At 66.2% G+C, this 45,188-nt stretch carries 36 protein-coding genes, 3 pseudogenes and 1 CRISPR repeat array (1 of these 40 running past the window's edge); of the genes and pseudogenes, 30 read left to right on the plus strand and 9 right to left on the minus strand.

The window, feature by feature from the left end; all coding sequences use genetic code 11:
- From cas3 to ACFYTT_RS24055, 9 genes are all read left to right on the plus strand, one after another.
- A protein-coding gene (gene cas3 / locus ACFYTT_RS24015) for a CRISPR-associated helicase Cas3' (RefSeq protein ID WP_387262386.1) crosses the window boundary here: on the plus strand, window positions 1-1,440 show its 3' portion. It extends 1,338 nt beyond the left edge of the window; 1,440 of the gene's 2,778 nt are visible here — the last part of the coding sequence; its start codon lies off the left edge, out of view; its stop codon occupies window positions 1,438-1,440.
- A 30-nt stretch (window positions 1,441-1,470) separates the two neighbouring features.
- Window positions 1,471-3,129 (plus strand): type I-E CRISPR-associated protein Cse1/CasA, encoded by a 1,659-nt coding sequence (gene casA / locus ACFYTT_RS24020; RefSeq protein ID WP_387262493.1) that lies wholly within the window; start codon window positions 1,471-1,473, stop codon window positions 3,127-3,129.
- 30 nt (window positions 3,130-3,159) lie between these two features.
- The gene (gene casB, locus ACFYTT_RS24025) at window positions 3,160-3,732 is read left to right on the plus strand and encodes a type I-E CRISPR-associated protein Cse2/CasB (protein ID WP_387262389.1); all 573 of its coding nucleotides are present in this window, start codon (window positions 3,160-3,162) and stop codon (window positions 3,730-3,732) included.
- A 58-nt stretch (window positions 3,733-3,790) separates the two neighbouring features.
- Window positions 3,791-4,978, plus strand: coding sequence for a type I-E CRISPR-associated protein Cas7/Cse4/CasC (cas7e, locus tag ACFYTT_RS24030; RefSeq protein ID WP_387262392.1), 1,188 nt, complete (start codon window positions 3,791-3,793; stop codon window positions 4,976-4,978).
- A complete protein-coding gene (gene cas5e / locus ACFYTT_RS24035) occupies window positions 4,975-5,787 on the plus strand; it encodes a type I-E CRISPR-associated protein Cas5/CasD (protein WP_387262395.1) in 813 nt (270 codons plus the stop codon). The genes cas7e and cas5e overlap by 4 nt, the downstream gene beginning before the upstream one ends.
- A 4-nt stretch (window positions 5,788-5,791) precedes the next feature.
- Window positions 5,792-6,523: a type I-E CRISPR-associated protein Cas6/Cse3/CasE gene (cas6e, locus tag ACFYTT_RS24040; protein WP_387262397.1), complete on the plus strand. Its 732-nt coding sequence runs from the start codon at window positions 5,792-5,794 to the stop codon at window positions 6,521-6,523.
- A gap of 1 nt (window position 6,524) precedes the next feature.
- Entirely contained in the window at window positions 6,525-7,517 is a 993-nt protein-coding gene (cas1e, locus tag ACFYTT_RS24045) for a type I-E CRISPR-associated endonuclease Cas1e (RefSeq protein ID WP_387262399.1), read from the plus strand.
- Window positions 7,514-7,792 carry a type I-E CRISPR-associated endoribonuclease Cas2e gene (gene cas2e / locus ACFYTT_RS24050; protein ID WP_387262401.1) on the plus strand — a complete coding sequence of 93 codons (279 nt, stop codon included), beginning with the start codon at window positions 7,514-7,516 and terminating at the stop codon, window positions 7,790-7,792. The genes cas1e and cas2e overlap by 4 nt, the downstream gene beginning before the upstream one ends.
- Before the next feature lie 18 nt (window positions 7,793-7,810).
- A CRISPR array of direct repeats spans window positions 7,811-9,116; the repeat unit is 28 nt; unit sequence GTCGTCCCCGCACGCGCGGGGGTCACCC.
- Window positions 9,117-9,208: 92 nt separating this feature from the next.
- Window positions 9,209-9,640, plus strand: a complete 432-nt coding sequence (locus ACFYTT_RS24055; RefSeq protein WP_387262404.1) for a hypothetical protein — start codon at window positions 9,209-9,211, stop codon at window positions 9,638-9,640.
- 290 nt (window positions 9,641-9,930) lie between these two features.
- Here ACFYTT_RS24055 and ACFYTT_RS24060 read toward each other — a convergent pair whose 3' ends face one another.
- Window positions 9,931-10,377 carry a hypothetical protein gene (locus tag ACFYTT_RS24060; RefSeq protein WP_387262407.1) on the minus strand — a complete coding sequence of 149 codons (447 nt, stop codon included), beginning with the start codon at window positions 10,375-10,377 and terminating at the stop codon, window positions 9,931-9,933.
- Window positions 10,378-10,700: 323 nt separating this feature from the next.
- Between ACFYTT_RS24060 and ACFYTT_RS24065 the strand changes: the two genes are divergently transcribed.
- From ACFYTT_RS24065 to ACFYTT_RS24085, 5 genes are all read left to right on the plus strand, one after another.
- Entirely contained in the window at window positions 10,701-11,771 is a 1,071-nt protein-coding gene (locus ACFYTT_RS24065) for a MinD/ParA family protein (protein ID WP_387262410.1), read from the plus strand.
- Window positions 11,768-12,136 carry a hypothetical protein gene (locus ACFYTT_RS24070; RefSeq protein ID WP_387262413.1) on the plus strand — a complete coding sequence of 123 codons (369 nt, stop codon included), beginning with the start codon at window positions 11,768-11,770 and terminating at the stop codon, window positions 12,134-12,136. The genes ACFYTT_RS24065 and ACFYTT_RS24070 overlap by 4 nt, the downstream gene beginning before the upstream one ends.
- A gap of 14 nt (window positions 12,137-12,150) precedes the next feature.
- The gene (locus ACFYTT_RS24075; RefSeq protein WP_387262414.1) at window positions 12,151-12,843 is read left to right on the plus strand and encodes a hypothetical protein; all 693 of its coding nucleotides are present in this window, start codon (window positions 12,151-12,153) and stop codon (window positions 12,841-12,843) included.
- Complete coding sequence (locus ACFYTT_RS24080) at window positions 12,840-14,030, plus strand: hypothetical protein (protein ID WP_387262417.1); 1,191 nt, start codon at window positions 12,840-12,842, stop codon at window positions 14,028-14,030. The genes ACFYTT_RS24075 and ACFYTT_RS24080 overlap by 4 nt, the downstream gene beginning before the upstream one ends.
- A 372-nt stretch (window positions 14,031-14,402) precedes the next feature.
- Window positions 14,403-21,032 (plus strand): RHS repeat-associated core domain-containing protein, encoded by a 6,630-nt coding sequence (locus ACFYTT_RS24085; RefSeq protein WP_387262495.1) that lies wholly within the window; start codon window positions 14,403-14,405, stop codon window positions 21,030-21,032.
- A 662-nt stretch (window positions 21,033-21,694) separates the two neighbouring features.
- Here ACFYTT_RS24085 and ACFYTT_RS24090 read toward each other — a convergent pair.
- Together ACFYTT_RS24090 and ACFYTT_RS24095 are read right to left on the minus strand one after the other, a co-directional pair.
- Entirely contained in the window at window positions 21,695-21,835 is a 141-nt protein-coding gene (locus ACFYTT_RS24090; RefSeq protein ID WP_387262504.1) for a hypothetical protein, read from the minus strand.
- A 26-nt stretch (window positions 21,836-21,861) separates the two neighbouring features.
- Window positions 21,862-22,614: pseudogene (locus ACFYTT_RS24095) on the minus strand (GNAT family N-acetyltransferase); the annotation flags it as partial.
- Window positions 22,615-23,914: 1,300 nt separating this feature from the next.
- Between ACFYTT_RS24095 and ACFYTT_RS24100 the strand changes: the two are divergent.
- Window positions 23,915-24,949, plus strand: coding sequence for a tyrosine-type recombinase/integrase (locus ACFYTT_RS24100; RefSeq protein ID WP_387262420.1), 1,035 nt, complete (start codon window positions 23,915-23,917; stop codon window positions 24,947-24,949).
- Window positions 24,950-24,982: 33 nt separating this feature from the next.
- Window positions 24,983-25,112: pseudogene (locus ACFYTT_RS24105) on the plus strand (IS110 family transposase); the annotation flags it as partial.
- 89 nt (window positions 25,113-25,201) lie between these two features.
- Here the strand turns inward: ACFYTT_RS24105 and ACFYTT_RS24110 are convergent.
- Entirely contained in the window at window positions 25,202-25,732 is a 531-nt protein-coding gene (locus tag ACFYTT_RS24110) for a DUF2690 domain-containing protein (protein WP_387262423.1), read from the minus strand.
- Window positions 25,733-25,906: 174 nt separating this feature from the next.
- On the opposite strand from ACFYTT_RS24110, the gene ACFYTT_RS24115 reads away from it, so the two are divergent.
- Together ACFYTT_RS24115 and ACFYTT_RS24120 are read left to right on the plus strand one after the other, a co-directional pair.
- A complete protein-coding gene (locus ACFYTT_RS24115) occupies window positions 25,907-29,719 on the plus strand; it encodes a helix-turn-helix domain-containing protein (RefSeq protein ID WP_387262425.1) in 3,813 nt (1,270 codons plus the stop codon).
- Between the two features lie 454 nt (window positions 29,720-30,173).
- The gene (locus tag ACFYTT_RS24120; protein ID WP_387262428.1) at window positions 30,174-30,575 is read left to right on the plus strand and encodes a hypothetical protein; all 402 of its coding nucleotides are present in this window, start codon (window positions 30,174-30,176) and stop codon (window positions 30,573-30,575) included.
- 357 nt (window positions 30,576-30,932) lie between these two features.
- Here ACFYTT_RS24120 and ACFYTT_RS24125 read toward each other — a convergent pair whose 3' ends face one another.
- Window positions 30,933-31,106, minus strand: a complete 174-nt coding sequence (locus ACFYTT_RS24125) for a DNA-binding protein (protein WP_387262431.1) — start codon at window positions 31,104-31,106, stop codon at window positions 30,933-30,935.
- A gap of 447 nt (window positions 31,107-31,553) precedes the next feature.
- On the opposite strand from ACFYTT_RS24125, the gene ACFYTT_RS24130 reads away from it, so the two are divergent.
- From ACFYTT_RS24130 to ACFYTT_RS24145, 4 genes and pseudogenes are all read left to right on the plus strand, one after another.
- Entirely contained in the window at window positions 31,554-31,931 is a 378-nt protein-coding gene (locus tag ACFYTT_RS24130; protein ID WP_387262434.1) for a hypothetical protein, read from the plus strand.
- 534 nt (window positions 31,932-32,465) lie between these two features.
- A pseudogene (locus ACFYTT_RS24135) lies at window positions 32,466-32,576 on the plus strand (transposase family protein); the annotation flags it as partial.
- A 27-nt stretch (window positions 32,577-32,603) separates the two neighbouring features.
- Entirely contained in the window at window positions 32,604-32,843 is a 240-nt protein-coding gene (locus tag ACFYTT_RS24140; protein WP_387262437.1) for a hypothetical protein, read from the plus strand.
- Between the two features lie 317 nt (window positions 32,844-33,160).
- Entirely contained in the window at window positions 33,161-33,751 is a 591-nt protein-coding gene (locus ACFYTT_RS24145; protein ID WP_387262440.1) for a hypothetical protein, read from the plus strand.
- A 164-nt stretch (window positions 33,752-33,915) separates the two neighbouring features.
- On the opposite strand, the gene ACFYTT_RS24150 is transcribed toward ACFYTT_RS24145, so the two are convergent.
- On the minus strand, window positions 33,916-34,260 hold the full coding sequence (locus tag ACFYTT_RS24150) for an SMI1/KNR4 family protein (protein WP_387262443.1): 345 nt from the start codon (window positions 34,258-34,260) through the stop codon (window positions 33,916-33,918).
- A 116-nt stretch (window positions 34,261-34,376) separates the two neighbouring features.
- On the opposite strand from ACFYTT_RS24150, the gene ACFYTT_RS24155 reads away from it, so the two are divergent.
- Window positions 34,377-34,745 (plus strand): hypothetical protein, encoded by a 369-nt coding sequence (locus tag ACFYTT_RS24155; RefSeq protein ID WP_387262446.1) that lies wholly within the window; start codon window positions 34,377-34,379, stop codon window positions 34,743-34,745.
- A gap of 155 nt (window positions 34,746-34,900) precedes the next feature.
- Here ACFYTT_RS24155 and ACFYTT_RS24160 read toward each other — a convergent pair whose 3' ends face one another.
- A complete protein-coding gene (locus ACFYTT_RS24160) occupies window positions 34,901-35,440 on the minus strand; it encodes a hypothetical protein (protein ID WP_387262448.1) in 540 nt (179 codons plus the stop codon).
- A gap of 207 nt (window positions 35,441-35,647) precedes the next feature.
- On the opposite strand from ACFYTT_RS24160, the gene ACFYTT_RS24165 reads away from it, so the two are divergent.
- The 4 genes from ACFYTT_RS24165 to ACFYTT_RS24180 all read left to right on the plus strand — a co-directional run bounded on the left by ACFYTT_RS24165 (window position 35,648) and on the right by ACFYTT_RS24180 (window position 38,945).
- On the plus strand, window positions 35,648-36,127 hold the full coding sequence (locus tag ACFYTT_RS24165) for a barstar family protein (protein ID WP_387262451.1): 480 nt from the start codon (window positions 35,648-35,650) through the stop codon (window positions 36,125-36,127).
- 175 nt (window positions 36,128-36,302) lie between these two features.
- Window positions 36,303-36,650: a hypothetical protein gene (locus ACFYTT_RS24170; protein ID WP_387262454.1), complete on the plus strand. Its 348-nt coding sequence runs from the start codon at window positions 36,303-36,305 to the stop codon at window positions 36,648-36,650.
- Window positions 36,651-37,211: 561 nt separating this feature from the next.
- On the plus strand, window positions 37,212-38,570 hold the full coding sequence (locus ACFYTT_RS24175) for a helix-turn-helix domain-containing protein (RefSeq protein ID WP_387262456.1): 1,359 nt from the start codon (window positions 37,212-37,214) through the stop codon (window positions 38,568-38,570).
- Window positions 38,571-38,753: 183 nt separating this feature from the next.
- On the plus strand, window positions 38,754-38,945 hold the full coding sequence (locus tag ACFYTT_RS24180) for a hypothetical protein (protein WP_327038082.1): 192 nt from the start codon (window positions 38,754-38,756) through the stop codon (window positions 38,943-38,945).
- A gap of 1 nt (window position 38,946) precedes the next feature.
- Here the strand turns inward: ACFYTT_RS24180 and ACFYTT_RS24185 are convergent, their stop codons facing one another.
- Window positions 38,947-39,210 (minus strand): hypothetical protein, encoded by a 264-nt coding sequence (locus ACFYTT_RS24185; protein ID WP_387262460.1) that lies wholly within the window; start codon window positions 39,208-39,210, stop codon window positions 38,947-38,949.
- Between the two features lie 111 nt (window positions 39,211-39,321).
- Here ACFYTT_RS24185 and ACFYTT_RS24190 point away from each other — a divergent pair, with 111 nt between their 5' ends.
- Complete coding sequence (locus ACFYTT_RS24190; protein WP_387262463.1) at window positions 39,322-41,319, plus strand: hypothetical protein; 1,998 nt, start codon at window positions 39,322-39,324, stop codon at window positions 41,317-41,319.
- A gap of 628 nt (window positions 41,320-41,947) precedes the next feature.
- Here ACFYTT_RS24190 and ACFYTT_RS24195 read toward each other — a convergent pair.
- Window positions 41,948-42,925, minus strand: coding sequence for a hypothetical protein (locus tag ACFYTT_RS24195; protein WP_387262466.1), 978 nt, complete (start codon window positions 42,923-42,925; stop codon window positions 41,948-41,950).
- Window positions 42,926-43,353: 428 nt separating this feature from the next.
- On the opposite strand from ACFYTT_RS24195, the gene ACFYTT_RS24200 reads away from it, so the two are divergent.
- Together ACFYTT_RS24200 and ACFYTT_RS24205 are read left to right on the plus strand one after the other, a co-directional pair.
- Window positions 43,354-44,241 (plus strand): DUF5677 domain-containing protein, encoded by an 888-nt coding sequence (locus ACFYTT_RS24200; protein WP_387262468.1) that lies wholly within the window; start codon window positions 43,354-43,356, stop codon window positions 44,239-44,241.
- A gap of 219 nt (window positions 44,242-44,460) precedes the next feature.
- Window positions 44,461-44,823 (plus strand): hypothetical protein, encoded by a 363-nt coding sequence (locus ACFYTT_RS24205; RefSeq protein ID WP_387262471.1) that lies wholly within the window; start codon window positions 44,461-44,463, stop codon window positions 44,821-44,823.
- Window positions 44,824-45,188: the final 365 nt, after the last annotated feature.

Consider the following 45,188-nt stretch of genomic DNA (forward strand, 5'->3'; position numbering starts at 1 on the left):
CTCGATGAGGTGCACGCGTACGACGTGTACATGTCGCAGTTCCTGTTCGAGGCGTTGCGGTGGCTGGCTGACGCCGGTGTTCCGGTGATCCTCCTGTCGGCCACCCTGCCTCCCGGTCAGCGGCACGACCTGATGCGGGCGTATCTGCAAGGGGCGACCGGCCAGCGTGTGGTGGACCTGTCCGTGGTAAGCGAGGCAGAGGGGTATCCGGTCTTCCACGCGCTCAGCGTGGTCGGTGGCACCGCCCGGCGGGACGTGCGGACGAGTGTTCCGTGGCGCCGCGCCGAGCAGGTGCGGCTACGGATCTTGGAGGAGGCGCCTGAGGACGGGCCGGAGCAGGTGGTGGGTCTGCTCGATGAGCAGCTACGCGACGGCGGGTGCGCGCTGGTCATCCGGAACACGGTGAGCCGTGCGCAGCAGACCTACGAGGCTTTGGTGGGCAGGTGGGGATCCGGGCAGGTGCTGCTGTTGCACGCCCGGTTGACCGTCGCGGAGCGCGCCGAGCGGACCCGCCGGGCCCTTGAGCTGCTCGGGCCGCCCGGCGGGCCGGTGCAGCGGCCGAAGCGGTTGATCGTGGTGGCGACTCAGCTTGCTGAGCAGTCATTCGATGTCGACGCGGACCTCCTCGTGACCGACCTCGCCCCGATTGACCTTCTGCTGCAACGGATCGGGCGCGTGCACCGCCACACCCGACCTGTCCGGCCGGCTGGACTGCATCCCCCGCAGGTGTTCGTGGCCGGGGTTCACACCGTCGCCGCCGGTCCGCCGGCGTTTCCGTCGGGCAGCATGTACATCTACGGCCGGCATCTGCTGCTGCGAAGCGCCGCGCTGGTGCTGGAAGGGGTGGACGGTCGGGGCTGGAGCATCCCGACAGATGTTCCCGACCTGGTCAGTCGCGGCTACGGTGACAGCGAACCCGTACCAGCGAGTTGGGGGAATTCGGCGGAGTCGGCGCGGCGCGTATGGGAGACCAGCGAGCGTGCCCGTCAAGACATTGCACGATCGTTCCTCCTCGCGGGGGAAGACACGCTGGGTACCCCGACGTTGGCGGGGCTACACGGCCGCGCGACCGGTGACCTACCCGACGATGACGCCGTCGCCGCCGTGGTACGCGACGGGACGGAATCCGTCGAGGTGGTCCTGGTGCGACAGGACGAGGGACGCTACCTGACCCTTGGCGGGCACAGCCTCGGCCCGAACGGCGACGCCAGCGACGCGGACATCGTCGAGGAGGTCGCGGGGTCGATGGTGCGCCTGCCGCCCCGACCGAACATCACCGCCGCAGCCAAGGCCGAGCTTGGTCCGCTGCCGGGCTGGTACGGGAACCCGTGGTTGCAGCGATGCCGTGCCCTCGTGCTCGACGCCAACAACTCGACTGTGCTCGCTGGCCGGCGGCTGACCTATAAACACGATCTTGGGTTGGTTGATGCTCCGGCGTAGCGCCACGGCAAGGACTACTTGGGAGTGCTGATGGACAACCCGTCCTTCAATTTGACGGACGACGCGTGGATACCTGTCGTCGCGCAGCGGGACGGTCCACCGACCGGGCAGCCCGATCACGGCAGCTTTCCGCCCGCTCCGCAGGTATGGTCCCTGGCTGACGTGTTGACCAGAGCGCACGAGATCGATGCGCTTGGACTGGCGAACCCGCTTGAGGTCGCCGCGGTACTACGTCAGGTGCTGTTGCCCGCTTACATCGATGCGTGTGGCGTGCCGCGTAGTGAGGAGGAGTGGCGCCAGCGGTGGATGGAGGGCGCATTGCCGTCGGCGCAGATCAAGGGTTATCTGACGTCCCGCCGGTCCTTGTTTGACTTGTTCGGTCCTCGCCCTTTTGGACAGGTTGCGGGGTTACGTACGCGTAAGGACGAGACCAAGCCGGTGTCGCTGCTGGTGGCGGCGATAGCGACCGGGAACAACGTGCCGATGTTCACCTCGCGCACAGAGGCGAACCCGCCACCTTTGAGTCCTGCAGAGGCGGTGAGGGCGATGCTGGCCGCGCAGTGCTGGGACACTGCGGCGATCAAGTCGGGTGCGGCCGATGACCCCCAGGCCGGCGCGGCGGGCAAGACCACGGGCAACCCGACCGGGCCGTGCGGTGCGTTGGGCATCGTGGTGCCGTTGGGACGCAACCTTGCGGAGACCATTCTGCTGAACACTCCGATCGTGCGGCACCCGCCGACGGACGATGTGCCGCAGTGGCGGCGCGAGCCTCGTCCTACGGGAGTGTGGGAGACACGCGGTGCACGTGGCCTGCTGGATTTGCTGACGTGGCAGTCACGTCGGGTGCGGCTGATTCCTGAACGTACGGCTGGCGGGGACGTGGTGGTGCGCCGGGCGGTGCTGACGGCGGGTGATCGGCTTCTGCGGGTGCCGCAGGATGTCGAGCCCCATACCGCGTGGCGGCAGGTGGACAAGCCGAAAGCGAATCAGCCGTCGGTAATGCCGGTCCGGCATGTGCTGGGTCGGGAGGCGTGGCGCGGCCTGGAGTCGCTACTGGCGACGATACCGAGCAGCGGCACGAAGGTCTTCAGCAGCAACCTGTTGGTACAGCTTCACCAGCTGAGGATGAACGGGCACATCCCGGCGGATGCGCCGGTGCAGGTGCTGACCGTCGGGGTGGCGTATGGCAATCAATCCGCTGTTGTTGAGGACGTGATCGCCGACGTGGTGCCGCTGCCGTTGACGGCCTTAGACCCGGACAGCGACGTGCGGCAGGTCGTGGAGACGGTGGTCGTGCAGGCGGAGGAACTACGCCGTGCGGCGAACCGTCTCGGCGATGACCTCCGTCAGGCTGCCGGCGGTGAGGCGTTGCCGTGGGACAAGGGACAACGGCTCGGCGACGGACTGATGTTCGAGTTCTCCCAGGTGGTGCGACGGCTGTTGGCGGGATTGCAGCGGCAGCCGCAGCGGTGGGAAGAAGCCGAGGACGCGTGGCGGCAGGCTGCACAGGAACTGGCGTTCGCGGCCGGTGAACGCGTACTGGCCGCCACGCCTCCGACAGCCTTCTTCGGTCACAAGAGCAGGGACAAGAAGTTCGACGGCAAGGACACGAAGCCGATGCTGCGGGCGAGCACGGCGGAATCGTCGTATCGCAGGACTGTCCGCAGGATCTTGGGTAGCCAGCCCTGAATCTGACCTTCTTGGTCGAGAAAGGCATGTATGAGCACGACCAGCGATCCGTCGGCGCCTGCACGGCGTCAATTCTTTTGGGAGAAGAAATTCCGGGGCGCGACGCCGGACGGCCGAGACTTGGCTGCGTTACGCAGCGGACTCGGTCGCGGCGCCGGTGACGTACCTGCTCTTTGGCCGTACTACACCCGGCTGCGGGCGAACGGGTATGTCAGTCAGGAGTTGCACGCCGAGCACGCTGCGCTCGGATTGTTTGCGGTGCATCAGCAGTCCCAGCCGACATTGATGCACCATCTCGGGGTAGGGCTCGGGACCGCCATGAGCACCTTGCGGATCAGCGGGAAGTTCAGCGCCGACGCGGTCGATCGGCGGTTCGCCGCTGCTGCAACCGCGACGAGCTTCATCGAGGTGACGCTGCATCTGCGTGGGCTGGTGGCCCAACTGCGAGGAATCCGTCAACCGATGGACTACACGTCACTGCTGTTTGACCTGCGTGACTGGCAGGACGACGACAAAGCCCACGCGGTACGCCGACGGTGGGGATCCCAGTACTTTACCCACCGCGACCAAGCCGAGCCTCCCCCGGACAGTCCGTCTGCCTGACCGGTGCGGCCTTCCGTCCCTTCCTGAAACTGTTCGTTGGATTCTTTGAGGAGAACTTATGAGTGACCGCCGTACCTATATTGATGTGCACGTCTTGCAGACGGTGCCGCCGTCGAACCTCAACCGTGACGACGCGGGTAGCCCGAAGCAGGCCATTTACGGTGGCGCGCGGCGGGCGAGGGTGTCGTCGCAGGCGTGGAAACGAGCCACCCGGAAGGAGTTCAAGAAGCAGCCCGACATCGACCCGAGCCGGCTCGGCACCCGCACGAAGCGGGTGTCCACGCTGCTGGCCGCGCGGTTGGCCGCGCGTACCGGGCTTGATCACGAGGCTGCGACGCGGCTGGCCAACGCGTTGCTCGCACATGACCTGAAGGTCACGCCGGGCAAGAAGGAATCCGAGAGCGCCTACCTGCTGTTCTTCGGTGTCAGCCAGCTCGACGCGATCATCGGTCTGGTCGCCGACCGGGCTGCGGAGTTGGCCGCATTGGCCGACGATGCGCTCAGTAAGACAGTCGCGGACCTGCCCGTCCGGGAGCAGTTGAGGGTCGGTCACCCGATCGATGTGGCATTGTTCGGCCGGATGGTCGCCGACATCAACGCCCTCAACGTTGATGCCGCCGCGCAGGTCGCTCACGCCCTGTCGGTTCACCCGGTCGAGATCGAGTTCGACTACTTCACCGCCGTCGACGACGAGAAGCCCGCAGACGAAGACGCTGGCGCCGCGATGATCGGCACGGTGGAGTTCACGTCCGCCACTCTCTACCGGTATGCCACGCTCAACGTCGTACAACTGTCCGCTAACCTCGGCAACGACATCGCCGCCACCGAGGACGCCACCCGCGCGTTCCTGCAGGCGTTCGTGAGATCGATGCCGACCGGCCACCAGAACACGTTCGCCCATCGCACCCTGCCCACTGTGGTCACCTTCGCCGTCCGCGATGACCAGCCGGTCAACTGTGTGTCCGCGTTCGAGAAACCCATCCGCAGCAAGGACGGCATCGCCGCCCACGCCGCCGTCCGCCTCGCCGAGCAACTGAGGTTCTCCAGCGAGAAGTGGGACATCACACCGCTGTCGGTGGCCAGTGTCTACGACATCGCCCTCGCGGAGGCCGCTGCAAAGCGAAGCGAAGAGCAGGAGAAGAACAGTGACCTCCTGACGCGGTGGCTCGGGCAGCCCAGCGGGCTGCCGGAGGCCATCGACGCGACCGTGTCCGCGGTGCGTGCCCGCTTCACGGAGGTCCGATGACCGCGCCCGCGGTCAGCCTGGTGTTGCGGCTCGCTGGGCCGCTGCAGTCGTGGGGCGGACGCGGCGAGTTCAACCGCCGCGACACCCTCGACGAGCCCACCAAGAGCGGAATCCTGGGACTGCTCGCGGCAGCGCAGGGCCTCCGCCGACAGGATCCGATTGAGAATCTACTCACGCTCGCCCTGGGTGTGCGTACCGACCAGCCCGGCAGTCTGTTGCGTGACTACCACACGGTCAGCGACCCGCTCGGACGTCCGTTGTTGTCTGCGTCCGTGAACGCCAAGGGCCGCCAGAAGCTCACCTCACCGCCGAAGTACACCCACGTCACCCAGCGGTTCTATCTTCAGGACGCGGTGTTCGTCGCCGCTATCGGTGGCCCGCCGGACCTGCTGCGCACCCTCGCCGACGCACTGCGCCGCCCCGCGTTCCCCCTTGCACTCGGACGCAGATCCTGCCCACCAGCCCTCCCGCTGCTCCTGCAACAGGAGGAGGACACGGCAAATGCCGACATCTGGGACGGCAGCCCCGGCGACGTCCTCGCCCAGATTCCGTGGCAGGCCAGCGACCACCACCGCAACGACATCGCCCGACGCTTCGACCGTCCGGCAACCGTGGCGCTGCCTGCCACCGTCGATGACACCGCCGGCACAGACGTCCGTGTCGACCTGCCCCGCTCGTTCGACCCCCTGCGCCGCGGCTTCGACACTCGCCGTGTCCGGCAGGACTGGGTCCGGCTGCCTACCGGCTGGTCAGGCAGCAACTCACCAAACGACGAACCCCACGACCCCTTCGCGCTCCTCGGGTGGTAGCCGCATGCCGTACCTGTCCCGCATCCTGCTCAACCCGCTGCGTACCCGCACCCAGCAGATGCTGCACAACCCGCAGACCCTGCACGCCGCCGTCCTTGGCGGCCTCAGCCGCCAACCCGTCGACGAACGGGTGCTGTGGCGGCTGGAAACACCCCACCGTCACCAACATGCCCTACTGGTACTGACCCAGTCCATCCCGTCCTGGGAACATCTCATCGAACAAGCCGGCTGGCCATCCGCCGACGAACCGCAGGCCCTCACCAGGTCGTATGAACCGTTGCTCGCCCAACTCCAGCGAGGCCGCCGTTTCGCGTTCCGCCTGAAAGCCAACCCCACCATCAGCACGAAAAAGCCCACCGCCCCGTCCAAGGCTCAAACGCTTCACCTCGCCGGTGAACGCCCCCGAGGCGTACGCGTCGCCCACCGCAAGCTAGCCGACCAGATGACCTGGCTCGTCGACAAGCTGGCCCGATCCGGCTGCACCATCCCCACCGATCTGGTCAACGACAACGAGGTTCCCGCCGTGCGCGCCAGCGACCGGCAACCACTCCGCTTCCGCAAGCACGGTGCCAAAGAGGGAACGCAGGTCATCCTGGAAAGCGTCACCTTCGACGGCATCCTGCACATCGACGACACCGACCAGGCGCGTCAGGCGTTGCTTGGCGGGATCGGCACCGGCAAGGCATACGGGTTCGGGCTGCTGACCCTCGCCCCACCAACTCCAAGCGAGTCCTGACATGTGGTGGCTGGCCGACCCCAAGGACCTGCACCGCATCAGCGACCGCCTGTCCAGCGTCTACGTCGAACGCTGCCACGTCGATCGCGCTGACAACGCGGTCGTCCTGGTCAACAGGGAACGCACTATCCGCGTGCCGGCCGCGATGGTCGCCACCCTGCTCCTTGGCCCCGGCACCCGCATCACCACCGCCGCCGTGCGCCTTCTCGCCGACTCCGGCACCGCCATCTGCTGGGTCGGCGAACGCGGAGTACGGCTCTACGCCAGCGGTATCGGCCCCAGCCGGGGATCCCAACTCCTGCTCCGCCAGGCATACCTGGTCACCCGCACCAAAGAACGCCTCGCCGTCGCCCGGCGCATGTATGGCATGCGATTCCCTGACGAAGACGTCAGCACCCTGAACATGCAACAACTACGCGGACGCGAAGGTGCTCGCGTCAAGAAGATCTACCGTCTCCACGCCACGCGCACCGGCGTGCCGTGGGACGGCCGCCTCTACAAGACCGGCCAACCCTTCGAAGCAGGCGACGACGTCAACCGGCTCCTGTCCGCCGGACACAGCTGCCTATACGGCATCTGCCATGCCGCGGTCGTCGGCCTCGGTGCCAGCCCCGCCCTCGGGTTTGTTCACACCGGCGGCGCCACCTCGTTCGTTCTCGACATCGCCGATCTCTACAAGGCCGAGTACACGATCCCGATCGCATTCGACCTCGCCGCCCGTGGACTCACCACCGAACGCGATGCCCGCACCACCTTCCGCGACCGCATCGCGGAAGGCAAACTGATGAGCAGGATCGTCCGCGACATCAAGACCCTGCTCCTCGACGCAGACACCGAGGAACCCATCGAAGACGCCCACGAACTGTGGGACGACGAGCACGGCACCGTGCCGGGCGGCATCAACTGGGCTGACGAATTCGCCGGCGGGTTCGACGAAACATCGTTCGTCGGGGTGACCGGCCCGGATGTGGCAGAACCCAAGGTGGACTTTTGACTGTCGTCGTCCTCATCGCCGTACCCGAAGGACTTCGCGGACACCTCACCCGCTGGATGATCGAAATCGCCGCAGGCGTCTTCGTCGGCAACCCCAGCGCCCGCGTACGAGACCGTCTCTGGACCCTGCTCGCCACCCGAGTAGAGGACGGACAAGCCGTCATGGTCGAGCCCGCCCAGAACGAACAAGGATGGGCAATCCGCACCGCAGGCCGAGACCGCTGGATGCCAGTCGACCTCGACGGACTAATGCTGGCTGCCCGACCTCGGCGATAAAACCCCAGGTCAGCAAGTGTCGTCCCCGCACGCGCGGGGGTCACCCGTCCGACGTCATGTCGATCGACTGCATCTACGGGTCGTCCCCGCACGCGCGGGGGTCACCCGGCCACCCCGACCACGCCGCCTGCGGCGCAGGAGTCGTCCCCGCACGCGCGGGGGTCACCCCCTGGGCCTCGCCGTCGGGGTCGACGTGCTCCCGTCGTCCCCGCACGCGCGGGGGTCACCCGGCAGGTCGGCTCCTGCTTGAGCAGCACCTCCGGTCGTCCCCGCACGCGCGGGGGTCACCCCCCGATCGGGCTGGTGATCATCGCGATTGTGGCGTCGTCCCCGCACGCGCGGGGGTCACCCCGACGCCTGGGACCGTCGGCCGCCGGTGAGGTCGTCGTCCCCGCACGCGCGGGGGTCACCCCGGCACACCCGCACACGCCTGAACAGGAGGTCCGTCGTCCCCGCACGCGCGGGGGTCACCCGTCCGTGGGCTGCTCCGCGCCGTCGATGGTGGCGTCGTCCCCGCACGCGCGGGGGTCACCCCCGACCCGAGGACTCAACGGTCGTCGAGGCCTTGTCGTCCCCGCACGCGCGGGGGTCACCCCTGGCCGGGCGCCGTCCTGTGGTCGCTGGTGCCGTCGTCCCCGCACGCGCGGGGGTCACCCCTCCGGTTACCGGGAGGGGTCACGCACCAGCTCGTCGTCCCTGCACGCGCGGGGGTCACCCCCGGTGGCGCCGGAAGGCCGCGATGCTCGCCCAGTCGTCCCCGCACGCGCAGGGGTCACCCCAGGGCGGTGTGGGTGAGGGCGCGGTGCCCGTCGTCGTCCCTGCACGCGCGGGGGTCACCCCTTCTCGGCAGCCAGGCGCCGGCTGTCCGATGGGTCGTCCCCGCACGCGCGGGGGTCACCCGTTCGCGGCGTTCCACTGCATCAGGTCGATGTCGTCGTCCCCGCACGCGGGGGTCACCCGTACGGCATCCACGCGGTCCGGACCGCCATCGTGTCGTCCCCGCACGCGCGGGGGTCACCCCCACCGGTCGCCGGGCAGCAGATCCGGCAGGTCGTCGTCCCCGCACGCGCGGGGGTCACCCTGAACACCATCGTGATCGCCCAGTGCGGCGTCAGTCGTTCCCGCACGCGCGGGGGTCACCCCTGCGAGCGATGCGGAGGCGGCACGAAGGACCTGTCGCCCCCGCACGCGCGGGGGTCACCCGGGCGGAGAGGTCTACCGGGACCCGTGGGGGCTGTCGTCCCCGCACGCGCGGGGTCACCCGTGCCAGGCTCCGGCCAGTGCGCCGAAATTGAGGTCGTCCCCGCACGGGAACAGATCAGCGAGCCGATCGCCGAACGCCTAGACGGGCTCGTCGATGGCCTGGCACCGACGGGCCACGAGGCACTACCGGATGCCCGCGCCGAGGTGCTCGCCATGGCATGGGTCGACCTGGCACGTCAGCGCCTACCCCGTCTTCAGGGCGCCGTCGACCGGCTCGGCTCGGATAACTGCGCAACCGTGATGGCGCGAAAGCCGCATCAGTTCTTCGTGCGCCACGTTCCTCTGCTCCTCGCCGAAGCGGGTGGATGGAGGCAAGCCGAGTACGTGACTCGTCTGGCGGTCATCCCCTACGGACCCCTGCTCGACACCGAGCTGCTGGAGCAGACGCTGACGAACTGGGCAGCGAACAAGCAGTGCCGTACCGCTGGAGACATGTTGCAGCACGCTGTCGATCTCCACCGCGCCACCAGCCATCTCGGCGCTGCTGGAGAGGCCGAGTGGCGGCGCTTCCTGAGCACGGTCCGGACCTTGGAGGACGCCGAGAGCTACTACCGCTACGTAGAGCTTGAGGCGGCCATGGCCTAGCCACCTTCGACACGAACTGGCGGGGATACCTGTTGCGGTCGTCGAGGACGGCGAAACCGAAGCGATGGTTCGACAGGTCGGCCGGCGTATTGGCGGTCGCGGGCCGGGCCGACGGCCTTTCGAGCGATCGCGTCGGCGGGGGAGTCAATAGCGGCTGGCGGCCATAGAGCGTGTCGGCCGCGCCGATGCGTAGCACGGCGGGCGCATTGCTGGTCAGAGCGGCCACGGGGGGAGCCGCTCTGACCAGCAGTGCCCGTACGGTACGTGCCGCTGTGGTTACAGGCAACGGGTCAGGGGTGTTCGGATCCTGAGGTCGGTGGGTGTTGGGTTTGTCCCGAGCGGGCGGCTTCTTCGACGCGTAGGAGGTTGTCGATGATTTCGGCGAGTCCTGCGCGTGAGGCGGGGGAGAGTCTGGTGATGGAGCGGGTCATGACCCGTACGTCGCGGCTCTGCTCGTTGGCGTCGTCTTGGTCGCCGAGGAGGTATCCGGCGGGTACGCCGAAGAACTTCGCGAGGGCCTGGAGGGTCTTGGCCTTCGGGTTGGGGTTCGGTGAGCGGAGAAGGCTCTTGATGCCTTCGGCGGTGATGCGGTCGCCTGCGGCGGTGAGGGCTTTGGCCACCTCGGTTTCGGTGTAGGGGCCTCGTCCTTCGGGTGCGTTGTTGAAGAGTTCGCGCAGCCTGGTGTGGAGCAGGTTGGGGCTGGCTGTCGCGGGTGGAGTGTCGTGTGGTGACGTCATGGCATCCCCCAAGTGCAACTACAGTTGGCTAGTTTTCGATCTGTAGTTGACGCCTGTCGCTGAGTCGTGCTTAGCTCTCCGTGTTCCAGCAACTGCGGTTGCGAGTGACCGTAACTGCGGTTGGTTGGAGCGTAGCGGATCGGGCTGTCGCTATCCAGATGGGCTCTGATCTGCTGCGGCAGCGGGTTGCCGGCTGGGGTGCCGCTACCGCGAGGGCCTGCTTGTGATGCACAGCGAACAGGTCGTGACAGTGACGGGGGACTGACCGGGTCGACGGGATGTCGACGCGGTGGGTGCTGTGCGACTCGCTTCGGGGAGGCGACATGCTGATCGCATCGGCTGGCGGGCCCGACCGCCTCGCGGATCGGGGACTGCCGACAGCGGCGTTCCGGGTCCGCGAGGCGGGACACCCGCAACTGGCCGACGTCGCCATTGTGCGGGCGCCGTCTGCCATCGAAGAGCGGCCGATGCCGCTACCGACTCAAGGTCTCTGGTGGAAGGGGCGCCGGTCGGAGGCGCCGCAGATTCCTCGTGAGTTCGGAACTGGTTCCACGGTGGAGTCCCTGTGGACGGGTGCAGCCAGGCTGCGGCCGGGCTGTCCGCTGGTCAGTGTGTCGTCCGCTGATGGTGGGGTGGGGCGCTCGACGTTGGCTGCCGCGCTGGGGGGTGTCCTGGCCTTGGCGGTTCCGGGTCCGGTGATCGGGGTCGACGCGAATCTGCGCGCCTGGGGTGGCTTGGAGCATCGGGTGGCCCGGCGTAGCGCGGCGACGGTCTGGGATGCCGTGTGTGCGGGTGATGCGCTGGCCAGGCCGCCGGTGGTGGAGCGCCTGACGCAGCTCGGGCCCACGGGTCTGCGGGTGCTGGTGGGTGAGAGCGCGATGTCGACGCAGCGGCGTCCGCCGTCCTGGCTGGAGTTGTTCGGTGTCATCGGGCACCTGCGGTCGGTCTATTCGCTGGCGGTGCTCGATCTTGCGCCGGCGGCGGTGGCACCGGTGTGGAGGGCGTTGGCGTGGGCCACGGTGCCGGTGGTGGTGAGCAGGGCGACGGTGGATTCGTTGCAGCACACGATGCGGCTGCTGGCCCACATGAAGGCGGTGGGTCTGCACGAGACCGTGGATCGGACGGTGGTGGTCGTGATGGCGACGGCGCCGTCGGTGGCACGTGAGGTGCGTGCGGTGCAGCAGTTGGCGGCGAAGGCGGCGGCGCATCTGGTGCGCGTGCCGTTCGACCCAGTGTTGGCCCGGCCGCAGGCGCTGGATCCCCGGTCGATGAGTAAGGCGACGCGGTCGGCGTTGGTCGAGGCAGCGACGGCGGTCGTGGACCGCTGCCCCGTCGACCTCGCGGCGCCGGGCGCCACCGACGAGGCGGCAACCGACGGGGGGAGCAAGCCGTGATCCTGCAATGGATGGCAGCGGTGCTGACGGTGCGGGCGCCGGCGGTGATGGGCATTCTGGCTGCGCCGGACCCGACGCCCGCACCGAGCGGTGGGGGATTCGACTTCGACCGTATCCGTCCCGATCCTGGCGCGGTTCCGCGTGCAGACCTGTTCTACACGCTGGTCAACGCGTCCCTGTTCCTCGGGGTGGTGGCTGCGGTAGCGGGTCTCGTCGCAGGTGCGATCGCCTTCGGGGTGGGGCCGATCTTCGGCGCGCACATCATCTCTGACCGGGGCAAGTCGATGATGTGGAAGGCCGGGCTCGTCGCGATCGTGATCGGGTCGGTCACGAGCATCGTCAGCTTCCTCCTCCTCGAAATCTGACGGGGGTGGCTGGTATGCGTGAGGTGCCGTACAAGTCCACTGCTGCCCGTCGCGGGCACCGCCTGGTGCTGCCGATCGCGGCCGTGGCCGTGGTGGCGTTCGCCGTCGGATGGGTCAGCGCACCCTCGGTACCGCAGCAGTCACCGCCGCTGGGTGTGCGGGTCTCCGGCGGGGTGCCGGTCGGCTTTGCCGGTACGGCCCGAGGTGGTGGTGACGCCGCCGCGGCGTACGTGGTGAGCCTGTCGGTGGCCGTCACCCAGTCGGATGCCGCCCGCCGGTCGGTGATCGGGAACGTGATGGCCGACGGTGTCTCGGGTGCGGAGTTGGTCGGCGAGGCGCCGACACCGGCGACCGGGGTGACCATCGTCCAGACGGTGGTCGCCCGCGTCTGGGTGCCGAACGACGATCTGGACGAGGTCCTTCCGGACGGGGCCGAGGTGGATGTGCGCCTGCTGGTGTGCGCGCTCAGCGGCGCCGCGATCGGTGGAGGTGCCGTCGATCCGGCGGGTGGCTTGGCGGGCGGCTGGTATCTCCAGGAACTGCGGCTGCGGTGGGGCGGCGGCCGGTGGGGGATCGTGGCGGTGCAGCGGCCGGTGCCGGTACCGCCCCCGGACCTGCGCGGGACACAACGCGACGGCGGGCCTCGTGACATGCGGCCCTTGGCCGACGTGCTGAGCCCCCGGTCGTGGGTGCCGGGGACGGTGTGAGCATCATGCCGCGGCTCAGCCAGGTGCTCGTCGCGATCGTCCTCGCGGCCGGCGGCGTGGTCCTGCCGGACAGTGCCGCAGCGGTGCCGACTCCTCAGCCCTCCTCGTCGCAGGAGTGGTGCCCGACGCCGTCAGTGGAGCGGCCAGCGGCAGGGGAGGAGGTGTATCCCCAGGTCAATTGGTGCCTGCCGTGGGTGCGGTGGCAGGACGGGACCGGCTGGCTCACCGAGTGCAGCACGGCGGTCAGCGCGGTCGATCAGGAGCACTGCGATGCGGTGTCGCTGACGGTGCAGTCTCCACCGCCGGACGGTGTGCTCTCGGTGCTCGATGACCGACTGCCACCGGCCGGCGGCCGGCCGGTGCGGTGCGAACGTTTCGCAGACCGTGCCGGCGAGGATCCGGCGAATGCCGGCCGGTGGTCGGCGAAGCAGTCCCGCTGTGAGGTGCTGCGCGAGGTGATCGCTGCCTCGTCGTCGCTACGCGCCAGCGCCTGCTCGACGTTCGATGTGGCGTGTCAGGTGGCTGAGCAGGCGAGGGATGTCGCGCGGACGGGGTTCGAGGGCTTGGCCGACATCGCGGTGGCGGGTTTCGCGTGGGCGTTGGGCAAGCTCGCGACGCTGGTGTTCGAGGAGACCAGCGTGGTGGCCGACGAGCCGTTCTACGGCGTCTACAACGACGTCTCCGGCGTGTTGATCATCGTAGTGCTGCTGTTCTTCGTGTTCTCGACCGCCATCAACGGGCTGAGGCTCAACGGTCCTGGGCCGTTGTCGTCGCTGGGGGGCCTGGTGCGCGCGATGTTCGGGATCGCGTTCGCCGGTGGGATCGCGTTTCTGCTGATGGCGGCGTGGGATGAGGCCACGGTGGCGTTGATTCGCCGTAACGAGGAGCGCGACTGGCAGCCGAGCATGTGGGTGGAGGCACTCAACGTCCTTACCGGGGACACCGGGACGGTGCTGTTCGCGTTTTCGTGGACGGGTAAGGCAGCACAGGCGAGGCTCTCGGTCGAGGCATCGGGTTTGGTCGACTTACTGTCTTGCCTGGAGCCTCGCCCTCATCGATCGACGGCCCCCCAAGCTTCCAACCTGACCTGCAAGATCAGGTTGGAGAAGGCTCAGTGGCTGATCAATCGTTATGAGCGTTGCTGGGCGTCCGAATGTCGGAGTGTGCGGCTGCGGCCGTTTGCATGAAGCCGTGGCCGTGGCTCCGGAGTGCTCGATTACCCGCTCACGTCGGTAGTGCCCCATCCTGCGGCCGAATCTGTATGTGCGGCCTTGGCGCAGATTGTCGGAGGACTCATCTGTCGACTGGGCGTTGAGTCCGATAAGTCGGATAGATGCTTGCTTGCCCAGTGTTTCGGCCTCATAACTGCATGTGTTGGATAGCTGCCGTGGTGACTGCTTTGGTTCGGATGCGGCTGATCTGATGCGTGGCTTGACAGCTCTCTGAGCTGCTCTGATACTCGCCGGACCTCGTTGATCATCCTGCCCCCGGGAGTTCGCGTGTCTGCTGACCGTCGTGCCGTTGTGGCCCGTCGTCGTATCCGTCGCCTGTCTCCTCTTCTGGTGGGGGTCCTGGTTGCCACCTTGGTGGGGTGGGTTCCTGCGGCTGCCCCTGCGGTGGCGGCCGAGCCGGATGGGCTGGAACGGCCGGTGCCGGTGTCGGAGGCGGCGACGAAGCCGGAGCCGTTGCCGGAGATGCCGGTGTTCGAGGGTGAGCCGGTGGTGTGGCCCTCGGCGGGGTCGGCGGTGGTGGGTTTGCCGTCGTCGACGGATCGGTCGCGGCGGTTGCAGGGCACGGCGAAGCCGGGTGGTTTGCCGGTCACGGTGATGGCGGTGGACGACGTCGCGGGTGTGTCGTCGGGGCGGGCGTTGGCGGACGCGACGGAGTTGCCCGGCGAGGTGCGGATTGAGGTTTTCGATCGGGGGGTCGCGCAGCGGGCCGGTGTGGCGCTGGCGATGCGGGTGGAGCGTACCGACGGTGGTGGGTCGGGGCGTGCTGAGGTGCGGGTGGACTATTCGGGGTTCGCGCACGCCTATGGGGGTGATTGGGCGTGGCGGTTGCGGTTGGCGATGATGCCGGCGTGCGTGCTGACCACGCCGGAGGCGGAGTCGTGTGGTCAGGTCACGTGGCTGGATGCCGTCAACGACGGCAAGAGTGGTGTGATCGCTGCCGAGGTGGACCTGTCGGGTCCGGCGAGGGTGGCGCGGGACGCTCGCATTGAGGGGCTCGTCGAATCCCGGACGGTCGAAGCAGGCCAGGTGATGGTGTTGGCGGCGAGTGGTTCGTCGTCGCAGGCGGGGGATTTCGGAAAGACGGACCTGAAGGCGTCGTCGTCCTGGGCGGTCTCGGGCAACTCGGGTGACTTCACCTACTCCTATCCGGTGCCGGTGCCGCCGGTGCCTGGCGAGTTGATGCCGGACATCGCGATGGGGTACAGCTCAGGTGCGGTGGATGGGCAGACGGCGGGGTCGAACATGCAGCCGTCGACGTTCGGTGAGGGCTGGACTTACAACCCGGGGTTCGTCGAGCGGACATATCGGCCGTGCGCGGACGACTCGGAGAGCGTGCTCTCGCCGCACTGGACGGCTCTGGCGTCCACCGGGGACCTGTGCTGGCGGCAGCAGAACGCGCAGATCATGCTCAACGGCGTCTCCAGTGAGATCGTGCTGGCCAGTGACGGGAAGTGGCGGCTCGCGGACGACGACGGGTCGAAGGTGGAGCTGCTGACCGGCGGAGCTAACAGCGACAACAACGGTGAGCACTGGAAGGTCACCACGACCGACGGCACGGAGTACTGGTTCGGCCGACACACGATGCCTAACGGCAAGGGAGACACGAACTCCACGGCGGTCGTGCCGGTGTACGCGAACCACTCGGGTGAGCCGTGTTTCAGCAGCTCGTCGGTGATTGCGTCGCGCTGTCAGCAGGCTTGGCGGTGGATGCTTGACTACGTCGTCGACCGCAACGGCAACGAGGTCTCGTACTGGTACAGCCGCCACCAGAACCGGACCGGGTTGAGGAACTCGGCGTCGAACACGGCCGCCTACCACCGGGCGGTACATCTGAACCGGATCGAGTACGGCACGCACCGGTCGGACGCGTCGACGGTGTCGGCGCCGGCGCGGGTGGTGTTCACGAACTCCGACCGGTGCGTGACGACCTCGTGTGGCACCCGCAACGAGGCCAACTGGCCGGACACCCCGTGGGACCTGGAGTGTTCGGCCGCGCCGTGCGCGAACAACCTGACGCCGAGTTTCTGGTCGAGCACCCGCGTGTCGAAGATCTCCACGCAGGTATTGAAGAACGGTGCGTACTCGGTGGTGGACGAGTGGGCGATCGACCACTCGTTCCCGTCGGCGCCGTCACCGGTGTTGTGGCTGTCAGGCATCGAGCACACCGGTAAGACCGCCGGCGGGTCGATCACGCTGCCGAAGCTGCTGACGTATGGGACCAGGACGCAGAACCGGGCGGACTACGACCCGAACGCGACGATGCAGTCGCACGAGAAGTACCGCATCACGCGGCTGCGGACCGAGACCGGTGGGCAGGTCGATGTCACCTACGCCGGCAACGACACCGGCTGCGCATTCGGAGGCACCTTCCCCGTCCCGCACAACAACCCGCGGCGGTGCTTCCCGCAGTACTACACCAACCCGTCGGGGCAGTCGGGGTGGGCGTGGTGGCATAAGCGGATCGTGACCAAGGTCGTCGAGTCCGACCTGGTCGGCGGGTCAGCGCCGATCACCACCGAGTACAGCTACTCCACCGCGAACTCCTCCAGCAACGTGCTGTGGGCGCACCAGAACGGGGCCTCAGTGTGGGGTGCGCCGCTGGACAAGCGGTCATGGTCGGATTGGGCGGGATACACCAACGTCACCGTGCGGGTCGGTAACCCGACCTCAGGCACCCGCTCCCAGGTCGACTACCTGTACCTGCGAGGACTTAGCGGTGACCGCACCGACACAGGTACCCGGACGGTGACGGTGACCCCCTTCGACTCGGTCGTCGGCGGGGGAGCGGCCGGAGACGCGGAGTCCCGACGCGGACACCTGCTCAACGAGCGGGTCTATGACCGGGCCGGCGGCAGCGTGGTGCAGATCCTCAAACACGACCCGTGGACTGTCACGACCGGCACCCGCACCTTGTCGACCAACTGGGCGGAGCCGAACGTCCACAGGTCCTACATCACCCGCACGAAGAGGAAGATCCGGTGGGAGCTGGTCGATGGCGCCTGGTCCCAGCGGTCTCTGGTCGACACCAGCTACGACTCCACCTACGGCCGGGCACTGACCGTCTCCGACGAGGGTGGCCCCGCCACCGACGACCAGACCTGCACCACCTACACCTACGCCGACAACCCGACGGGCCACCGGTACGACTTCGTCAAACAGGAAACCGCCCGGGCCGGCAGTTGCGGACAGACCCCCGGCGCCCTGCTCGGCGACACCCGCTACTACTACGACGGATTGACCCACGGCGGCGCACCCGGACGAGGCAACGTCACCAAGATCGAAGACTATGTGGACGGGGGCTGGCAGGTCACCGCACAGAACTTGGCTTATGACCCCCATGGTCAGGTCACGTCGGCCACCGACGCCTCGAACCGCACCACTACCACCGCCTACACTGAGAACGATGACCGATTGACCACGCAGGTGACGGTCACCAACCCGGCTGGGCACAATGCCACCAGCGCTTTCGACGTGGCCCGCGGGCTGCCGCTGACCGTCACCGACGCCAACAACAAGGTGACCACCGGCACCTACGACGCGTTGGGTCGACTGCTGACGGTAACCCGGCCGGGCAACACGACGGGCATCCCGGACGAGCAGTACGGCTACAGCCTGTCGCAAACCGCCCCGTCGTGGGTCCGAGCCCGGACGTTGGGCCCGAACGGCAACCAGATCGAGTCGTACGACATCTATGGCGGCTTGCTGCAACACCGCCAGACCCAGGCGACCGCCGCCGATGGTAAGCGGATCATCACCGAAAACGTGTTCGATGAACGGGGCCTGACGGTCAAGGAGTCGCTGTACTGGAACACCGACTCCGCGCCGACGTCCACCCTGGTGACAGCGGCGGACTCGGCGATCGAACGGCAGACTCGGTTCACCTATGACGGGCAAGGCCGGCAGACCGCCGCCGAGAACTGGTCGTTGAACGCGTACAAGTGGAAGACTGCCACCTCGTACACGTGGAACTCGTCCACGGTCGTACCGCCAGCCGGTTCTTTTCCGACGCGTGACCTGTTTGACGACCACGGCCGGACGGTGGAGAAGCGTCAATACCATACGTCGAACACCAACGGTGTACACGACAAGACCCTGTATGGCTACAACCTGCGCGGTGACCTGACTTCGGTCATCGACCCCGCCGGGAACGTCTGGACATACACCTACGACCTGCTCGGCCGTAAGACTCAGGCTGTGGATCCCGACGCGGGCACCACCACCACCGAGTACCACACCAACGGGATGGTGAAGGCCACCACCGACGAGCGTGGCATTCGGCTGTACTACGCCTACGACAGCCTCAACCGGCGCACCGAGGCCCGCGAGGGCCATTCCGCCGGCCCGCTCATGGCCGCATGGACCTACGACACGATCGCCAAGGGCCAGCTGACCAGCGCAACCCGGTACGACACCGACGGGCTGGCCTACACCAACAGCGTCAGTGCCTACGACCACGGCTACCGACCCCTGTCTTCGACTGTCACCATCCCGGCGTCCCCGAACAATGGTGCTCTCGCCGGCTCGTACACCACCTCGTCGACCTACAACGTTGATGGTTCGCCGGCAACGGTTAGTGTGCCCGGTGTCGGTGGACTGCCCGCCGAAACCCTCGCCTACACCTACCGCGACCAGGGCCTGCTTACCTCATTCGCCTCGGGCCAGCAGACCTATCTCGCCGATGTCGACTTCGCCTACGACGGCCTGGCATACCGCACCTACCTCGGTGCCGTCAACAAGCGGATACGGCTGACCACCCAGCATGGCGCCAGCGAACGCCGTCTGCTAGACGCCCGCGTCGAGACAGAGAACCAGCTCACCCCTAACACCTGGGACGAGAAGTTCAGCACCCAGTACGCCTATCAGGACAACGGTCTGATCAGCGTCATCGCCGGTAGGACGAACGGCGTGCGGGACCAGGTCGAGTGCTTCAGCTACGACTACCTGCGACGGTTGACCGAGGCGTGGACCGAGGCAACCTGGAACTGCGCCATCCCGCAACGCACCGGCGCCGATCCGTACTGGCGGACGTGGACCTTCGATGCCATCGGTAACCGGCTCACCCAGATCGACAAGCACCCCGGCGGCACCGACACCACCTGGACCTACACCACCCCCGCCACCGGACAGCCCCGACCGCACGCGCTGACCAGCGTGAGCGCGACCGGCCCCAAGGCCGGCACCCCCAGCCGCTCGTTCACCTACGACAACGCCGGCAACATGCTCACCAACACGACCGAGGCAGGTACTAACCAAACCCTGACCTGGGACCCGGAAGGGCGTCTGGACACCCTGACCGAGGGTGGTCAGACAACCAGCTACCTGTACGACGCCGGCGGCAACCGGCTTATCTCCCGTGCCCCCGGCAAGACCACCCTGTACCTCGGCAACACCGAACTCGAACTCACCACCGGTAGCAGCCAACCCGCCGGCACCCGCTACTACAACGGCTACGCGGTCCGCAACACGACGGGCCTGAAGTGGACGGTCACAAACCACCAGGGCACCGGCCAGATCCAGATCGACGCCAGCATGTTGACCAGTGAACGCCGCCGGAACATGCCCTACGGCGAAGATCGCGACACCGCACCAACGCCCTGGCTGGGCACCAAGGGATTTGTCGGCGGCACCACCGACGACACCGGACTCACCCACCTCGGCGCCCGCGAATACGACCCCACCCTCGGCCGCTTCATCTCCGTAGACCCGATCATCGACCCGGCCAACCCGCAGCAGATGCACGGGTACGCCTACGCCAACAACTCACCGATCTCGTTCAGCGATCCCACCGGCCTGTATTTCATCGAGGACGGCATTAACGGTGGCGAGGGACGTCGCGGCTACGTCACCAAAACCTCCTCAGGTAAAAGCAGCATAAAGGTTACTGGCAAGCCCGTGAAGAAGTCCGCGCCGGTCAAGAAGCCGCCAGTCAAGAAGAAGCCGCCGGTCAAGAAGCCGCCCATCGGACAGGCCACACTTGGAGTAGAGGATGGCGTCAAAGAAGTTTGGACGCTCGACAAAATCGCCAACCTCCTATACCAGGGGAGTGCCTTTGAGCAACTCGGTTCCTGGGAGCAGGGCAACGTCCTGCGGCAAGTCTTCTGCCATAACAACCCTAGCCGCTGCCCGGACCCCGGAGGCGTCGACGCTGGCGCGGAACTCATCGCACAGATCACCGGATATGCTGATGCCAGAGACTGCGTAACCAAGGGCAGTGTCTCGGGATGCTTCTGGACCGCTCTAACGCTCCTGCCGGTCGCCTCCTGGGCTAAGCGGGGCTTCGCGGGTTTCCGTGTCACGTGTAGCTTCAGCGGTGATACGAAAGTCCTGATGTCCGACGGCAGCAGCAAAGCCATCAAGGATGTCCAGGTCGGCGACATCGTCCTGGCCGCCGACCCGGAAACGGGAAACGAGGGGCCACGCAAGGTAACCCACCTGTGGGTTCACGAGGACCAGCTAGTCGATCTTCGGTTGGCAAGCGGCGACACCCTCACCACCACCGAGGACCATCCGTTCTGGAACGGGACTGATCGGCAGTGGCAGGGTGTCCAAAACCTCGATCGCGGCGACCTGTTGTACCCGGCAGTAGGCGCATCAGTGGCCGTCATCGGACTCGACTGGAGTACCGTCCACCGAGGCTTGGCCTACAACCTGACCGTCGCCGACATTCCCACGTACTATGTGATGGCCGGCAACACGCCGGTGCTGGTCCACAACACGTGTGGTCCGAATGTGTCGACTCGTCCAGGGCAAATTGCGGACAATTTTGGATACTCGACCCGAGAGATCAAGGATGCAATTCACGCAGTCAAGCGCAATGGGATGCCACGCGGCGGCGCGCAACGTAACCCCGATGTTGTTGTCGATCTCGACAGTGGTGAGGTGTACGTCAAGCTGCCCGACGGAAGTCCGAGTAGCGACTCAATCGGCAATGTTCTCGATCATCTAAGGGAGCGCTAATGAATGGCGAGACATGGGCGCGAGTGAGTTTGCGGATTGCTAGTCAAAGCTTGACTGTCCAGGAGATCGAGCAGCTCATGGGTAGAAGGAGTTCGGCTAGGCCGGGCAATCTTTGGGCAGTGGACTTAGTGGCAGACAGTGCCGTTGCGTTAAATGAGCAGCTCCAAATCGCAAAGGGCTATCTTCAGGGTAAGGCGGAGGTCCTGGAGGGGATGGCCGATAGCGAAGTCAATCTCATTATCGGATGGACGCCGCAGAGCCCTCAGGATGGGATTGTCATGGATGTGGAGATGATAGTGCTGTTGTCAAGGATTCGATGCTATGTCTTGTTGGACACGTACCTTGATTGACCAGCTTCCCGGCGGCTGCCGAAGCCCGGCGCGGGGAGATGTTGGTACCCGGCTGCTTCTGTCGACCGTTGAAGCTCAGTGAAGGACAACTCCAGCGGGAGCTGCGGCGCTACACCGACATCGGTGTTTTCGTCACCGACACCGTCGCGGACCACGATCGTTTACGAGAGCAGAGTCGGTCTTGATCCGATCAACCGTTGCCGGTCCGTGCCGGGTCGGACTCGGTGCGTCGGGATTCGGAGGTGGTGCTGCGTTTTTCGGTCCTCGGCCGGGTGCCGCGGGTGATGAGCGGGCGTCCGGGGGGCGGTGCTGCTACGTGGCTGCGGAGTGCCGCCACACCATGAACGAGGACAGAAGCAGCAACCCAGCCAGGAACGGCACAAGCACCGCGTCGGGGAGCACACCGAGCAGCAGGCCACCCACGATGGTGCCGATGACCGAGCCGGCAGCCACGACAGCGACCAGGCGGCCGTGACGGCAACGATCAACTCGCTGGAGTCGGAGAGCCCGACACCGTGGACCAGGTACCCGACAACATCGGTGTCGCGGGCGAGGACCGCCACAGTCCGGCGGACGGTGGCTGCCGAACGGCGTCCGGCGATCTCGTACCGCCACATCGTCTGGTCTCGGGGGCAGGTCAGGCTGGCGCTGTCGGCAAGAGCCCGATCGATGCCGGCTAGAGCGTCCGCATCGGCGATCGTGGCAGGGCGCATCGTCAGGCCACCGGTCGACTGACCTTGTCCCGCTGCGGGTAGCGCGGTGGCGGGCACGGTGGGTGCCCCGTCGTTGGCCAGCGCGTAGTCATACCCGAACCTCCAATAGAAGAACGGGATTCCCTCGATCATCTGCAACAGCACACCGTCGATCAAACACCGATGGTGCACCGCGCTGAACAGCCGCTGGGTGAGCCGATTGCCGCGATGCTCCGGCAGGGTGCCGACCAACTCGATCTGAGCGGTCGGCAGCCGCACCCCGGCAAGACTCCAGTCCTGCCGCAGTCCGACAAGACTGGCCACCAGCCGACCGGTGGCAACGTCCTCGGTCACCACGAAATCGTCGTGCGTGACCGAAGGGTGACCCTCCAGGAGATCCTCGACCGAGGCGGCGATACCCGCGTCCGGTGACCCGTCGGCCTACGCCGGCACCTGCACCGAGGCATGCAACGCAGCCAACTGACCGGCATCAGAGGCCCTGCCCGGCCGGACGAGGTAACGATCGACTCCTGAGATCATGACTTACGTTAGCCCACCCGACTCTCGGGGCTTGTTGCTGCAGGCGGCGGCCGGGTGATCGGTAGATAGCGCGGCCTCCGGTAGGGGGTTCACGGCCATGAAGAACCTGCGCACCAACCTCAACCGGCACTTCGCGGGTTCCGGAGGCGGCCGGCTATGCCGAGGGCACCCCGGCAGGCGCTACCGATGCGCTGGAGATCTGGTACGACTTCGCGGTACCCAAATCCGGAGTCACGATCCGCCATGCACACGGCCGGTGGCGCACCACAATCCGCCGCCCAGCAGGAACTTTCACCCACGCCGTCGACCCAGCGGCGCGCCCGCCACAACATCGAGACCATGCTGACTGCCGTCCGACGACGCACGGGGCTGAGCGGACACCCACCGCTGTAGCGATCCATCCGATACCGACCGTTGTTGCAACAGGTCTTTTCGAAGGGTGGGTCGGCGGGTTGTCGGCCTGGTACCGACTACCGGCGAACGTGAGACGAAGCCGGCTCTGGAACTTGTGACCTGACCGTCAGACGAGCCTGCAAGCTCGAGGCGAGGGTGATCGGCTGCCCCTCCCTCATGATCCGGACAACGGTAGCTGCGTCTGTTGATAATTGTGCCCGGCAGGAAATAGTGTCCGTGAACTGAGGGGCTGGGTAGGGGCTCGGCTTCCTGGGCGAGGCAGAGTGCTGGAATCAAAGCTACTTGACCTCATATCCCTGAGCCTGCGGGTGGCCCTGTTGCGTCGCCTCAAGAGGCAAGGGCTCTAGGTGATTCAGGGCCGTGGTGTTCAGGCTCTGTTGCGACAACTTCAGGCGACGGATGGAGTGGCCGAATGTTGGCTGTGTCAGATGTGAACATGTCCGGATTGTCAAGGCCGGCCTGGCTCTCGTCGAATGACGAGGGTGCCGGTGGGACGCTCGTTCATGGTGGCCTACCGCTTCCTGATGTAGCTCGACGTGCAAGGCGGGCCTCTACCTGCTGGATGATATCGTCCATCGACTCCAGTGGCCGTCTCGCCAATCGCGGAATGGTACGCGCGATTGGCTGGACAGCGGGCTGTCGAGTCCACATCGCATGCCAGGGACGTCGTGTGGTCGTTAAACGGCACCACAGCGGCGACTCAACTATAGGAACCCGCGGCCATCTGCGGATACCCGCTCCGGTCCGTCGACGCCTCCACATACAGAAACAGGACCGACTGATAGCCTACGTCGACGCCGCGCAAGGCAGAGTTTTTCTGTCCATTCTCGATCGGCTACTAGCGTGATGGCCACACGGGAGGTCGGGCTGACGAGGCGGCGCAATCATGAGTGAACGAGACGCTGGCAGCGCTGAAATCGAAGCTGCCCGCCTCCTTCTCGCCCGGTTGGGCGTCTCTCCAGAGCAACTAATCAACGTAGCTAGGAACCCTAAATCTAGCCCGACCTTCGACGAATACATCGACCGATTGTCGAAGTCCGTCTCGCCTGGAAGTCTCCGAGTCTACGGTAGCTACTGGAACAAGGTGCGAGATGCGTGGGGGAGTAGGCGGCTCACCGAACCTACTACGCTGGAGATCCGACAACTTGTCGAAGCAACGAGAGATCGGCGGGTACTCCGACGTAACTCGCGCGGCGGACGCTCGGCAGCGGAGCACCTGATCTCGGCCCTGCGATGTCTCTACAGTCACGCAGTAGCCGATGGGCTCATATCTGCAGAATACAACCCTTCGAAGCGTGTCCCGAAGCCTCGCCGCCAGCCCAGTACCCGCCGCGCTCTGTCAGACGCTCAACTCCGCTCTATCAACGACGTTGCCGCCACGACAGGAAACGACCCCGATCTCGACGGGCTGCTCCTGCGGTTTCACGAAGAGACGGCTTGCCGCCGTGGTGGGGCGCTCGCCCTGTCACGGGCCGACCTCGACACAGAGCAGTCCGTCGTAGCCCTCCACGAGAAGGGTGACACTGTCCGCTGGCAGCCCATCTCGCCTACCTTGGCCAACCGACTCGCCGAACTCGCCGATGAACGCGGGAGCGTAAGCCCCGCCGACCAACTGTTTCGATACCGATCAGGAAAGCCCATCACTCACCGCCGGTACGACTACCTGTGGCAACGGATCGGAAGACACCTGCCGTGGGTGCGAGTGCAGCAGATCAGTACCCACTGGCTCCGGCACACCACCCTGACGTGGGTCGAGCGGAACTTCGGCTACGCCGTCGCCCGTGCGTTCGCCGGACACAACGGCCGGTCCGACGCGAGCACGACCATCACCTACGTGCGGGCCGATATCTATGAAGTCGCTCAAGCTCTTTCGACGCTCACCGGCGAGGCCCACCCACTCGCCCAAGGGCGGAGATTTTGAGATGAACGCGGCCCGGGGCCGCGCTCATCTGTTGCCCTGCACGGGCGGGTCCTGGTCGACCAACCCGCCTGGACTGGGGCGCTGCCGGTCGCGGTCGTCCCGTGCCTGTGGTCACTACGTCGCCTACCTGCCTGGGCTGTCGATGCGCCGTATCGCCGATCTGCGCACCCAGGCGCGGCGAGGGCGAGTGGGGCCGGAGAGACCGGCCCCACCCTGTTGGGGTTATCCCCGTAATTTGCCCCCTGGCGGGGGTCAGGCGCAGGTGAAGAAGTTCCAGCTGATCCACTGCATGGAGGGGTAGCGGTAGGCCTGAGCTCCTCCACACGCGGGACCACTGCCGTCGACCATGCGGGAGTAGACCGGGTTCTGCCACAGGTCCGGTGACACCTGGTCGGTACCGGACTTACCGTCCTCCCACGCGGAGGGCTGAACGCTGTAGTCGTTGTAGGCGGCGGCGTCGGCGTACCGGAACTCGCTCCAGTTGGCCACGCATCCCCCGGAGTAGCGAAGGTAGCCGAACCCGACAACGCGGGCACCGTCGTAGACCGTCGTCTCGCCCGACTTCCATTGCCAACCAGAGGAACTGCAGACCGTGCCCGAGTAGCTGGCGTATGGGTTACGCCCGCTCCAGACCGACACGGCCTGAGCCGAGGTGGGCGCGGCGACGACTGCGGTCACGATGGCCATCAGCGCGGCGAGCGCCGCCAGCACCGTCCGGCGTGCCGCGCGGGCCCTGGTGCCGTCGGGCGGCGGGGGCGGGGCCGTGATCGTGTGGATGTTCATGTGTCCTCCGTTCGTGGGGTTACTCGGATGCCTCTCGGCCTGTTGACCGTCGCAGCAGCTCAGGGCTGAGGGACAGGGATCGGCGATTGTCCGTACGGGGCCGTACAGCCCGGTGACAGCCACTTCGGCATCGACTAGCGTCGAGGTATGGTTTGAGGCCTGGCGGGGGTGGGTGTGAGCCGTGAAGACGACGAGCGGACCGGGTTACCCGGCATACGCGACCGGGAGGACTTCGCCCGTGAGCTGACCGTGTTGCGGGAGCGGTCAGGGCAGACCGTGCGTCAGGTCGCCGCCCGGGTCGGAGTGCCTTGGACCACGATCGGGGGATGGTTCTCTGGTCAGGGCCTGCCCTCGTTGGCCCTTCGGGATGTGCTGGTAGACGTGCTACGGGCCTGTGGGGTCGCGGACCCGGAACAGGTGCAGGCGTGGCTACGGACCTGGGAGCGCATTCGACAGGCGCCCGGCCGACGGTCCAGCCTCGTCGTTCCCTACCGTGGTCTGGCGGCCTTCGGCGTCGAGGAGGCTGACTGGTTCTTCGGCCGTGGACCTATGACGAGCGAACTGCTGCAACGGGTACGCGAGGTCGATGTACGCGGCGGCGGAACCCTGGTCGTCGTGGGTGCCTCTGGCGCGGGAAAGTCATCCCTGCTGCGAGCCGGTCTGCTGGCCGAAGTGCGGAAAGGGAGCGAGAAGCGCCCTGCGGTGGTGATGACACCAGGGAGCCGACCAGTGCTGGAGTTGTCACGACACCTGACGGCCGGCGGCGGCTCTCCGGCCTCTGGGCCGCCAGGCCTCATGCTAGTTGTGGACCAGTTCGAGGAAGTCTTCACCGCCTGCGCCGAAGAGCGGGAACGTGTCGAGTTTCTCCGGCACCTAGCTGAGTTGTCTCAGCGGAATGGTCACACCGTGGTGGTCGGGTTGCGCGCCGACTTCTACGCCGCCGCTCTCCGCCACCCGTACCTGACGGATGCCCTGCGTGACAACCAGTTCATGGTCGGCGCGATGACCGCCGAGGAGATGCGGGAGGCCATCGTCCGGCCGGCCGAGCGAGCCGGACTTGCCGTCGACGAGGGCCTCGTCGACCTGATCCTGCGCGACGTGGCCCCGGCCCATGGCTCGGAAAGGTCCGAGGCGGATCCCAGTGTCCTGCCCCTGCTGTCCCACGCTTTGTACGCGACCTGGCAGCAGGGGCGGCGGCGTCGGCTGCGGACCGCTGACTACCGGGCGGCCGGCGAGATCTCCGGTGCCGTCGCGAGCAGCGCGGATACCATCTACGGCGGCTTGAATCCGGTCCAGCGCGTGGTAGCGAGGCGGGTGTTCCTGCAGCTCGTTCACGTCGCGCCGGATGTCGTGGACGTCCGTCGCCGGATCGCGCCCGCCGAACTGGTCGACCACCTAGACCCGGTCGAAGCCCAGGCTGCCCGGGAGGTCGTCGATCGGTTTGTCGCCCAGCGCTTGGTGAGCGTCGACGCGACCACCGTCCAGATCAGCCACGAGGCTTTGCTAACTTCGTGGCCGAAGCTCAGGGAATGGGTGGACGCGGACCGCGCCGCCCTCATCGTCGGACGGCGTCTCGACACCGCCGTCGCGCAGTGGCGTGCCGCCGGCCAGGACGAGGACCACCTCTACCGGGGTGGCCAGCTCGCCTCGGCTGTGGAGTGGCTGCGTGAGCATCAGCGGCAGGCTGCTCCAACGACCACCGCCTTCGTCGCCGCGAGCCTGCGCCATGAGCGTCGCCGCGCGCGTCGTCTGTACCTCGCGGTCGCCGTCCTCACGGTCCTTCTGATGGGAGCCGTCTCCGGGGGCGCCCTGGCCCTCATCGAACGCAATCGGTCCGAGCAGCTTCGCAGCGCGGCGGTGGTGCAGCGGGATCAGGCATTATCTCGTCTGGTCGCCAGCCGCGCCGACCAGCTACGAGACAAGGACCTGTCGTTGGCCGCGCAATTGGCGGTCGCCGCGTTCCGGATCTGGCCGACACCCGAGGCAAGAGCCAGCATGATCGGCGCCACCGGCAATAGCCTTCCTGCCCGTCTGAGCAGTGCAGGCGATCGGCAGATGCAGGCGGTGAGCTGGCACCCAGATGGGACCGTCCTGACTGCGGCCTCCGGTCCCGGCCTGCGCAGCTGGAACCTGAGTCGACAGCCACGACCCGAGCGGCTCGGCCCATTCGGCGAGCAGACCGCCCCCTGGCGATCTGTTACCTACAGCCCGAACGGCCGCTACCTAGCCGCAGCCGCGGAGGACGGCGTGGTCCGCCTTTGGGACAGCACCGACCCCCGTCGCCCGATGCCGATCGCGGTGCCCGAGGGGACGTTCGACGGGAAATCGACCATGCTGGCCGTCAACTCTGACGGATCCGTCCTGGCCACCGCCAGCGGTGACGGCCGCCTCTCCCTATGGGACCTCCGCGATCCCCGACGACCAACACGGATCGGGGCCACGATTCGATCCGGCGTTGCGCCCATCACCGCGTTGGCCCTCACCCCCGACGCTCAGACAGTGATCGCCGGAGGCGAGACGGGTGCCGTCGAGGTGTGGCGCCTGAGCGCGCCACGCCGGACACCCACCCGCGCACTCGCCGCCGGTGCACAGGGCCAGGTGCACCACCTCGCCGTCAGCCCCGACGGGACGAAAATGGCCGTCGCGAGCCGTGACTACCACGTGCACCTGTGGGACCTGTCTGACCCGACTCGCCCGAGGAAGATGGGACCACCTCTGTCCGGAGCCGACAGCTGGGTGAACGCCGTCCAGTTCAGCCCGGACGGAACCCTCCTCGCTGCTGGCAGCTCCGACACCGCCGTGGGCCTCAGACTATGGGAGGTCACCAGCCGGAAGATCGTGGGCAGCTATCCACACCCGGCCCCCGTCACAGGCGTCGCCTTCGCACCCGATGGCCGCACCATCGCCACGGCCACCAACGACGGTGCCGCCCGGATATGGCCGGTCACCGGCCCGACCATGATCGCGCCTGGAGTCGTCAGCTCCGCCACCTTCAGCCCGAACGGGCGCATCCTCGCGGTGGGCAGCACCGAAACCCAACTGTGGAACGTCACCGACCGTACCGCTCCTGTTCCCTACGGACTTCCCCTCCCCAGCCCGGACGGCTTCGCAGGTACCTTCGCCTTCAGCCCGGACAGCCACACGATGGCCGTCAGCCACGGCGGAAGCGGCACCTATCAGCTCTGGAACGTCTCGAACCCCTCCCGGCCGGCCCCCCACGGCGAGCCGGTCGACGCCCACGACGCGCAGATCGAGTCCGTCGCCTTCCATCCGGGGGGCACGCTGCTCGCCAGCGGAAGCGACGATGGGACGGTCCGGCTCTGGGACACCTCGCAGCCCGCCAAGCCCGTCCTCATCGCGACATTGGAAGGGTTCGCCGGATACGTGACCTGGGTGACCTTCAGCCCCGATGGTCGCACCCTCGCCGCCAGCAGCGCCGACCACACCTTCCGGATCTGGGATGTCGGCATGCCGAGGAACCCACGGCTGCGAGGGCAAGCCGTCCAGGTGTCGAACCATTACGTATACAGCGTGGCCTTCAGCCCGGACGGGCAAACTCTGGCCACCAGCAGCGCCGATAGCACCGTCCGCCTGTGGCGGGTGGAGAGTGACGGGCCAGCACGTCCTATGGGGGAGCCGATCACCGGACCGACCAACTATGTCTACCTGCTCTCATTCTCCCCAGACGGGAGGACCCTCGCCGCTGCGGGCACCGACTCCAGCGTGTGGCTGTGGGATCTCACCGACCTGAACAGACCCGAGCAGATGGCCAAGATCACCACCCCCACCGGTGCGGTCTACTCGGTGGACTTCCACCCGGACGGCCGGACACTCGCTGCCGGAGGAATCACCCAACAGACCTGGATCTACGACACCGATCCCGATGCGGCCGCCCAGCGAATCTGCAACACGACCGGAGACCTGGTAAGCCAAGAAGAGTGGAGCCGCCTCGTCGGTGACCACCCGTACCGGAACCCCTGTGACTGACGTGTGCTCCGGCTGGGAGGCCGGCACCGAGCCGACGGCCACGCCGAGTCGGATCACTCAGGCAGGCCCTCGGCAGGGCACCTTCAGAGCGCTGCAACATAGGGCGGTACGCGCAGTGGCCCGCCTTCTGCCAGACGACTTCCATCGATATTCTGCCCTATGGCAGGGCAGGTGCTACGGATCAGAAGGCCAGGGGTTCGAGTACCTTCGGGCGCACAAGATCGACAGTTCCCCTTGACGCGGAGGCGGCTATGGGCGGACGGTACGCGCGTTGGCATCGACGTAGAGCAACACCAGCTCATCGTCTCGGGCGCCCAATCCACTAACGTGCAGGCCGTAGGCGTGTCGGCAGTCGCGACGTTGCGCCGTCATGACACGACCTACCCACGCCCTTGAGCAACTCGTTCGTCCGCTCATCCCTGCTACCTCGCCCGCGTGGCCGAACCCACGCCCGATGCCGATGCCAGCGCTACCCGCCCGCGTTTGCCCGCCGGCCATCACCGACGCCTCGGGGCTGCTGCTGTGGATGGCTCTCCCCGCTCGCTGCGGCCGGGTGATCGCCCAGCACCTCCTGCACGCGATGGGCTGGTCACCGGGACATCGTCTCGGCATCCAGCTGTGCCACGGCATGCTCGTCATCGCCTCCGCGCAGGACGACCGGTACCAGGTGGGCAGCCGAGGCGAGTTGCCCTTGCCGGCGAGCGCCCGGCAGATGTGCCAGATCGAGCCCGGCCAGCCTGTACTCCTGGCCACCTTCATCACGCATGACCTGCTCGTCGTGCATCCCGTCAGCACCGTCGCCCGCCTACTCACCAGCCTGTACCGCCAGTTCGCAGGGGGCGACAATGACCGCTGACCCTTCCGCTATCGCCGCCGCACACCAGGTCCTGGCCCACCTGGGCGTCACCATGGCCGACCTCCAAGCCCACCCCGGCGCCCGGGCCGCCCTGCCCACGGTCGCGGAGTACCTTCCGCGCGTTGTTGCCGCAGCCGGGCCTGGAGCGCGGCGTACGTACGGCACCTACTGGAACCGAATGGCTGCCGCCTGGCCCGACCGACCATTGGGGAGCATCGCCGCCAGCGACGTCGAGGCATTGAAACAAGTGATGGTTGCCGGCGCGGTGTCGCGGCGCAACAGCCGCAGCGGCCGGCACGCCGGCGAGCTTTTCGTTGCCGTCGCGCGCGCCTTATACACCCGGGCGATCGCCGATGGTCAGCGCAGCCCCAGGTTGTGCTGTTCGAGGGCGGCCTCGATGATGTCCAGTGCTTTCGGCCCAATGCCGTGCAACCTGGCAAGCTCTGCGCGCGGCGCACCCACGAGCTGGCGTAGCGCGGTGTAGCCGGCGGCGTTCAGCGCCCGCGTCGCGGGTGTGCCGATCTTCGGCAAGGTGTCAAGGGACGAATTCGCCGCTCGATGCTAGACCGCCTGCCGGTCCCACGCCCGATGCTAGGAGCGTGGAACGGAAGTCGAGGCTGAACCCTGGGCGGCGCAGCTGACTGAGGAGCGGCTACCACAAGTGTCATCGCGGACGGTTCCCAGTCGGATCGGACCACGGAGGCAATTCGCCCCTTGTTGCGAATTGTGCAATGCTCTTGACGGCGGTCTAGGCTCCCTGTGCGACAAAGGCGCACGTGAAACGTCAACGGGTTAACGGGAGCGCGGGCTTGTCGCGTCGGCCCATCGCATCAACACCGCGGTACGCGACAGCGTTCGTGGACGGTTGCCACCACGGGCCTGGTCGGCCCACTGGCGTTGAGGCTGTTGCGGTGGCCACCTCATCGTTGTGCGCTGAGCACTCAGAACTCAGGGTTGAGAATTGAGTGAGGCGAAGACATGCCATTGGAGATTACCGTCACCGTCTCGGACGAGGCACTCCACGCAGTACGTCACGACCGCAAGGTCAAACTACGTCTCGTCATCGACTCCGACCAGGCGGCCCCGCAACCTCAGCCAGCCGGGCCACCTCGAGGTCCCCTCGCTGCCCTTATCGAACGGGGCGACCTCAAGGTTGGGGAACACCTCTACTGGCAGCGCCCCCGACTCCGCCAGCGATTCATTGCTACCGTACTGGCTTCGGGCGAGCTTGAGATCGATGGTTGCCGCTATCGATCCCCCTCAGACGCTGCCACCGCGTGCGCCGGATCACCTGCCAACGGCTGGACGGCCTGGCGGCTGGAAGACGGCACGCTGCTGGACAAGCTTCGGCCATGACATGCCGAGCTTGACTTGCCAAGTCAGACGGACTTGGGGCCGGTGGCGGCGTGGTGGGCTCCTTGGCCCGACAATGGGGAAGTGCCGGTGAGTGGCCTGCTGATCGCCGCAATCTCCCTCGCTGTGGCTCCGATCGTCACATCGATCAGCTGGATGATCGTACGGTGGCGCGACGCTACGGTAGTCCAACACGTAGCTGAACGAGCACTCGAGGATTGCCCCGCCGCGCGGCGTGCCGACATCGTCCACGCTGCCGCCGATCTTGCTGGACGTCTCGCTGCTGACCGCCAGGCATACAGCCCTCAGAGGGCCCATCGACTTCCAACACAGTCAAACTCCGGGGGCATCAGAGCCCGGCGTCGAACTGCCACCCGGCGGGGCAGGGTGTAGTGGGTACCCACCTACTCGATGGAAGGTGGGTGGATCCGCGAAGCCCCGGCTATGCGGGCACCGCCTTCGATGGAGATGCTGCCTCCCGCTTATCGACGGGGACACGATCGCGGACGGGCGACTGGGCCGGCACCGGTCACCGACCTCGCCGATCGGGTGCTGCTGGTAGCCGCGTACTGGCGGACGAACCTGACGATGCGGCAGATCGATCCGCTGTTCGGAGTGTCGCACTCGGCGACGCACCGGGTCATCGACTGAACCGCCCCGGATCTTGTAGAGACTTTGCGCCGCTTCGACTCCTGGTACCGGCACACGATCCTCGTGATGCTCGCCCACGCCAACCTCACCGTCATCACCGCCCGCGAACGCGGCAACCACACCAGCCACCATCGAACGCTGATCGCTTTGTCCTTCAACGAGATCCGGCGCCTGTTCGCGCAACTCATCGCGAACACCATCCGCCCGATCCACCACCGGCTGCACCGGTCCGGGTGGCAACTGGCCCAGTCCGAGGGGCGGTGATTCGGCCGACACGGTGGGTCGGCGGACGTAGTCGGCCGGCGAGCGTTCCAGGATGGCGTCGATGACGCAGACCCGGAAGAAGCCGACCACGACGGACAGCCGGCGGGAGACGGTCGAGGGCTGGTACCGGCGGACGTCTTGCAGCCAGCGCACGTACCGCTCAATGGTATGAAGCGGGGGGCGGAGACAGGAGAGGCGGCCATAAGTCACCGTGCGTCACCACCGGTGATGAACACCAGTCCATCCGGAGCGGCAGGATCCGGACGTCATGCCCGGCGTGCAATCACCTCGCACATTCGGCCTGGCATCCTGTCGATGTGGAAGAGTGGGCGTACAACGGAACGGCCTTCCAGATCAACTCGATGTACCTCCTACCGGAGGACGCGTGGACCTACGAGCTGAGTGGGTGGTACCGGACCTCCGGTGGGGTCGCCGTGGTGATCCCGGATACGACACCCGACGGCGATCTGTTCACACCGGCGGACGCGACCCATGCCTACGTGGCCTTCACCGAAGGGCCACTGCCCTGGCCGGTGTTGCTGCGCTTCATCCGCTTCGTGGAGGCATCCGGCGACATCGTGTCCGACCCGCTGACCGCGAACGTGAGCGGTGACCTTTCTCTATCCTTGAACTCGTGGCGCTTCGCGAGCCAGGCTTTCGAGGTCACGTCCTACCACGACGGCTGGTGCTACGAGCTCTACGAGGTCAACCCGACCAGAAGCTCAGACGGCTACATCGACGTACGCATCCTCGACCTCCAACCGGGTGGCGGACCGTTAGTACCGGTCCCCGCAGGGCAGGTCACAGTTACCGGACACCGCAGCCCGACGTTCCCCTGGCCGGTCTTCCGACACTTCCTCGACGCGATCCTCGCCAGCGGTGACACCCGCGACGATCAGGAGGGCTGATGACCTGACCAGTCGGCGGCACGCCCGACGGCGGCGAAAGCGGATGGCCCGGCCGGTACAGCCTGAGTCCATGACGCGCGACGAAATCCAGGACGTCGGCCGCCTCACGCTCCGGATCGCCGCCATCGTGGAAGTGGAATCAGACCGCCTCGCGGCAGTGACCATCACCGACCGGGAACCCCCAGTGGTCGCCGGTGCCCACCGGCGCTATCGCGATGGAATGTCCGGTCAGGGAACTCCCGGTCGTTGACCGACTTGACGTCGTCGTCGCTGGAGTCGGCGCCGGCGATCGGGAACAGCTCGACGATGCCGACCATGCCACCGCCGTAGCGCACCATGAAGGACCTGTACTTCTCCGGCAACGTCACGCCGAGCTGCTTCTCTAGGTCGGCAACCTCGGCGGCGCTGGCGATGCGCCCCTCGATGAGCGCCAAGCCGTGCTCGGCCAACGAGGCCACCGATTTCTGACGCAGGGGCTCGACCAACGCGTCGAACTCCACGAGGTTCATGCTGCTCAGTCTGCTCTCCCACCGTTCGCCCTCGCTTGCGGGTCGCGGGAGATCCGGACACCTGAGCATCGTCGTGATCCCGCAATTCGATGGCGCGATGGCGTCGGATCCCAGCTATGGTGCTCGCGGACGTGCGGTGGGAACCGGCAGAGGTACCGATGACACTGGCTATCAAGGGTTCACGACGGATCACCGTAGATGGCGTCACCTTCCGCTGGGCGGTTCGCCGCAGACCGACCTACTGCCAAGCCAACGGCTGGTCGCCGCTGACCTTCGTCGCCGAGCAGGCGGAACAGCCAGGCGCTCTATTGGTGGCATCGCTGCCCTGCGCCCATCCCGGCAACTGGTTCGGGATGCCGAGCCAGCCCGTGTTACCCAGGACGGTGGCTCGCGGTATCCGTCAGGCACTGTTCACCGGTTGGCGGTCCTCCCGGCCGGGCCCCGCCTTCAAGGTGCTCCTGCGCGACTCGCCGCACACGCAGTGACTGCGCGTCGTCCGAGGAGACACATTGTCGGCGGCGGATCAGTGAATCTGATCATGGGCTGAGGAGGACAGGCGTCACGACGGGTCTCGCCCGGGTAGGTGGACCGATGTTCAAACTGCCACGGGAGTTATGCCATGACTACCCTGTGTCGGAGTTCAGCAGGCGTTCCTTCCCAAGCGTGCGAACTCGTCGAGGGAGACGGTCTTCTGTACCTCTTCGTTGGCTTCGATGGTGGTGATCAGGACTGATCCTGGTTTCAGGTCGGCCAGTTCAGGAAGCCGGAAGCTCACGTCGTGGGAGGTGAAGCTGTTGTTCCTGGTGAGTACGCGCATTCGGAAGCCTGTGCCCAGGTCAGGGCCCGGTGAAGGCGGGAAGCCCGTCAGCTCGACGGTGGCCGGTGAGGTCAAGTCGCGCTGCTGCACGTGGTACCGCCACTCCGGCCAGTTGGCCGACGGAGTCGGTGCGTCGGACGGGGACGGCGAGGCCAGATCGTCTGCGATACGGAGAACCACGACGTCCGGCGGCCGGTCCGCGCACCAGGCTAGAGCCGCGAGCGGCCGGCCGCCAGTATCCGCGGTCAGGCCGGTGACGGCTTTGACCGAGGGTGTGCAGGACGACAATCCCGCCAGTACCAACAGACCGGCGGTCACCGACGCGGTGGCCCGCCGCGCCGCCGTCATCGCGTGAACGGCCATGCTCCGACAATCGCAGCGTTACGTCGATCTACGACCACGGTCTCGTCTCAAATCGATGACGGCTCCCGGCCGGGGCGACGCGCCCGCTCGGAGGCAGCTCCGGTCGTCTGGCGGGGCGGCTCTGTCGTGCTGCTTCTCTGGAGGTGCTGAGCGGTCTGGCGCATGATGCCGTAGTTGCTGTGGAGACCGTCGATCGAGGTGGACAGGATGACGGACGAAGCGTGGCAGAGTTCCAGGGAACCGCTCATGGTCTGCTCGCGTGGTTCGGTGGTGGAGTTGGTCTCGGTGCTACCGGCATCTGGCAGGTTCGTGGTCGCCCGCCTCGACGGCACGAGAATGGCGGACGCCGACCACGTCTCCTACGACTTCTCGGACGCCTTGCTGTTTCCGAGCTACTTCGGCTGGAACTGGAACGCATTGTCCGACTGCCTCAGAGACCTACACTGGCTGCCGGCGGACGGCTACCTGGTGATCATCGACAACGCGCCCCAGCTGCTGCCGGACAACTCACAGGACCGGCACACACTCTTCCGCATCCTCGCCCAGGCAGTTCACCACTGGACCAGCCCCCTCGGGCAACCGGAGGGAAAGGCCGTCCCGTTCAAGGTTCTACTGCTGTGTGACCGAGACGAAGAAGCAGCGCATCTGCGACAGGACATCATCCAAGCACTCCAGAAGAGACGCTGAATCCGCACTGCTCGCAGCCCGGCGAAGGCGACCGGGCCGCCGGGAGGCTCCACCCGTCGAACTACAGCGCACGGAATGAGACGAAGCCGCCGACGGACTACGCGCGGTCGGCGGCAGAAGCGGATGCCGGGCAAGACCCCGATCTGCTCGTTCATGTGCGGCATGATGGGCGTTCATGGGCACCATCGACCCGTACGTGACCGTTGCGGAACCGACCTTCGTGGCACGGTTCCTTCTCAATCCCAACACGGACACCGAGGAGTCCGTAGCCAATGTGGATGCCTTCGTCGGTCTTCCTGACGGCTCCAGTTGGGCGTTGACCATCTTCACCGTCGAGGAGGTCCGCCGCCTGCTTGCGAGATGGAAGGAGACCGGTGAAGTCGCGAACGGGAGTTACTTCTGGGCCCTTGACCAGCTGATCGTGCCGGAACCGGGCGTGCCAGCCATGACCACAGCGATCCGAGAGCTCGTAGGCAGTGGGGAGATCGCAAGCGTCGGCGTCCGATGCGAGGATCCGGACTGACGCCGCCTTGGGTACCCGCGAGGGATGGTGGTTCAGGATGGGTGCCGCGCACGGGTGGCGGCAGATCCGGTCGTCCTGAAAGCGACCCATGAACATGGGGTATGAAAGGCTCCACCCGATCGCCCTATCCGTAGTCTGACGCCAACCGCACGACTCCGAGAAACCCGGGGAAACATCAAAGTCTCTACAAGGTCCGCGGCGGTTTACTCCCTGCCACCGATCGCGCGGTAACCGGGGCGGAACGCGACCCGCCACGGCAGCGAACTCCGTCTCTGCCCGGACGGTCGAGGGGCTATCCTCGCCGTCATGAGTGGATCACTGGAGCCCCGCCCGGGCGACACTGTCGCGACCGGATCGCCCGAGGCTGCCCTCGCAGGTCTGCAGTCCTTCGAGGGCATGGTCCTCGACCGCTTGCCGCGGCTGGCCTTCCGACCCAAGGCATCCTGGTCGATCTCAGCCAGCGGGACGTGCTGATGCGAAGTGTCCCATTCGCGCTCACCGAGATGACTCCCGAGAAGCTGGATTTGCCTGAGAACAGGCGGGCGGTCCACGATCGAATCTATGGCGACACTGCGGAACCGTCGACTCGAACAGCTCCTCGGCGGACCAATCGACGAAACCCTGACCTATAACCAAGTCAAAGGACTCATTCCCGCGACGACCGAAGGCCCCGACCTGGACTTCAAACGGGAGACCTACGGCGGCAGCAACAGCGAACGGAAGAAGCTCTGCGGAGACGTCGGCGCACTCGCGAACGCCACCGGCGGCATTCTCATCCTCGGCATTGACGAAGACGAACAGGGACGCGCGACGAACGACACCGGCGTCTACATCAGCGACGACGAACGTCGACGCCTCCGGCAGACCGTCTACGGCAACATCCAGCCGACTCCGACCTTCGACGTCATCCCCGTCGAAGATCCCGACCGCCCCGGCAGAGGTTTCCTCATCATCTGGGTCGCGCGATCGGCGACCGCGCCACACGCCTACGTCAACGAGAACAAGTCGCTGCTCTACCCCAAGCGGATCGGCACTGAGACGGTCTGGTTGTCCGAGAGCGAGGTGGCCGAGGCGTACCGGGCACGGTTCGCCGGCTTGACCAGCCGCATCGAAGAGGCCGTACGCCTCGAAGCCGACTTCGCCTCGCGCCATGCCCCCAAGGAACTGTTTGTGCTGGTCACCCTCGTCCCGGACGTGCCGGGCGGCTTCACCGTCGACACCGCCGCTCTGAAAGCCTTCGAGCTGAGCAACGCGAGCCGCTCTGCCGATGCCTTCGGTGTTTCGGTATGCCGCTTTCACCGATCGACCGTCCGGCATCGCCGCTTGGTAGGTGTCGGCAAGGCCGACATCAGCACGCAATACTCGCGTGGCGCTTGCGAACTGCACGAGAACGGCAGCGGCGCCTTCTCCACCGACATCAGCTCGACGAGGTCCGGAAACATGGATTCTGGTGGTCGCCTTGTAGACACCCAGTGGCTCACCCTGGGGGTCGGAGCAGGACTGAAGTTTCTCGCCCACCATGCACGCGACCGGGCGGCGGCCGGAGGGCTTGCAACCGTCCGAGCCGCTATTTGGCCCCCGGCCAGAGTTACGACCTGGCCTATGAGCCAAGAACCAATCACGTTGGTGTCCAACGTTGGCTGGCCTAACGAGCCGATTGGTCCCGATGCCGTCACGGAGCAGCCATACGCCGACACAGTCGCCGACATCGATGACCTCTGCACCGGAGGTAGCGGCCTTGTAGCGACGACGCACCGCCTCGCCAGCGAACTGTTCCAAGCGTTCGGAGCACCTGAGGTAGCACAGGTCACTGCAGAAGGAGCAATCCGCATCCGGCATTGGCATCGGTCCGGCCAGGCAGAAATTACTCGTTGGGCCGAGGCGTCGGGCGTCCCAGTGCTCACGGAGACGCTGGGCTGATTCCGACAACAGCGCAGTCCTGAGGAGGGCCGAGCCGGATGGCCGAGTGGCGAGGCCACTATCGCGCGGCGAGACTCCTCCGCCCGGAGGTACGCCACCCCGTGCACCAGCGCGTCGAGCCGGTCTGGGGAGTCCCCGGACTCAGACGTCCATGTCGTCTGCTGATCCTCCAGCAGCGGGAACGTGCCGACGTGGTGCACCCGGGGTGGCTCGACCTCGTACCGGGCGGCGACCGGCTCGGCGCGTACCCGCTTCGACTGGCGGGCCTGCACCACGTCGATCGGCGGATCACCGCCCGGCAGCAGCCCCTCTGCCTGCATGGCCACCCAGGCGTCGACCAGAATGTCCCGCAGCCACGCCGACGACCCCTCGTAGATCACAACGTCGGCGTCGACGGCGCACGCCGACCGAGTGTCGCGGCACCATTGGACACGCCCTCGCCGGCGCTACGAAACGCGGCCGACAGCGGCCGCCCCTTGAACCGCTGAATGTCACGCCACGCCGCAAGCTCGTACTCTGAGGGCTCCGAAATGCCGCCCAGGTTGGTTTGCGTTGGGCGCCGTGGATGGTGCACAATCTTGCCGGGCCGGACGGCGGCCTTATCCAGGCACCGCGCTGCCCCGTTGATGCGATGCCGCATGGAAGAACCTTCCGATCGCTGGGAACGTTTAGCATCCGTGCGCCCGTTGGGCGCTTGATCGGTTGTCGAATGGTCTTTGGGGCAGCAGGCGATTCGGGAACGGATCATGCGATGACCCAGGATTGGGCTTCAACGAAAGCCGGCCGCCGGATTCACTACACTGGGGAGCCCTTCCAGCACGCGTTGAATGACCTACGCCGCTGCGGGCCCGGCGGAGCGATCATCCCGGCTGCGGCTGGGGAGCAGGCTGTCGCCGAGTCGATGGTGATGGAACTGCTGTGCCGCGGCGGCGAATGGTGGCCACAACCGCTGGGCGTCACCGCTGCCTATATCAGCGGCACCTCGCTGTTGCTGAAACTCGGCTCACACACACTGGTCGGCACGGGTCGGCATCTAATGCTCAGCGACCACGCTATGCAGGTCCTCCTGCCGGTCAAGCAGCCGGCTACACGGGAGGTCGAGGGCATTCCAGGACTGCGAGTGGAAGCCATCCGTGATGAAAGCGCCGAGGTGTGTTTGGCCAGCACGAGCGGCGATGTCCGCCTGATCCTTCGCGGAGTGCTCGGCACGCGGTGGGCCGATGCGATACGCGCCGCGGCCGACGCCGCCCTGCTCGCCAAAACAGTGCCCCTCTGGGAGCAGAACTCCCTGGACGAGGCCGAACGAGAGGGCCGGCGATCTCACCGGAGGCGCCATGAGGGCGGCGTGGGTCTGGCGTGGCTTGGCTCCGGCCTCCTGCGGCGTATCGCCCTGTTCGGCAACTCCAGCGCGTACTCGATCAGGGCGTGGATCAGTGAGGGCCGCTGGCATTTGCGCCTCTACACCAGCAGGAGCGTTGCCGACCATCGGGTCCGTCACGACGAGTTCCTCGCCCGGCTCATCGACGACGATTGCGGCCTACCCCTTGTGGTGACTCGGCAGCGCTGCTCGTGTGACCGAGCCGTTTCTGGGTCTGACGGTGACCTCGACTGTGTCTTTGAGCTGCAGCATCGCGACCGCCGGACCCTTGGAGCTCTTCACCTCACGTGTCGATGGGAGGACACCAGCCACGTCGACTTCGCCGAGACACTGCGTCGGGTCGGAGCCGGCTCCCATTGGATCGAGCGGGTGCTGCCCCCGCCCGGTGGTCCGGCGGCTCCTGATCGCCACGAGCTTGCCCGCGGTCGCGCCCGGTGTACCGGCGAGACCGCACCTCAAGCTCTTCGGGCAATGTCGACGCCGGTGGGCAGGCATGTCATTCTTCCAGCCGGCTCTGCACAGGCACAGCTTGAGTCGCTGCTTCTGAGCGAGATCGGTAGCGGAGGCGTGGACCACGCCGGCTGGCGGCCAGGCGAACCGGCGTTGATGATCAGCAAAGTTGTGGGCGATCATGATTCGCTGACCCTGCACGTGCCGCCTCGCCACCTGCCGAAGTTCATCAACCGCAGCCTGCCATGGCACATCGACGATGGCTCCGAGATCTTCGGCATCACCGGCCTGCGCTGCAAGATCAGCGGTAGTGGCGTGACTCTCTACCGACTCGGCCTTCCCGGGCGGATCGACCTGCGAGGCATAACCAAGAAGCAGTGGCGGGTCGCTGTCGTGCTTGCCAGTAGCAAGGTCCGTGAGACCAGCAGCACCGCCATCCCTTGCTGGACCCACGACCCCTATGACTTCACTCCACAGGAGAAAGAGGCGCTGCAGAAGCAACGTTACGAGTATGCACATGACGGACCGGTACTCCCTGACGGCCTTCACGAGCTCATGTCGGCCGTCCTGCGACGGTTGCGGATACTCGACTCCGACCCTCGTCACACCGGCGTGAGCCTCTGGACAACCCCGTACACGACGGTGCCGACAGTCAACATTGAATGGGGTACCGCGCCCAGTCTCGACACCGTCGCGGCAGCGTTTCAAGACCCCTTCCTCGGGATCCCCGGCCTCACCATGTCCGACAGCCCATACTCCACACGCGTCAATCTTCGCCAGGACCAAGGCGCGATGCTGTGCCTCCGCTTCAGCGCCGCCGGCTTCTGGAACAGCGAACGGGCCGACCTGTCCAACCAGCGCCGAGCGGTCCGCAATCAGCAGATGCCTTCCATCAACGAAGACGCGGAGGGCGGCTGGTGAGCGTCACCCTCGCGACAGTGGTAGCCGTGTCCGTACCGTTCTTCGCCAGTGTCACATGCATAGCCTTGTATGCATTGAGAGGCGCAACTCCGGCTGAGCGCGCCGCGATCCTGCGTGCCTTGGCACAGTTGACCAGCGCGATGCTGGCCCGGTCGCCGCGTCACTCAAGGCGAACTTCAGCGCAACGCAATAGCCAGGACGCGTGAATAGAGGTCGCGTCCAGCGCCCGGCGGCCGCAACCCAGTTACGTAGCCGCGTCTGCTTGAGCCACTACGACCGCGACGTGCATGCGACAAGGCGACATGGTCACGGCAGCTCAAAGTCAACCCGGTACGGGTGCACAGCGACGTCCGGAATGATCACGTGTATGGACATCGGCAAGACCGAGCACACCGTCTTGATCGATCGACTGTAACGCTGCCTGCCGCGCGGTCAGCGGCATGAGAGTGCGCCACCAAGGGAAAGTAGACGCCAGCCGTCGGAGCCACAGTTCGTCACAGCAACCAGGCCAAGGGAGGGAGGACGAACTGCCTCAGCCCGAGCAATACAAGCGTTGCGCCGATGTCAGGGCTGCGATGAAGGTTATGCGGCGCCGTATTCCTTGCGGAGTTCCTCGTACTCGGCAGCGTCACGCCGCATCGAACAGCACGATCCCCGCCACGAGCCCGGACAGCCACGGCGGAGGGTCCTCACCATTCGCCATCGCGACAAGGTAGTCCGGGGGTTGGCGACGGAGACCTCGCAGAACATGATCAAAGTAAGGCACGCCGAAATGCCCTCGGTCCGTCGGGAGATCCTCGAAGACGACGGCATCCTCGTCAACCCGCTGGCGCTCACTAACCGCCAAAGCGAACTGGCCCGATCGCATTCTCGACACCATGCCGAAGATCTTCTTGGCGATGTCACGCGGCATGCCTTGCGGCTGGGTCAGGAACTCCAGCAATTCGCCGTCGATGTGGTGAAGGTTGAGATCGTCAACGAACGGTGTCCCCAGGCTGGTGTCGGCGAGATCCTCCAGAGGAAACGCATACTGGTAGGCTTCAATGGCGGCTTGGCCTGGCGAGTCGAGCGCGGTGAAAGTAGCGAGCTGGCTGGCGATCAGGGCGGGCAAGGCGCAAACAGCAGATCGGTGACACCGGTCGAGAGCGTCAGAGGTGTGGCCTCCACCGCAGGTAAGATCAGGACGATATGCAGGATCGCCGCAGTAGAGTGTGTAGACGGCGGGCACCTTGAGGAGATCGGAGGCGTTAAGCAGGTCGATGATCTGCTTGCGCTTCGCGTAATTGAGGTCGACGTCCCATCTCCCACCAACCCGCTTGAGGCTCTTAGCTTGGACGAGCATGCCGAAGCATTCGCCAGTGGGGGATAGCCACCACCACAACCAGTCGGCGCCGGTTCCGCTAGAGGTAGGGGTCCCACCCTCCTGATTGCGGGTGAAGGGGATATACCTGGCGACCGGATGTGCAGCGTGGGTCAAGCGGACAGTGGCATGTTCTTCATCCCACGTGTACTCGCCGAGTTGGTCGCGGCACTCAGTGATGTACGCCTCGACGGCCTGCCGACCCCGGACGAGCGAAGAGTGGAGATCCAGATTGGTGTTAGACATGAATCTCCATGCTCTAGGGTGACCCGCCAACGATAGATGATGGGCCTGGGTTTCCCTCGCACTGTCAATTTGCAGGCCGCTCGCGGTGCCGTCTGCCAGAGCGGACGCGACCAGCGTCGCCGGAGCGGGGGCAGCATCCGCGGCAAGGGATACGGCGGAGACGACAACCTGGGCGACAACGCAGCAGTGTCGAGCGACGGCGGCGTCATGCCCCGCACCACAGTGGATCTACGCGTACAAGCACCATCGTTGAGACGAGCGTTGATCGCGGCAAAAGTAATGCTTGCCTGGACGCCATCACATTATAAAGCAAAAGAGAACTTCGCGGAATTCCGCTCAATTCGCCCTATTCGGACGCCGCCGCCGGCTTGGGTGGCGCCGTACACCTACTACGTTGTGAGCAGGCAGGGACATGTCACTATTTCTTAGTGACTGTCAATGAGAATGTCGACGCCGAAGCGCGGGCGGCAGCCGTCGAGGTGTGGATCGCCGCGACGAAGCAGACGCTTGTCATTGGTGACCTGACCTGGGATGCAGCCTGGTCCGACCTTCGCCGGATTGCTGTTAACTACATCCTTCGGCGTCAGCTCGAAGCGCTTGACGCCACCGTGGTGCTGGCCAAGGTCGGGCTGGGTCATCTGGCGGTCGGGTTCATCCGGCCCGCTCTCGATGAGTTGCTCTGGATGCTGTGGGTGAAGGACCTGCCGCAGCAGGATGCGCAGAATCTGCTCATGGTCATGGGGCAGTCCGACGGTATTCGCTCACTGCTTGCCCAGCGTGCCTACGTCGGCGACGCTGTGATGCAGGAGCTATGGTATCCGGTAACCTTTTTAGACGCCCAGGAGCAGCAGCTAACTCGTGCGAACGATGAGCTGGCGAAGATCCGCGAACAGTTCGATTGGTCGGGGCGCCCGCTGCCGAGGGCGAGCTGGGTCGCAAAGCAGACCGGCCATAAAGACCTGTACGACTACTTGCATGCCGCCGCGAGTCGCGCCCTGCACTTTTCGATGGGCGAAGTGATGCGCAACGGTTGGGGCGAGCCTGACGGAAAGGTAGTCACCCTGAAACCAGAGTTTCGCGAGTACCGAACCAACTTCGCACTTTACCAGCTACCCTCGCTATTCCTCAAGACCGCGTCTGCTTGCCAAGAATTCTTCGAATATGCGGGGATCACAGAACGGGAGGACGAGGCCGTGGGGAAGCAGGTTCTCGCCGCAACCGAGGCCCTCGGCAAGTTCGGGCGCGTACCGCTCGTCCATGCCCACGAATGGAATCTGACGCCAAGCGGTCCGCTGAGGCTTCCTAAGAAGAATTGACAAAGCCCAAAGGCTACCAAACCGCATCAGCCGCACAAGTCGGCGAACGGGCGAACTTCCTGACATCGGCACGTCCGGACGGCAACCGGGCCAGCTCGGCGTGACGCTGCGTAGCACGCGGATCGCGGCTAGATGTGCGCGCCGATCTTGACGCACTCGGATCAAGCTCTGGGCGGTGGTGGCCTTGTGCGACAGCTCCCGAAGGAATTGGGTGGTCCGGTGCTGGCGTTACCCGAAGAATCGGCAACCGTGGAAGCTGCGACGCCGACGTGGCCACAGGACAAGCTCAACGCACTTCGGCTCGGGCGTCGGCTCGTGGCAGAGGTGCCGGCAGCGCCGGGGCGCCGTGCGTTCGTAGACATCACTCCGATCCTGGACCAGCGTAACGACCTCGCCGATCGCGAAGGATGGCAACGCCCGGACGCGCAACGATCCTTCCAGCTCGCACATTGGGACTTCAACGAGCGGCAACTTGACGGCTGGGCCCACGACGTCGATGCCCGCCAGATCCGCATCAACACCGCCAGCAACGAGTCCAGCCTGCTCAGGCTCGTCGCCGAGTGGGGACTGACGCCGACCTAGTTCGGCTACCCGTGGGACATCGACGACCCCCGGTAGGCTTCCGTTCGAACGGCAAGTTTCGCCTCCTCCGATGTCGTCGATGTCGAACGTCATCGACGTGCAAAGCGCGGCAGGTCCGGATGGCGGGAGCCATGCGCTGGACTGCTCTTGATAAGCCGGACCGCCTACTCTGCTGCTGGTGAACGTCCGGCAGCGCAAGAAGCTCACCGCCCGCCTGATGGCGTCGCTGCTGCGTGAGGATCTTCCGGCCGTCCGTGCGCTGTTGCGCGGGGGGGGGTGTCCCTATGGGTTTGGTCAAGCCGCGATCGGCGTGACTGGGCGGGGTTGGTAGGGGATCTTGTCGCGGAGCATGGCGAACAAGACGT

It is taken from the genome of Micromonospora sp. NPDC003816 (assembly GCF_042874705.1).
Lineage (GTDB): Bacteria > Actinomycetota > Actinomycetes > Mycobacteriales > Micromonosporaceae > Micromonospora.

Bases quoted from the DNA above. Each gene is read 5' to 3' on its own strand.
- casA (WP_387262493.1), top strand. From the start codon at position 1,471: ATGGACAACCCGTCCTTCAATTTGACGGACGACGCGTGGATACCTGTC.
- casB (WP_387262389.1), top strand. From the start codon at position 3,160: ATGAGCACGACCAGCGATCCGTCGGCGCCTGCACGGCGTCAATTCTTT.
- cas7e (WP_387262392.1), top strand. From the start codon at position 3,791: ATGAGTGACCGCCGTACCTATATTGATGTGCACGTCTTGCAGACGGTG.
- cas5e (WP_387262395.1), top strand. From the start codon at position 4,975: ATGACCGCGCCCGCGGTCAGCCTGGTGTTGCGGCTCGCTGGGCCGCTG.
- cas6e (WP_387262397.1), top strand. From the start codon at position 5,792: ATGCCGTACCTGTCCCGCATCCTGCTCAACCCGCTGCGTACCCGCACC.
- cas1e (WP_387262399.1), top strand. From the start codon at position 6,525: ATGTGGTGGCTGGCCGACCCCAAGGACCTGCACCGCATCAGCGACCGC.
- ACFYTT_RS24055 (WP_387262404.1), top strand. From the start codon at position 9,209: ATGGCATGGGTCGACCTGGCACGTCAGCGCCTACCCCGTCTTCAGGGC.
- ACFYTT_RS24060 (WP_387262407.1), bottom strand. From the start codon at position 10,377: ATGACGTCACCACACGACACTCCACCCGCGACAGCCAGCCCCAACCTG.
- ACFYTT_RS24065 (WP_387262410.1), top strand. From the start codon at position 10,701: ATGCTGATCGCATCGGCTGGCGGGCCCGACCGCCTCGCGGATCGGGGA.
- ACFYTT_RS24075 (WP_387262414.1), top strand. From the start codon at position 12,151: ATGCGTGAGGTGCCGTACAAGTCCACTGCTGCCCGTCGCGGGCACCGC.
- ACFYTT_RS24100 (WP_387262420.1), top strand. From the start codon at position 23,915: ATGAGTGAACGAGACGCTGGCAGCGCTGAAATCGAAGCTGCCCGCCTC.
- ACFYTT_RS24110 (WP_387262423.1), bottom strand. From the start codon at position 25,732: ATGAACATCCACACGATCACGGCCCCGCCCCCGCCGCCCGACGGCACC.
- ACFYTT_RS24120 (WP_387262428.1), top strand. From the start codon at position 30,174: ATGCCGATGCCAGCGCTACCCGCCCGCGTTTGCCCGCCGGCCATCACC.
- ACFYTT_RS24130 (WP_387262434.1), top strand. From the start codon at position 31,554: ATGCCATTGGAGATTACCGTCACCGTCTCGGACGAGGCACTCCACGCA.
- ACFYTT_RS24150 (WP_387262443.1), bottom strand. From the start codon at position 34,260: ATGAACCTCGTGGAGTTCGACGCGTTGGTCGAGCCCCTGCGTCAGAAA.
- ACFYTT_RS24155 (WP_387262446.1), top strand. From the start codon at position 34,377: ATGGTGCTCGCGGACGTGCGGTGGGAACCGGCAGAGGTACCGATGACA.
- ACFYTT_RS24160 (WP_387262448.1), bottom strand. From the start codon at position 35,440: ATGGCCGTTCACGCGATGACGGCGGCGCGGCGGGCCACCGCGTCGGTG.
- ACFYTT_RS24165 (WP_387262451.1), top strand. From the start codon at position 35,648: ATGACGGACGAAGCGTGGCAGAGTTCCAGGGAACCGCTCATGGTCTGC.
- ACFYTT_RS24170 (WP_387262454.1), top strand. From the start codon at position 36,303: ATGGGCACCATCGACCCGTACGTGACCGTTGCGGAACCGACCTTCGTG.
- ACFYTT_RS24175 (WP_387262456.1), top strand. From the start codon at position 37,212: ATGGCGACACTGCGGAACCGTCGACTCGAACAGCTCCTCGGCGGACCA.
- ACFYTT_RS24185 (WP_387262460.1), bottom strand. From the start codon at position 39,210: ATGCGGCATCGCATCAACGGGGCAGCGCGGTGCCTGGATAAGGCCGCC.
- ACFYTT_RS24190 (WP_387262463.1), top strand. From the start codon at position 39,322: ATGACCCAGGATTGGGCTTCAACGAAAGCCGGCCGCCGGATTCACTAC.
- ACFYTT_RS24195 (WP_387262466.1), bottom strand. From the start codon at position 42,925: ATGTCTAACACCAATCTGGATCTCCACTCTTCGCTCGTCCGGGGTCGG.